The sequence below is a fragment of the Dysgonomonas sp. 25 genome (assembly GCF_010501075.1).
Lineage (GTDB): Bacteria > Bacteroidota > Bacteroidia > Bacteroidales > Dysgonomonadaceae > Dysgonomonas.
The window spans coordinates 288,358-346,028 of the sequence record NZ_QVMN01000003.1 but is presented as its reverse complement, the minus strand read 5'-3'; the positions used below and the strand labels follow the sequence as shown (position 1 = coordinate 346,028).

The 57,671-nt window shown below is 43.4% G+C and carries 49 protein-coding genes, 2 tRNA genes, 1 other RNA gene and 1 riboswitch (1 of these 53 running past the window's edge); of the genes, 19 read left to right on the top strand and 33 right to left on the bottom strand.

What is annotated here, in order from left to right; all coding sequences use genetic code 11:
* Window positions 1-161: 161 nt before the first annotated feature.
* From D0T66_RS07160 to eno, 6 genes are all read left to right on the top strand, one after another.
* Complete coding sequence (locus D0T66_RS07160) at window positions 162-1,238, top strand: DUF4831 family protein (protein ID WP_163356565.1); 1,077 nt, start codon at window positions 162-164, stop codon at window positions 1,236-1,238.
* Window positions 1,238-1,744 carry a CYTH domain-containing protein gene (locus D0T66_RS07155; RefSeq protein ID WP_163356564.1) on the top strand — a complete coding sequence of 169 codons (507 nt, stop codon included), beginning with the start codon at window positions 1,238-1,240 and terminating at the stop codon, window positions 1,742-1,744. Before D0T66_RS07160 ends, D0T66_RS07155 begins: the two co-directional genes overlap by 1 nt.
* Window positions 1,716-3,179 carry a hypothetical protein gene (locus D0T66_RS07150; RefSeq protein ID WP_163356563.1) on the top strand — a complete coding sequence of 488 codons (1,464 nt, stop codon included), beginning with the start codon at window positions 1,716-1,718 and terminating at the stop codon, window positions 3,177-3,179. Before D0T66_RS07155 ends, D0T66_RS07150 begins: the two co-directional genes overlap by 29 nt.
* Window positions 3,180-3,824: 645 nt before the next feature.
* A complete protein-coding gene (locus D0T66_RS07145) occupies window positions 3,825-4,514 on the top strand; it encodes a DUF3239 domain-containing protein (RefSeq protein ID WP_163356562.1) in 690 nt (229 codons plus the stop codon).
* Window positions 4,515-5,362: 848 nt separating this feature from the next.
* Window positions 5,363-7,273: an FISUMP domain-containing protein gene (locus D0T66_RS07140; protein ID WP_163356561.1), complete on the top strand. Its 1,911-nt coding sequence runs from the start codon at window positions 5,363-5,365 to the stop codon at window positions 7,271-7,273.
* Window positions 7,274-7,986: 713 nt separating this feature from the next.
* The gene (gene eno / locus D0T66_RS07135; RefSeq protein WP_163356560.1) at window positions 7,987-9,282 is read left to right on the top strand and encodes a phosphopyruvate hydratase; all 1,296 of its coding nucleotides are present in this window, start codon (window positions 7,987-7,989) and stop codon (window positions 9,280-9,282) included.
* 77 nt (window positions 9,283-9,359) lie between these two features.
* Here the strand turns inward: eno and D0T66_RS07130 are convergent, their stop codons facing one another.
* Both D0T66_RS07130 and rplS read right to left on the bottom strand, forming a co-directional pair.
* A complete protein-coding gene (locus tag D0T66_RS07130; RefSeq protein WP_163356559.1) occupies window positions 9,360-9,890 on the bottom strand; it encodes a DUF4251 domain-containing protein in 531 nt (176 codons plus the stop codon).
* Window positions 9,891-10,070: 180 nt separating this feature from the next.
* Window positions 10,071-10,439 (bottom strand): 50S ribosomal protein L19, encoded by a 369-nt coding sequence (rplS, locus tag D0T66_RS07125; RefSeq protein WP_163356558.1) that lies wholly within the window; start codon window positions 10,437-10,439, stop codon window positions 10,071-10,073.
* Window positions 10,440-10,640: 201 nt separating this feature from the next.
* Between rplS and D0T66_RS07120 the strand changes: the two genes are divergently transcribed.
* From D0T66_RS07120 to D0T66_RS07075, 10 genes are all read left to right on the top strand, one after another.
* Window positions 10,641-12,803: a S9 family peptidase gene (locus tag D0T66_RS07120; protein ID WP_163356557.1), complete on the top strand. Its 2,163-nt coding sequence runs from the start codon at window positions 10,641-10,643 to the stop codon at window positions 12,801-12,803.
* A 20-nt stretch (window positions 12,804-12,823) separates the two neighbouring features.
* Window positions 12,824-13,582, top strand: coding sequence for a hypothetical protein (locus D0T66_RS07115; protein WP_163356556.1), 759 nt, complete (start codon window positions 12,824-12,826; stop codon window positions 13,580-13,582).
* 21 nt (window positions 13,583-13,603) lie between these two features.
* Window positions 13,604-13,966 (top strand): 6-carboxytetrahydropterin synthase QueD, encoded by a 363-nt coding sequence (queD, locus tag D0T66_RS07110; protein WP_163356555.1) that lies wholly within the window; start codon window positions 13,604-13,606, stop codon window positions 13,964-13,966.
* On the top strand, window positions 13,947-14,528 hold the full coding sequence (locus tag D0T66_RS07105) for a 7-carboxy-7-deazaguanine synthase QueE (RefSeq protein WP_163356554.1): 582 nt from the start codon (window positions 13,947-13,949) through the stop codon (window positions 14,526-14,528). Before queD ends, D0T66_RS07105 begins: the two co-directional genes overlap by 20 nt.
* Window positions 14,529-14,533: 5 nt before the next feature.
* Entirely contained in the window at window positions 14,534-15,448 is a 915-nt protein-coding gene (locus tag D0T66_RS07100) for a ribonuclease Z (RefSeq protein ID WP_163356553.1), read from the top strand.
* 78 nt (window positions 15,449-15,526) lie between these two features.
* Entirely contained in the window at window positions 15,527-15,874 is a 348-nt protein-coding gene (locus D0T66_RS16340) for a T9SS type A sorting domain-containing protein (protein ID WP_255489757.1), read from the top strand.
* 87 nt (window positions 15,875-15,961) lie between these two features.
* Window positions 15,962-16,765 (top strand): patatin-like phospholipase family protein, encoded by an 804-nt coding sequence (locus D0T66_RS07090; protein ID WP_163356552.1) that lies wholly within the window; start codon window positions 15,962-15,964, stop codon window positions 16,763-16,765.
* 53 nt (window positions 16,766-16,818) lie between these two features.
* Window positions 16,819-18,507: an alpha-amylase family glycosyl hydrolase gene (locus tag D0T66_RS07085; RefSeq protein WP_163356551.1), complete on the top strand. Its 1,689-nt coding sequence runs from the start codon at window positions 16,819-16,821 to the stop codon at window positions 18,505-18,507.
* An 80-nt stretch (window positions 18,508-18,587) separates the two neighbouring features.
* Window positions 18,588-19,526 (top strand): ribose-phosphate pyrophosphokinase, encoded by a 939-nt coding sequence (locus tag D0T66_RS07080; protein WP_163356550.1) that lies wholly within the window; start codon window positions 18,588-18,590, stop codon window positions 19,524-19,526.
* A 249-nt stretch (window positions 19,527-19,775) separates the two neighbouring features.
* A complete protein-coding gene (locus D0T66_RS07075; protein ID WP_163356549.1) occupies window positions 19,776-20,699 on the top strand; it encodes a hypothetical protein in 924 nt (307 codons plus the stop codon).
* A gap of 69 nt (window positions 20,700-20,768) precedes the next feature.
* On the opposite strand, the gene rnpB is transcribed toward D0T66_RS07075, so the two are convergent.
* Window positions 20,769-21,130: RNase P RNA component class A (rnpB, locus tag D0T66_RS07070), an RNA gene on the bottom strand.
* A 111-nt stretch (window positions 21,131-21,241) separates the two neighbouring features.
* Here rnpB and D0T66_RS07065 point away from each other — a divergent pair.
* Window positions 21,242-22,993 (top strand): DNA polymerase III subunit gamma/tau, encoded by a 1,752-nt coding sequence (locus D0T66_RS07065; protein WP_163356548.1) that lies wholly within the window; start codon window positions 21,242-21,244, stop codon window positions 22,991-22,993.
* 52 nt (window positions 22,994-23,045) lie between these two features.
* A riboswitch (cobalamin riboswitch) is annotated at window positions 23,046-23,249 on the top strand.
* A 154-nt stretch (window positions 23,250-23,403) separates the two neighbouring features.
* Complete coding sequence (locus D0T66_RS07060) at window positions 23,404-24,816, top strand: DUF5074 domain-containing protein (RefSeq protein WP_163356547.1); 1,413 nt, start codon at window positions 23,404-23,406, stop codon at window positions 24,814-24,816.
* An 87-nt stretch (window positions 24,817-24,903) separates the two neighbouring features.
* On the opposite strand, the gene D0T66_RS16440 is transcribed toward D0T66_RS07060, so the two are convergent.
* The 7 genes from D0T66_RS16440 to D0T66_RS07025 form a co-directional block, all read right to left on the bottom strand.
* On the bottom strand, window positions 24,904-24,990 hold the full coding sequence (locus tag D0T66_RS16440) for an Arm DNA-binding domain-containing protein (RefSeq protein WP_163356674.1): 87 nt from the start codon (window positions 24,988-24,990) through the stop codon (window positions 24,904-24,906).
* An 80-nt stretch (window positions 24,991-25,070) separates the two neighbouring features.
* Window positions 25,071-25,143, bottom strand: a tRNA-Gly gene (locus D0T66_RS07050).
* A gap of 5 nt (window positions 25,144-25,148) precedes the next feature.
* Window positions 25,149-25,234: transfer RNA gene (locus D0T66_RS07045), tRNA-Tyr, on the bottom strand.
* Between the two features lie 36 nt (window positions 25,235-25,270).
* Entirely contained in the window at window positions 25,271-25,768 is a 498-nt protein-coding gene (gene ribH, locus D0T66_RS07040) for a 6,7-dimethyl-8-ribityllumazine synthase (RefSeq protein ID WP_163356546.1), read from the bottom strand.
* 13 nt (window positions 25,769-25,781) lie between these two features.
* The gene (locus D0T66_RS07035) at window positions 25,782-26,483 is read right to left on the bottom strand and encodes an FKBP-type peptidyl-prolyl cis-trans isomerase (RefSeq protein WP_163356545.1); all 702 of its coding nucleotides are present in this window, start codon (window positions 26,481-26,483) and stop codon (window positions 25,782-25,784) included.
* 11 nt (window positions 26,484-26,494) lie between these two features.
* A complete protein-coding gene (locus D0T66_RS07030; protein ID WP_163356544.1) occupies window positions 26,495-28,033 on the bottom strand; it encodes a glycine--tRNA ligase in 1,539 nt (512 codons plus the stop codon).
* Window positions 28,034-28,162: 129 nt separating this feature from the next.
* On the bottom strand, window positions 28,163-28,786 hold the full coding sequence (locus D0T66_RS07025; RefSeq protein WP_221412185.1) for an HAD family hydrolase: 624 nt from the start codon (window positions 28,784-28,786) through the stop codon (window positions 28,163-28,165).
* 561 nt (window positions 28,787-29,347) lie between these two features.
* Here D0T66_RS07025 and D0T66_RS07020 point away from each other — a divergent pair.
* On the top strand, window positions 29,348-29,956 hold the full coding sequence (locus D0T66_RS07020; RefSeq protein ID WP_163356543.1) for a bifunctional nuclease family protein: 609 nt from the start codon (window positions 29,348-29,350) through the stop codon (window positions 29,954-29,956).
* A gap of 7 nt (window positions 29,957-29,963) precedes the next feature.
* On the opposite strand, the gene D0T66_RS07015 is transcribed toward D0T66_RS07020, so the two are convergent.
* From D0T66_RS07015 to dut, 23 genes are all read right to left on the bottom strand, one after another.
* A complete protein-coding gene (locus D0T66_RS07015; RefSeq protein ID WP_163356542.1) occupies window positions 29,964-31,412 on the bottom strand; it encodes a M48 family metallopeptidase in 1,449 nt (482 codons plus the stop codon).
* A gap of 175 nt (window positions 31,413-31,587) precedes the next feature.
* A complete protein-coding gene (locus D0T66_RS07010) occupies window positions 31,588-33,000 on the bottom strand; it encodes an undecaprenyl-phosphate glucose phosphotransferase (protein ID WP_163356541.1) in 1,413 nt (470 codons plus the stop codon).
* A gap of 9 nt (window positions 33,001-33,009) precedes the next feature.
* Window positions 33,010-33,870, bottom strand: coding sequence for a CPBP family intramembrane glutamic endopeptidase (locus D0T66_RS07005; protein WP_221412184.1), 861 nt, complete (start codon window positions 33,868-33,870; stop codon window positions 33,010-33,012).
* Window positions 33,871-33,907: 37 nt separating this feature from the next.
* A complete protein-coding gene (locus D0T66_RS07000; RefSeq protein ID WP_163356539.1) occupies window positions 33,908-34,774 on the bottom strand; it encodes an N-acetylmuramoyl-L-alanine amidase-like domain-containing protein in 867 nt (288 codons plus the stop codon).
* A 17-nt stretch (window positions 34,775-34,791) separates the two neighbouring features.
* Window positions 34,792-36,459: a formate--tetrahydrofolate ligase gene (locus D0T66_RS06995; protein WP_163356538.1), complete on the bottom strand. Its 1,668-nt coding sequence runs from the start codon at window positions 36,457-36,459 to the stop codon at window positions 34,792-34,794.
* 134 nt (window positions 36,460-36,593) lie between these two features.
* Window positions 36,594-37,097 (bottom strand): OmpH family outer membrane protein, encoded by a 504-nt coding sequence (locus tag D0T66_RS06990; protein WP_163356537.1) that lies wholly within the window; start codon window positions 37,095-37,097, stop codon window positions 36,594-36,596.
* A gap of 57 nt (window positions 37,098-37,154) precedes the next feature.
* The gene (locus D0T66_RS06985; RefSeq protein WP_163356536.1) at window positions 37,155-37,670 is read right to left on the bottom strand and encodes an OmpH family outer membrane protein; all 516 of its coding nucleotides are present in this window, start codon (window positions 37,668-37,670) and stop codon (window positions 37,155-37,157) included.
* Window positions 37,671-37,767: 97 nt separating this feature from the next.
* Window positions 37,768-40,398, bottom strand: a complete 2,631-nt coding sequence (locus D0T66_RS06980; RefSeq protein ID WP_370520771.1) for an outer membrane protein assembly factor — start codon at window positions 40,396-40,398, stop codon at window positions 37,768-37,770.
* A 56-nt stretch (window positions 40,399-40,454) separates the two neighbouring features.
* Window positions 40,455-41,219 carry an isoprenyl transferase gene (locus D0T66_RS06975; protein WP_163356534.1) on the bottom strand — a complete coding sequence of 255 codons (765 nt, stop codon included), beginning with the start codon at window positions 41,217-41,219 and terminating at the stop codon, window positions 40,455-40,457.
* 24 nt (window positions 41,220-41,243) lie between these two features.
* On the bottom strand, window positions 41,244-41,942 hold the full coding sequence (locus D0T66_RS06970; RefSeq protein ID WP_163356533.1) for a DUF6089 family protein: 699 nt from the start codon (window positions 41,940-41,942) through the stop codon (window positions 41,244-41,246).
* Window positions 41,943-42,010: 68 nt separating this feature from the next.
* Window positions 42,011-43,387 (bottom strand): DUF6242 domain-containing protein, encoded by a 1,377-nt coding sequence (locus tag D0T66_RS06965; protein WP_163356532.1) that lies wholly within the window; start codon window positions 43,385-43,387, stop codon window positions 42,011-42,013.
* Between the two features lie 86 nt (window positions 43,388-43,473).
* A complete protein-coding gene (gene ribD / locus D0T66_RS06960) occupies window positions 43,474-44,529 on the bottom strand; it encodes a bifunctional diaminohydroxyphosphoribosylaminopyrimidine deaminase/5-amino-6-(5-phosphoribosylamino)uracil reductase RibD (protein WP_163356531.1) in 1,056 nt (351 codons plus the stop codon).
* 90 nt (window positions 44,530-44,619) lie between these two features.
* Complete coding sequence (locus D0T66_RS06955) at window positions 44,620-44,997, bottom strand: RidA family protein (RefSeq protein ID WP_163356530.1); 378 nt, start codon at window positions 44,995-44,997, stop codon at window positions 44,620-44,622.
* Window positions 44,998-45,009: 12 nt separating this feature from the next.
* On the bottom strand, window positions 45,010-45,408 hold the full coding sequence (locus D0T66_RS06950) for an energy transducer TonB (protein ID WP_163356529.1): 399 nt from the start codon (window positions 45,406-45,408) through the stop codon (window positions 45,010-45,012).
* 4 nt (window positions 45,409-45,412) lie between these two features.
* Complete coding sequence (gene rlmB, locus D0T66_RS06945) at window positions 45,413-46,150, bottom strand: 23S rRNA (guanosine(2251)-2'-O)-methyltransferase RlmB (protein WP_163356528.1); 738 nt, start codon at window positions 46,148-46,150, stop codon at window positions 45,413-45,415.
* 76 nt (window positions 46,151-46,226) lie between these two features.
* The gene (locus tag D0T66_RS06940) at window positions 46,227-48,740 is read right to left on the bottom strand and encodes a CDC27 family protein (protein ID WP_163356527.1); all 2,514 of its coding nucleotides are present in this window, start codon (window positions 48,738-48,740) and stop codon (window positions 46,227-46,229) included.
* A gap of 173 nt (window positions 48,741-48,913) precedes the next feature.
* A complete protein-coding gene (locus tag D0T66_RS06935) occupies window positions 48,914-51,526 on the bottom strand; it encodes a tetratricopeptide repeat protein (protein ID WP_163356526.1) in 2,613 nt (870 codons plus the stop codon).
* A 95-nt stretch (window positions 51,527-51,621) separates the two neighbouring features.
* Entirely contained in the window at window positions 51,622-52,566 is a 945-nt protein-coding gene (locus tag D0T66_RS06930) for a GNAT family N-acetyltransferase (RefSeq protein ID WP_163356525.1), read from the bottom strand.
* Window positions 52,547-53,464 (bottom strand): FdtA/QdtA family cupin domain-containing protein, encoded by a 918-nt coding sequence (locus D0T66_RS06925; RefSeq protein ID WP_255489755.1) that lies wholly within the window; start codon window positions 53,462-53,464, stop codon window positions 52,547-52,549. The genes D0T66_RS06930 and D0T66_RS06925 overlap by 20 nt, the downstream gene beginning before the upstream one ends.
* Entirely contained in the window at window positions 53,449-54,687 is a 1,239-nt protein-coding gene (locus D0T66_RS06920) for a murein hydrolase activator EnvC (protein ID WP_163356524.1), read from the bottom strand. The genes D0T66_RS06925 and D0T66_RS06920 overlap by 16 nt, the downstream gene beginning before the upstream one ends.
* Window positions 54,684-55,535, bottom strand: coding sequence for a DUF4292 domain-containing protein (locus D0T66_RS06915; RefSeq protein WP_163356523.1), 852 nt, complete (start codon window positions 55,533-55,535; stop codon window positions 54,684-54,686). The genes D0T66_RS06920 and D0T66_RS06915 overlap by 4 nt, the downstream gene beginning before the upstream one ends.
* The gene (locus D0T66_RS06910; protein WP_163356522.1) at window positions 55,532-57,295 is read right to left on the bottom strand and encodes a tetratricopeptide repeat protein; all 1,764 of its coding nucleotides are present in this window, start codon (window positions 57,293-57,295) and stop codon (window positions 55,532-55,534) included. The genes D0T66_RS06915 and D0T66_RS06910 overlap by 4 nt, the downstream gene beginning before the upstream one ends.
* A gap of 26 nt (window positions 57,296-57,321) precedes the next feature.
* A protein-coding gene (dut, locus tag D0T66_RS06905) for a dUTP diphosphatase (RefSeq protein ID WP_163356521.1) crosses the window boundary here: on the bottom strand, window positions 57,322-57,671 show its 3' portion. 85 nt of this gene lie beyond the right edge of the window; the window shows 350 of its 435 coding nt (coding positions 86-435); the start codon falls outside the window, past its right edge; the stop codon is at window positions 57,322-57,324.

Genomic DNA, 57,671 nt, shown 5'->3' with positions numbered 1-57,671 from the left:
TTTATACGTTCGTTTTATCCCTGCAATACCGCAAAGATAAAGGAAATATTCGGATATAATTATCCTTTCCTGAATTTTAACATGAAAAAAAAGACTTTTCTATTATTTCAAAAAAAAATCCTTAGATTTGTATGTCGTATAACTCAAAAACGCATTTGGTTATGAAATTATATATATTCCTCGGGGCATTGTTATTTGCCGGCACCTCCCTTTCGGCGCAAAACATCGTGCAGACAAGCGCTGTGAAAGCAAACGACTATGGCGTTACCTATTCGCTGCCCAAAACAGCAATAGACATCACCGTTTCGTACACAAAAACGACACGCAAAGCCGGCGACTTTTATCAATACGCCGAGCGCTATCTCAACATCACAAACCCTACGACCGAAAATGAGGTCGTTTATACATTAGACAAGATAGAAACTTCTACGCGCGGCATTCCCGACAAGGACAATTCTTATCTGGTAGAATTCCGCCCGAATAATCCGGCAGCATTTGTCAGCCTCTCGGAAGAAGGATTGATATGCGCCATCAACGATGATTACACAGCCACAACACAAGAGGTGCGAAAGGCTAAAACCGAAATAATCACCGAAGAATTACCGAACCCGAATACGTTCTTGTCCGAAGAAATACTTCGCGCAGGCTCGACAGCCAAACAGGCCGAATTGATAGCGAAACAGATATACCGCCTACGCGAAAGCCGCACGAATATACTCACCGGCGAAGCCGACAACATGCCGCCCGACGGCAATGCCTACAAATTGGTAATGGAACAGCTCGACCAGCAGGAGAAAGCTTTGACAGCCATGTTTATCGGGACGGAAATCGTAGAAACGGGGACAAAGACATTTAGCATTGTGCCGGATAAGAAAAATATCGATAAGGAAATCATTTTCCGCTTTTCGTCCAAACTGGGCGTAGTGGAAGCGAACGACCTCTCGGGTGCTCCCGTTTATGTCTCGCTGCAAAACAAAGATCCTCGCCCCGAAGTGTATCTATCGGCAAAGGAACAGCAAGCTATGGAGAAAAAATTCTCGAAGGGGCTGATATATAACATTCCGAACAAAGCCGCATTGAAAGTTGTTTTCAATGGTAAGGATTATGTCGATACCGAATGCGAGGTAGCACAATATGGCACACAGGATGTTTTGTCGCCTAACCAATTGGGTGACAACAAGCGAACTGTAAAAATCATTTTCTACCCCGAACTCGGTTCAATCAAGCAGATACAGTAATGCACACCGAAACCGAACGGAAGTTCCTCGTCGCAAGCGACAGCTACAAGCAGGAGGCTTATAAAAGCCTGCATATTGTACAAGGCTATCTGTCTTCGGTGCCGGAACGGACGGTACGCATACGCATTTCGGGTGAACAGGCATATATCACCATCAAAGGGATAAGCAATGAATCGGGTACAACCCGCTTCGAGTGGGAAAAGGAAATCCCTGTAGCCGAAGCGCAAATGTTAATTAAACTCTGCGAACCGGGAGTAATCGACAAAATTCGCTATCTTGTTAAAGTAGACAATCACCTGTTCGAAGTAGACGAATTTTCGGGCGAGAACGACGGGTTGGTTATTGCCGAAATCGAATTGCAAGACGAAAAGGAAGCCTTCGCCCATCCCGCATGGCTCGGCAAGGAAGTCACAGGAGACAAGCGCTATTATAACGCATCGTTGACAAGGAATCCGTATAATAAATGGAAAGACGGGCATGATAAATCCGCAGGTAAAAATACATGACAATTATTCGTTCGAGTTCAAAACAGGATTCGTGCCGGATAATGATCCGCAGGAAATAAATGAATTCAAAATCAATACCTGGCTTTTCCTGCCCAACAGCCTCGACATAAACCGCGACACGTACGACAAAAACCGCTTCTACCGCGACGTAAAAACATATCTGCGACTTATAACGCCGACTTATACCCTCCGGGGAATATTGGACACACCCGAAGGGCCTTTGTTTTATATGCAAAAGGCTATAGAATCATTGGCGGCGCAACCCGGGGATGCCGAAACCATAGAGCACTACACTTCACAGGTGAAGATGTTTTCGTGCATCATGAAAAGCGCCCTCCGCGACGAAGCAGTATTGATAAGCAAACTGAAAAGCGAAGATGAGGCCATTTCGCGCATCAACGAGTTTGCATCACTTAGCTGGCAAATCGTCCTCCGATACAGGGGACTGTACGATTTATTGAAAGAGGGGAATATCCCGGATAAAGAATATCACACGTTTCTCTTCGGAGACGAGTTCGTAGGAAATGTTATCGAGCAGCACGCCTATTTCCTGATGAAGAAATTCAAAGGAAAGGAGTACTACGATAAGATTATGCCCATCCTCACCGGATTGATGGGCAAGGAAGACGAGCATAAACGCAAAATGGGCTTCAACCTGCCCGTGGAGGGGAACGAGGAGCACAACAAATTGCTGATCATCAAACGGAATATCCTTAAAAAGTTTGTCGAAAGCGACCTCTATCTGCAGACAATAAAAAAGAAAGACGGAGCTTTTGCCGAACAGGTATTATACAGCATAGCTGCGGGAATAGCGATGATATTCGCCACACTCGTCACTTTTTTTGCGACGCAGCGGTATGGCAACTTCACCATGGACTTATTCGTGATTCTGGTCATAAGCTATATGTTCAAAGACCGCATCAAGGAAGTGACGCGTTATTACTTCACTTCGCATATGAGCCGGAAGTATTTCGACAATAAACGCCGTCTGAAAATCCGCAATCAGGAAATAGGGTGGACAAAAGAGGCGTTCGACTTTATGCCGGAAACGAAAGTTCCCGAGGAGATCCTCAACATGCGCAACCGTTCGCCCCTCGTCGAAGCAGAGAATGAGGCGTATGGCGAGAAGGTTATCCTGTACCGCAAATTGGTGCACCTGTCGCTCGAGGATATAGAAAAGTATAACCAATACCATGTGGAGGGGATCAATGATATTACGGTGTTCAATATCATGCATTTCATCCGTAAGACGGACGATCCTACCCTTACATTGTATTTGCCTGATGAAGAAAACGGGTTTAAGGAAACGACAGGTTCGAAAGAGTATCCCCTGTATATTATACTATCGTGCGAATCAAATAAGGAAATTTATTATTACAAATACCGGCTATTGTTCAACCGGAACGGGATCAGTGGTGTAAGTGAACTTGACTGAGGGGCAGCCGCCTGCTTGCTATACGACGACGCCTTACATGAATCTCATTGGCAAGTCTTTTCTTTTTGCTTTTTTTTTTGTCTGCATATAGGCATAAACAGCCACACTACTAATCGCTGCTACAAGAGTTATTGCAAGTACTTTCTTTGTCATGACATATTGTTTTTATATCCTATATTCCGCATTGATGTAAAGGTAATAACAAAATCTGAAAAAAAAAGTTCATTTAACAAATATTTTAAAATTCCGGGCAATCCTGCAAGGTTTATTTACGCCGGCTCACCCCAATCTCGAATCCGCGAAAGGCTAGCAAAAGTATGCGCAGGTGTATGAATATGTAATTGCCCGGATGATTGAATCAGGCCCACATATAGTACACGGAATCTTGATTTTAGCATTTCAACAGAATTAAATAAGATTTTCTTTGCAAGAAAAACAAAATTATTATCTTTGTCATGTTAAAGGAAATTAAAAATTATCAGATGAAGGCTGTATGATCCAAAGGAAATAATCATTGATTAAGCAAATATTTGATTCGTTAATGGATTATTTCTTCATGAAAAGAAAGTTTATTGGAGGGCGGAATTGAGACTCAACAAGATGAATCTCCCCCCTTTTGTTTGGTGTAATAATGTTATAGGAGATATGGAGAATTTGACCGAAAAGGCTCAAAATGAGGGAATCCCGTCCTGCCATGGATGGATGAATCCTCAAATAACGATTGACAGGCATTTGATTAGGCGGCACGATCATTATCATAAATATGTATCGAGGCGTGCTTACTTGTCCTTGATCACGACATTGATTTTATTATTTATTGCAATAGAAATGTTCATTACCGAGAATTGGTTTTGGGGAGCTATTGTAACAATCGTTGCATCCGGATTGTTTTTCGTTTATTACATTTTGAGAAAATTGCAATCGGGGATGGCCTACAAAGCCGGCTATCTGGCACCGGGTATCGTCATCAATGTTCAACCGCTCGAAATTGCCGTAATAATCAACACGGCGGCCGACAAAGGTTCGCCCAAACATTACGGGTGCAAACGCATGCAAATAAAGAACCTGCCATTGCACAGCCATGAAATAGGCGAACGTGTGCCTTGCAGCATCATGTTTGGAGAGCTGGACGAGAATTATTATACCAGTTACGATTTGCGGCCATTAGCATGGGGCACCGGCTGCAAAGAAGAAATAGGAAAGGAAATCGAACGTATCCCCGAAGAAGACTGGAAACGCCTGGAAACATTGCTTGGAAATGGTAATTTGTTCAGATTCGAAATGGAAGAAATGGCCTGCTTCGACGAGAACGGCGACCTGATGGGTATTATTTAGTTATCAGGCTCTTTTTATTAAAAAAGAGGAGGTTTCCATTGCCGTTTCGAGTATTTTTGCTTCCTTTGTATTTCAGACAGCATACAAATAAACATGAAAACAGCCGATAAAACAGGACTATATTTTATATATAATATATTGTATTTTAATATGATATACAACAATTCTTTCACACACACACACACACACACACACGAAATATAATGAATATTTCGGATTAACCAAAGGTTTTAAGGGAAAAAGTTACTTCGCCCTGCGGGCAGTTACTTCGTGCTTTGCACAGTTACAAGTTACAAGAAATAACTTGCGAGCTGTTGTATGGCTTTGCCCCCACTCGTCACTCGTAACTTGTAACTCGTCTACTAAAAGATATGCTTGTGTTAATGTCAGGGGTATTTCCGGCTGCGACAGCCATACCTACCTCCCCCCAGCCCCCTCCACAAGAGGGGGAGCGAGGGGCAATCTTTCAGTTAACAGCAGGCCCCCTCAATCCCCCGAAGGGGGAAGCATATCATCCTCTTCTATCAACAACAGAGCCCTTGTAGGGGCGAATAAATATTCGCCCGCGATATCCGACATACACGGGGCAATGTTTATTGCCCCCTACACGCAAGTTGGCAAGAGCTCCCTCGTATCCACTCGGGATGACAATAGCCAGCCCCCTTTATCCCCCAGAGGGGGAAATGGGTTTGCTCCACCATTCAACAAAAAACGAAAATATATCCTTCCCTTAGCCTCTTCCACGGGGAGGTTTGGAGGGGCTCAATCAAACTATTTATTCACATCATCTTTTTCTGTTGCCCCCTCTTGTGGAGGGGGCAGGGGGAGGTGGCTTATTCTTTTATAACATGAAAAGAACAATCTTGACACTGGCTATTATCATATTAGCCTTATTCTTTGCAGCAAGCAATGCGTACACACAAGTAACTATCGGGAGCGGTGAAACACCCAATGCGGGCACGCTACTCGACTTGAAAATGCTACCGGACGGCATGTCCACCAAAGGGCTTATGTTGCCCAAGGTGGCGCTGACGGACAACGACAAGTTGTACCCGATGCTCCCAAACGGGTACGCGTCCAGCGAAGATGCTAATCACATTGGGTTGATGGTATTTCACAACAACAGATGCACATTGAAAGGGACAGGAATATACGTCTGGGATGGAACGGAATGGACCATACTAAGCAAGGTCTCGCTCGGTGGCATCAACTTCAACCGCGACTATCTCGATCTGCCCAGCGGCCACGATGCCCGGACATTAGGGCCACAGCCACTGAAAGTCTCCTGGACAGGGGCATCTAATCCTACCTGGGCAAAAAGCGCAGGAAGCCTGCCTACAGAGATTACACTAACCTCCCCTTCCAGTGCTGCCGGAACCGTGGGCGCATCGCCATACAGCATGAACATCACACCTGCGGCTATGGCTACACCCGTACCTACCAGTCCGTGGCAGAGCTACGAAAGTGTATTGACCTTTACCGACACCGAATGCGGTGGGACAAAAACGGCCACCCTCAACCAAACCAACTATGCTCTAAGTATAGGAGGAGGCCTGTTTGCTTCTGCCAAAGTGTTACTCTTCAACCCTGCGAAAAACTACGCATTCGATGTGCAAAGCAATGCTGCATGGAGGACTACGGTAAAAGACAGCAAGGGCATTTTGGTCGGTGGAAAAACGACTCCGACAACGGGAGGGACAGACAAAAAGGATGGCACTGTCGATCCCGCCAGCAGCATCAGCTATAGCCCAAAGATGATGGCCGAAAAATATAGCACAGCCGAAATCACAATCAGAGATACTGCTACAGTAAAGCGCTTCGCTGACATCACTGTTTCACTCATCAGCTGCTACAACGAACCCACCCTCGAGCAATGGGCCGAACGGGCAGGATTTACCCCTGCCGAAATAGCAGCAGTGACCGACGCCGACGCCGGTTCGTCCGCTATCAAAAATGGCTACCAACTCCACCGCGACCAAGACGCCAATTTGTTTATATCGAGTGATTTTGGTACTGCGGGGCGATGGATGATAGTCAATCTGGCTGCAACCAAATTTGCCGACGGCTATCTACTCACTGCCAGCAATGGAAATAGTAGGTACAGCGCAAATTACTACTACCCTGCCGAAAGAGCCTTGATAACCCCGGATTCGCTCTATAACACAAACAAGCAGTTAGGACTGACGTATAATTGGGCGGCTGCCACTTATGGAAAAGCCAATGGTGGTTCTGCCACCGGCGAGGGCGAAGGACAAGGTGGAACTCCCGCCAAAACTCAAGGCATTTGTCCTAATGGATGGCACCTACCCAGCGATCGCGAATGGACATACCTGGAACAGGAAATAAGCACCCGCACCAGCCAATATAGCAGCACTGCCAATGCCAACGCCACCATCACGGTGGGGCAGATGGGCTATCGTGGTACTACTCACGGCTTGGGGATGCGAGAGAGTTGCCCCATTTACATGAGTCTTCTTCAAGCGGACGGAAGAATACTGTCTTCTATACTCATCGATAAATTTATCGGCACATCCAACAATATCTCCTCCACGCAGAAAGGAGGTTTTAACATTAATGTTTATAATCCCGCAAGGACTTATTATTGGACTGCGAGTCCTGTCGGTCACAGCAGCTATCCTATACCAACCACCATGCCCGCGGGTTGGATTCGGGATTTCGGGATGCTTTCCCAGACGACGGTTAAGCGCACCTTATTGGATTACGATCAGTTTGCTTCCGTGCGCTGCAAGAAAGATTAACAATCAGTTACTTCGCCCTTCAGGCAGTTACAAGTTACGAGTTACAAGAAATTTATCTATACAGGGAAGCAGTCCGCGAGGACTGTTTCCCTGCGTTCTTTTACTCCGTGGCGCTTGCGTCATCGCGATACATAGTGAGGGATCTCGTTACGTTTTGTGCTGTTTGTAGTCGGGTCGGGATGCCTCGCATCCGCTCAGCATGACAAAACCGTTCTTTTACTTTGTGCCCTTCGTGTAGAATCTTTGAGCCTAATAAAAAAAATGACAAGACAAAAAACGCTGTATCGCGTCAAATATGTCAAGTGTGTCAAGTTTTAACTAAAATTCGACTGACTATCAACGATGTAGGTTTTTGACAAAACTTGACTGCTATATTAGTCCTGTAAAGAAGTGCCCTGTGCTGAAAAAAGAAAAATACATTTCATAAAAAAATATGTATTGTAAAGTTTCTTTTGACATTTAAGTCACTCATTAACAAGCGTAAATACACTTAACAGGAATAACAGGTCTAATACAAAAAAGCGACCCGATTGTTTACATTTTCCACACCCCCAAAACGGGGAAAGGTAAAAGAACATAAAAAATAATCGATTGCCGTAATTTTCATGCAATTAGTCTTTTTCAGGTGAGAAAAATAAACTACTTTTGTTCCGCCTGAAATTGACAAAAAACGAAAACAACTATATATTCATTTATTCATAAAACAATAAAAAATGAGAATCGAGAAAATTTTCGCGCGTGAAATCTTGGATTCGAGAGGTAATCCAACAATCGAAGTTGATGTAACACTCGAATGCGGTGTTATGGGTCGTGCTGCTGTTCCATCAGGAGCTTCGACAGGAGAAAACGAAGCATTGGAACTTCGTGATGGTGACAAAAAAAGATATTTAGGAAAAGGTGTGCAAAAAGCTGTAAACAACGTGAATACAGTTATCGCCCCTAAATTGGTAGGTGATTGCGCCCTCAACCAAAGAGCTATCGACCACAAAATGATCGCCCTCGATGGTACAAAAACAAAATCGAAACTCGGTGCCAACGCTATCCTCGGTGTTTCGCTTGCTGTAGCCAAAGCTGCTGCCGCTTACCTCGAAATGCCTTTGTATCGTTACATCGGCGGAACAAATACGTATACGCTTCCTGTACCGATGATGAACATCATCAACGGAGGTTCGCACTCTGATGCCCCTATCGCATTCCAGGAATTTATGATTCGCCCGGTAGGTGCTAAATCATTCAAAGAAGGTTTGAGAATGGGTGCTGAAATTTTCCACGCTCTTAAAAAAGAATTCCACGACAGAGGCTTGAGTACTGCCGTTGGTGACGAAGGTGGTTTCGCTCCTGCACTGAAAGGTACTGAAGACGCTTTGGATTCAATCATCAAAGCAATCAAGGCTGCCGGCTACAAACCGGGAAGCGACGTAACTATCGCGCTCGACTGTGCTGCTTCTGAATTCTATGATAAGAAAGCTAAAGTTTACGATTACTCTAAATTCGAAGGAAAAAGCGGAGCAAAACGTAAAGCAGCCGATCAGGTTAAGTTCTTGAAAGAACTGACTGAAAAATACCCTATCGACTCTATCGAAGACGGTATGGACGAAAACGACTGGGACGGATGGAAAAAACTTACCGACGCTATTGGCGACAAAGTGCAGTTGGTAGGTGACGACTTGTTCGTAACAAACGTTGACTTCCTTCAGAAAGGTATCGAAAGCGGTTGTGCTAACTCAATCCTTATCAAGGTTAACCAAATCGGTTCGTTGTCTGAAACATTGGATGCTATCGAAATGGCTCACCGTGCGGGTTACACATCTGTAACTTCTCACCGTTCGGGCGAGACTGAGGATGCCACTATTGCCGACATCGCAGTAGCTACTAACTCGGGACAAATCAAGACCGGTTCATTGAGCCGTACAGACCGTATGGCTAAATACAACCAATTGCTTCGCATCGAAGAGGAATTGGGCGATTTGGCTGTTTATGGCTGGAACCGCGTTCAACGCAAGAAGTAAGAAGGTAATATCCCTTATATAGCAAAAGCCCTTCGGTATCGAAGGGCTTTGTTTGTATCTATAAGATCAAAACTAACTTATGCTTTATCTCTCGGTGAAAGATAACCCGAAAAGCTAGATGCTATGGATGCAAGATTATATATCTTCCCTGTGCAATAATTTGTGTCTTCATAAAGCGTAAACTCAAGAGTAATGTCACTGTTTGCTTTGTCTACATGCTTTATCTTCATTTTAATTTTCGTATTTCCTTTTTTATCTAACTCTTTATTGAATTCAGTAACATGTCCTTCGAAATAAAAATTATCATTCCCTCTCTCAGAGTTTGTATTATAATCGACTGAAAACTTTATATATTGATCATCCTTTTTCAAGAAGAAGGATCCTGCATAAAATTCATTCGTTCTGTAACGACTCAATTTATGAGTAAAGTCCCCCATCCTATTAATATCCACAACGAAATCTTTTTGTTCTAATGCGAATAGAGCCTGCTTATACAGTAATTCATCAGAAGCCTCGGACTCTCCCTTTGCTACAGTACTCTTTTGAGAGTTACATCCATAAAGAAGGGACAAAGTAAATAGGAAAATTAAAAATACTTTCTTTTTCATGGCAATTATCATTAATAAGGTAATAAAAACACGTCTTCCTTTTCAATAAAAAGACAAAATAAAACAAATGTAACAATTTGAATTACATTTCGCAATTTTATTGAAACAAAAGTAGCAAAAATAAAAAAAAGCCCGTTCTGATGAACGGGCTTTCTGTATCTTCGTCTTTGCAGGAAGAAGTTAGTCTTTCTTCGTAACCACTCTTTTCTCTTTGATACGAGCTTTCTTACCTGTAAGGGCACGCAAGTAGTACAATTTAGCGCGACGTACTTTACCGACTTTGTTCACTACGATGCTGTCGATAAACGGAGACTCAAGCGGGAAGATTCTCTCTACACCGATATTGTCTGACATTTTACGCACGGTGAAACGTTTCTTGTTTCCGTGTCCGCCGATTTTGATAACAACACCGCGATATTGCTGTACACGTTCTTTGTTACCTTCTTTGATTCGATAAGCGACAGTAACCGTATCACCGCTCTTGAATGTCGGGTGTTGGTTTTCTTTGCCTGTCAAAAATGCTTCTTCTGCAACTTTTATAAAATCCATGATCTTATTTCTTTTAAATAGTAATTACGCAATATTCACGGGACTTTCCCGTCAGAGATTACGTAAAGCGGATGCAAAAATAACAAATATTTCGTAATAAACAAGTCTTCGTCTCCGATATTTTATCTATAGGTTAGCAGTCGAAACGAAATTCATTATCTTTGTGTTTTGTATTATCGAAAATAAATAAGATTTGTAAAGATGAAATTAATCAAAACATTTATTATCCTATCAACAATAATATTATTCCCGATGACGATACAAAGTCAAGATATACCCCTTACGCTCGAAGACCTGATACCGGGCGGAAAGAATTTTGCCAAATACCGTCCCGTCACACCACGCGGATTAGCATGGCACGGCGAGGAGCTGACTTATGTGAAAGGTGACACGATGTATATCGCCCCGAAAAAGGAAAGCGAAAAAGCGAAACCGTACCTCACACTGGAACAATTGAATGCCGACATGGGACTCGAAGGGCGCGAACGCGTACAAAACCTTCTGTACACGATGTGGCTAAGTCCCGAATCGAACGATTTACTGGTCAGGACATATAACAAAACATACATCTACAATGTAGAAACGAAAGCAATCCGCGCGACCTACGAAGTCAGCCGGGTTCTTGAGAATTATGACTTCTCGCCGACGCATACCTATGTTTCCTACAACAAAGAAAATAACCTGTACATGCAGGATGCAACGGGAAAAGAATACACCATCACCGATGAAAAAGATAAAGGAATCGTTTCGGGGCGTGCCGTCCACCGCAACGAATTTGGCATCAATACAGGAACGTTCTGGTCACCCAAAGGAAGCCTGTTGGCTTTCTACCGGATGGATGAAACGATGGTAACCGATTATCCATTAGTGGATGTTTCGACACGTATAGCGACGCTGAAAAACGAAAAATATCCGATGGCCGGTATGAAGAGCCACCATGTGACAGTGGGAATATATAGTCCTGCGACTTTGCAGACTACTTATCTGAAGACAGGTACTCCGAAAGAGAAATACCTGACTAATATTGCCTGGAGTCCCGACGAGAAGCTGATTTATATTGCAGAAGTAAACCGCGGGCAAGACACCTGCGTACTGAAAAGCTACGATGTTATTTCGGGCAAACTACATAAAACGCTTTTCACAGAAACGCATCCTAAATACGTAGAACCACAGCAGCCACCATTGTTTGTCAAAGGAAAGTCCGAAACGTTTATCTGGCAAAGCCGTCGCGACGGGTATAACCATCTCTACGTCTACGATACGGATGGCAATATGCTGAAACAGCTAACTTCGGGAGCATGGGAAGTGCTTTCGGTGCTGGGATTCGACACCAAAGGAGACAACTTGTTCTATATATCAAACGAACCGTCGCCAATCGAACAACATCTATATAAAGTAAACTTGAAATCGGGTAAACGCACTAAACTGACGAAAGAGGAAGGTGTACACCATGCTGCATTGAGTGCATCGGGCAGATATGCTTTCGACTGGTATACATCGCAATACAATCCGGGCAAGGTTGCCATAACCGATACTCGTTCGGATAAAACACATATTTTCCACGAAGCTAAAAACCCGTACGAAAAAGTGGAGCTCCCCGAAATCACACTCGGCTCGATGAAAGCGGCTGATGGAACAAGCGATTTATACTACCGCATAGTGAAACCGTTGAATTTCGACGCTAACAAGAAATACCCGACAATCGTCTATGTATACGGAGGGCCGCATTCGCAGCTGGTAGACAATTCGTGGATGGCGCAAACGCGCGGATGGGATATTTACATGGCCGAAAAAGGCTATGTCGTTTTCACGATGGATAACAGGGGTACCAATAACCGCGGAGCAGACTTCGAGCAAGCGACCTTCCGCAACCTCGGCATAGAAGAAACCAAAGACCAGATGAAAGGTGTCGAGTTTCTGAAATCACTCTCGTATGTCGATGCCGATCGCATCGGTGTCCACGGCTGGAGCTACGGCGGATTTATGACACTCAACCTGATGCTTCGCCACCCCGAAGTGTTTAAAGTGGGTGTAGCCGGCGGTCCTGTTACCGACTGGAAATATTACGAGGTGATGTATGGCGAACGCTATATGGACACGCCGAAAGAGAACCCCGAAGGTTATGCTGAAACAAGTATGATAGACCGTGCCGGCGATTTGCAGGGACGATTGCTACTCATTCATGGCGACGAAGATCCGACGGTGGTTATGCAGCAAAGTTTTATGTTTATCAAGTCGTCTATCCAGAAAGGCACTCATCCCGATTTCTTCGTTTATCCGGGACAGGGACACAATATGATGGGGCGCGACCGTGTGCATCTACACGAGCATATTACACGCTATTTTGAAGATCATTTAAAGTAAAATGCCATTTATCTCATTCAATGATACGCAATTTAATTTTATATTCTCTTTTTTTCTGTTCTTTGTTTTTCTCCTGTACTGGTGAGAATAAAGCAAAAACAGAAACCGATCAGCCCGCTATTGACGAGACTTTAAAATCTGCTGGCATTCCGTCGGAAATTGTGTATAAGGATAGTTTTTCAGAGGAGAATACCCTTGCTTTTTTTAATCCGATTGGCATTATAGGGACTGGCTTGGTTAATATCAGTTCATACATAGAAGATGAAAATCATGAAACTGTCTCTTTCGAGAGAATAGTTATCTATAATGACTCTGCATGCGAAAACTTGTTTTGTGATTACAATATTGACAGAGCCAATAATCCTCCGAAAGACAAGAATATAATCCCAATATATAACAGCATCGATTATGGATGGTATTGTTTTGTTTGTACAGCCTCGAATGCTGATTCATACGAAGTAGCCATAAATGGAACAGATAAGAAATATATTAGGAAAAATAGAAATATCAAGTATTATACATGGGAAAATTTCTTCCAGTCTGTATTCACAATAGATCCGACAGAAGACAATCCTTTACGGGAATCGCCTTCAGATGATGCTCCTGTAGTTGATGACCTTACAAGTAAAGATGAAGGTGATGAACCCGAAGACTATTACCAAGAAGTTAGACTTGAAGATGAATGGCTTCATATCAAATATAAGAAATCGGGACATGAAGGCTGGCTTAGATGGAAAAAAGGAAATGACGTGATCGTTGATATTTGTATTTCATGGTAAAGTATTATTCATAAATAAGATATGTACAAAATAAGTAAACAATTTGCCTTTTCGGCATCGCACATATTAGAAGGGCTTCCGCAGGAACACCCTTGCGCACGCATGCACGGGCACAACTATATTGTCACAGTCCATCTGAAAGCGGAGCAACTGAACAAAGTCGGTTTCGTAAAAGACTATCGCGAGTTGAGCGCCGTAAAGGAATACATCGACAACGAACTCGACCACCGTCACCTGAATGATGTATTTCCGTTCAACCCGACTGCCGAAAATATGGCAAAGGCTATTTACGACAGATTCAAGCCGGAAATGCCCGAACTGTACGCCGTAGAAGTTTCGGAAACACCCAAAACAACAGCTATCTATGAAGCTGATTGTAAATGAAATATTCTACTCCTTGCAGGGCGAAGGGGGGCGGCAGGGCGAAGCTTCTATCTTTATTCGCCTGACGAAATGCAATCTGGCTTGCGATTTCTGCGATACCGATTTCGAGACAGGCGAAGAAATGACCATGCCGCAACTACTGGACCAGATAGCCCAATATCCCTGCAAATGGATTATCTGGACAGGTGGCGAACCAACTTTGCAGTTGAAAGACGAACACCTGAAATTCTTTGCCGGACATGGCTATAAACAGGCTATAGAAACCAACGGAACGCGCCCCGTACCATCATTGCTCGATTATATCGCCTGTAGCCCGAAAGGGAATTACGAGAAGCTGAAATCCATTATCCCTTTTGCGCACGAAATACGCATCCCGGTAAAGAAAGGCGACGCCATACCCGACACAACGATGCTGCCTGCGGCCACAAACTATTTCCTCAGCCCGGTATTCGACGGCGACAGGCTGAATATGGAAAATATAGCTTATTGCGTAGACTTTATTAAGAATAACCCTCAATGGAAGCTTAGCCTCCAGGTACACAAACTGATACACATAGAATAAACCACATGGAAAAATTCGATGTCAACATATTAGGATGCGGCTCGGCAACGCCCACTTTACAGCATTTCCCATCCACACAAGTGGTGAATATACGGGAGAAACTGTTTATGCTCGATTGCGGCGAAGGAGCGCAACTCCAATTCCGCAAGAGCAAGCTATCATTCAGCCGTCTCAACCGTATCTTCATTACGCACCTGCATGGCGACCATTGCTTCGGGCTAATCGGTTTCATCTCCACATTGGCTCTGCTCGGACGCACAGGCGACCTCGTCATCCATGCCCATGCCGACCTCGAAAAGTTGCTACGTCCGCAGTTAGACTACTTTTGCAGGGATAACCCCTTCAATGTAAAGATAGAACCTTTCGCGCCGGAAAAGAACGAAGTAATATACGAAGACCGTTCCCTCACGGTCAGCACCATCCCGTTGAAGCATCGCATCCCTTGTGCCGGATTCCTCTTCCGCGAAAAGGAGAAGGAAGCCCGCCTCATAAAAGATATGGTAGAATTTTACCAGATTCCTATCAGAGACAGGGTAGCTATTAAGCAAGGTGCCGACTTTGTGAAAGAGGACGGAACAGTCGTACCCAATGCCAAGTTGACCAAGCCTGCCGATAAAGCCCGCAGTTATGCCTATTGCTCAGACACGATATACGACGAAGCCATCGTGCCCATTATCGAGGGGGTAGATGTGTTATACCACGAGGCCACTTACACCAACAACGAACTGCCGCAAGCCACATCGCGCGGACATGCTACGGCAGCGCAGGCAGCACAGATAGCCAAACTGGCGAATGCCGGAAAACTCATCATCGGCCACTTCTCGGCACGCTACCCCGACAACAGAATCTTCTTGAGGGAGGCACAAGAGATATTCCCGAATACAATCCTCGCCAACGAAGGGCTATGTGAAAAATTGTGAACCAAATCGTTTTTTTTGCCTATTTTAATTCTCTTTCTTATTTATATAGTTATATTTGCATCAGTGGTTAAAATCGGAATGAAGAAATTACTTTATACTACATTGATTTTTACGCTATTGACGGTTTACTCCACTTCGCTGAATGCCGAGGTGGGAGTTGATGCGTTTATCAATGAAGAACTTTCCGAACGAGACGAAAACAATCCCGAAAATTTGATGACAATCGATGTCTACATCAACAGTTCGACAACTATCCGGCTCGAAAATGTTTCTACCAAAAACACATTGGACGTATATAGCATTCTGGGTGTAAAAGTGACCAGCAGACAACTGAAAAACTATACGACCAATTACAATATAGAGTTACCCAAAGGCATCTATATCCTGAAATCGGGGAAAGTGACTAAAAAGATAGTCGTCAGATAACAATACTGGCGCACTCCTAAAAATATAGCAGAAAGAGAAACACAATGTTTCTCTTTTTTGTACACCTACTATTAAATTAATTCGATTATGTCTACACAAAAGGCTGACAATACAAAAACATACAAGCTGGGCGTTGCCCTCAGCGGAGGCGGAGCAAAAGGCTTTGCGCATCTGGGCGTGATGCAGGCGTTGCAGGATAATGGTATCTCACCCGACATCATTTCGGGCACAAGTGCAGGAGCATTGGCCGGCGTACTGATTGCCGACGGATACGAGCCGCACGACATCATAACCCTGTTCGAGAAGAAAGCCTTTAAGCAGTTTGCACAGATTACAATGCCCAAATGCGGATTCTTCCATACCAAACCGTTCTACGCCTTTCTGGAAAAGCATCTGACAGCCCGCACTTTCGAAGAATTAAAAATACCTTTATTGGTAGTGGCAACGGATATAGAAGAAGGCAAATCACATACCTTTTCGTCCGGCCCTTTACTCGAAACGATTGTTGCGTCGTGCGCTTTCCCCATCGTTTTCTCCCCTGTGGAAATAGGCGGGAAGCATTATGTAGACGGAGGGTTGTTCAAGAACTTCCCTGTTTCGATAATCCGCAAACAATGCAAAACGATAATAGGCGTCAACGTCAGCCCGCTGAACCGGGTGAAATATCGTGAATCGCTTAAATATATCATAGAGAGGTCTTACCACTATCTTTCTATCTCGAATACATTCCTCGACAGGCAACTGTGCGACATTCTCCTCGAACTGGCCAACCTGAACGAATATCCGATGTTCGACCTGGAACACCCACGCGAAATATATCAAAGGGGGTACAACTTTACATTAAAATGGATGGAAGAAAACGAACATAAACTAAGTACCTTTGTTCACTAAAAAGAATTTTCTATTTTAGATGCAAATTAACAATTCAGTTAAACTATCGGATTATGAAAGATGAAAAAGTACTGATATATCAGGTTTTCCCGCGCTGGTTCGGAAACAGCAACACAACAAACAAAGAAAACGGAACATTAGAAGAAAACGGCTCGGGTAAATTCTCGGCCTTTGACAATAAAGCGCTGAAAGAAATCAAGCGGATGGGATTTTCGCATATCTGGTATACCGGCGTATTGGAACATGCCACCAAAACCGATTATTCGGCCTTCGGTATCGCCAAAGATCATCCCGATGTAGTAAAAGGCAATGCCGGTTCGCCGTATGCCATCAAAGACTATTACGATGTAGATCCCGATTTGGCTGACGAAGTAGGGAAACGCGTACACGAGTTTGAGCAACTGATAAAGCGTTCGCACGAAAACGGGTTGAAGGTTATCCTCGATTTTGTGCCGAACCACACTGCCCGCCAATACCATTCGGATGCAAAACCCAAAAAGGTAAAAGACATAGGCGGAAGCGACAATTCCGCCGAAGCTTTCAATCCCGACAATAATTACTATTATATCCCCGGAAAGCGATTGGAGTTGCAATTCCCGCACACAACGGGCGAAGGAGAATATATAGAAGAGCCGGCGAAAGTCACCGGAAACGACCACTTCGATAACAAACCCTCGATAAATGATTGGTACGAAACCGTGAAACTCAATTACGGCATCGACTATATGAACGGACGTGCGCCTCATTTTGTGCCGGTGCCGGACTTATGGCTGAAACTGAAAGATATTCTTTGCTTCTGGGCATCGAAAGGAATCGACGGTTTCCGCTGCGATATGGCAGAAATGGTTCCTGTCGAATTTTGGAACTGGGTGATAAAAGAAGTAAAAGCCAACTATAAACCGGTTATTTTTATCGGCGAGATATATGTTCCTCATCAATATCAGAACTATATAAACGCAGGGTTCGACTACTTGTACGACAAAGTCGGGCTGTACGACACCTTGCGAAATATTATCTGCGGACATCAACCGGCATCGGATATTACCTTTTGCTGGCAAAGCCTCAACGGATTGGAAAAGAAAATGCTCAATTTCCTCGAAAACCACGACGAGCAGCGTGTTGCGTCCGATTTCTTCGCAGGCGATGCTTTCAAAGCTATCCCCGGAATGATTGTTTCGGCCACGATGAATACCAATCCCATGATGATTTACGCCGGACAAGAACTGGGCGAGCGCGGCATGGACAAAGAAGGGTTCAGCGGCCTCGACGGGCGCACCACTATCTTCGACTACTGGTCGGTAGAGACTATCCGCAACTGGCGAAATGGCGGTAAATTCGGCACAGCAGGATTGACAAAAGAGCAAGCAAAGTTGCGTAAATTCTATACACAACTATTGAGTAGCTGCGTAACAGAAGATGCCATCAGCAAAGGAACATTCTTCGACTTGATGTATGTCAATTACGAGAATCCATACTTCGATTCTACCAAACAATACGCCTTTCTGCGCGCATACAAGAAAGAATTACTGTTCATCATCGCCAATTTCTCCGATCACCAAGCCGAAGTTTCGACTGTCATCCCCGACGAAGCCTACGAATATATGAAACTATCGCCGGCAAAGGTGAAAGGCGCGAAAGAACTACTGACAAACAAGCCATTTGCGTTGGACGATAACTTCCCGAATTCGATTAAAACGAAACTGAATGCCCGTTCGGGAATGATTGTCAAAATTTCGTTTTAAATAATGCTCGAAACTCATTTCTATTTTATACTTTTGTGGGGTTAACGAGAATGTAGTTGAACTTTTAAGCTTATCAAACAATGGTAGAAGATGTGCCTTTTAAGATTTTTGCGGGAACAAACTCCCGTTATCTGGCCGAAAAAATCTGTGCAAGTTTAGGATGTCCACTCGGACAAATGAATATAGAACGTTTTGCCGATGGCGAGTTTTCAGTTTCGTACGAAGAATCGATCCGTGGACACCAAGTATTTCTGGTACAATCCACATTCCCTACTTCCGACAACCTGATGGAGTTGCTGCTGATGATAGACGCAGCCAAAAGAGCTTCGGCACGCTCTATTGTAGCGGTTATTCCCTATTTCGGATGGGCACGCCAAGACCGTAAAGACAAACCCCGCGTATCCATCGGGGCAAAGCTGATTGCCGATATGCTCAGCGCAGCCGGAATCAATCGTTTGATAACTATGGATTTACATGCCGACCAGATACAAGGCTTCTTCAATGTACCTGTCGACCACTTATATGCTTCGGCTATCTTTGTCGACTACATCAAATCGCTGAATTCGGATAACCTCGTGATTGCAACTCCTGATGTGGGAGGTACAAAACGTGCCAGTTCGTATGCCAAATACTTCGGTTTCCCGATGGTAATTTGCTACAAGCTACGCAAAAAAGCAAACGTTATATCCGAAATGCAAATCATCGGAGACGTAACAGATATGGACGTCCTGCTGGTAGACGATATTGTAGACACTGCGGGAACAATCACCAAAGCTGCCGACCTGATGATGGCCAACGGAGCACGCTCGGTACGCGCCATCGCCAGCCACGCCGTCATGTCCGATCCGGCATCGCAACGCATCGACGAATCGGCTCTGACAGAGATGGTATTCACCGACAGCATCCCTTATCCGAAGAAATCGGCTAAAGTAACAATACTCCCTGTTGCCGATGTATTTGCCGATGCTATCCGCCGCGTATGCAGCAACCAGTCGATAAGTTCGCTATACGTATTGTAATATATCATATAACCAACGCCAATAGAAGATGTCTTATCCAAGGCATCTTTTGTTGTTTATTGTTCATTTTGATTTCCTGCTTCATCTACAAAACAGGCAGTTTCGTCTACGAAATAAGCAATTTCGTCGACCCAAAAACCCATTTCGTCTACTAAATAATTTTCACATTCTTCTTATAAATATATTTGTCCAATATTTTGCTGAATATAAAGATAATATATTAAATAATACACAAATTAAAAAGAAGTTATGAGAACATTTAAATCAGTAATACAAACTTTACTTATCTGTCTCCCGCTCATATTAGTATCTTGTAGTAGCGACGACGATAACAATGACAACAGCCCCAAAGGAAGTGGCGGCGAAGAATCAACAGAACTCCCTGCAGCAACAGCAGACGACTTCTTGCCAAGCGAAATGAAAGGAAGACTCGGTGACTTCTTAGGATTCGCTTGCAATGCGAATTATACTTTCACCTATGACGACCAGAATCGTCTGGCTTCGGTAAAAGAAGAAAGTATATCTGAGTCATCCGACCTTGTTTACATCTTTTCGGTTAATTACAACGAAGCCGGAACTGTTACATCCATCTCCGAAAAAATGATGCATGGTGATAGGACATCATCAAGAAAAGGGTATCCTCTACACCAAGAAGGCAATACTATTCGCTGGGATCAAGAGATTCATTACAACGAAGATGGAACGGTGGAGACAGCAACTCCAATGGATTATACGATAACACTGAATGCCAACGGATGGGTTTCGAAAATAGATGTCACAAGAGCAGGCCCTGTGTATAGAAGTGTGGATTATACCTACGATGCTGCCGGAAGATTACTTGATCCATTGAGTACCTTTTCTCGCGAAGGGCACAATGATCTTCAGACAGAATATGATAGTGAAGGACTTGGTATTTTCCGCAATGTAGAAACTCCGAGCTGGGTACTATTCCTCTTGTTCGAAGAATTCATGCCAAGAGCAGCCCACCTGAAAACAATGGCGAATAAAGGCGATGGCGTTATGACAGCAGTGTCATTTACAGATCCTTGGGGAAGATATCACCGGAAGGAATATGAAATCACATATGACGAATACGGTTTTCCGGAACATATACAGCCTATTTCCAGCATCCCATACAGCGGCATTACTTTCAAATACATAAGAAAGAAATAATATACTCCGCTGAAATCAATAAAAATAGCCTCGGACATCCATTCCGGGGCTTTCTTCTTTTTTGAAAAATAAAACAGTAAGCCTGTAAGCCGGGTTCTGTGCTCCAAAAAGATGGAGTGTCTGTCATTTATCTAAACTTACCGTCACCGGTAAGCTCGAGCGACCTACCCCCCGGCATCGGACGAGCAGCCCTACATGCGCCGGTATACATGGTCTTGCAACTCGCAAGTAGTACGGCTCCGCATATTGCTATGCAGACCGGTGGGCTCTTACCCCGCCTTTTCACCCTTACCCTGCCAATGGCAAGGCGGTTATTTTCTGTTACCTTCAACTCTACCCTCGCGGATAGCTTCCCGTTAGGAAATGCGATGCTCTGTGTTGCCCGGACTTTCCTCTTACCCCGAGAGGCAAGCGACAAACCGGCCTACTGCATTTATTGCCACAAAGGTAAGAATAATCGGACAGCCTTGTATATCTTTCTCACTTTTTAAGATTCACCCTCTTTCACCGACAAAGTATTTTAGTTATCTTTGTTTTCGCCTATGGAAAATTATATTGTTTCGGCTCGTAAATACCGCCCATCGACCTTTCGTTCGGTGATAGGGCAGCGTGCACTGACCACTACCCTGCTGAATGCGATAGCTTCGAACAAACTGGCACATGCTTATTTGTTCTGTGGCCCGCGTGGAGTAGGAAAAACGACTTGTGCCCGCATCTTTGCCAAAACAATTAATTGCCTCACTCCTACTGCCGAGGGTGAAGCCTGCAACCAGTGCGAATCGTGCGTAGCATTCAATGAGAACCGCTCGTATAACATTCACGAGCTGGATGCCGCCTCCAACAACTCGGTAGAGGATATCCGCTCACTTATCGATCAGGTACGTATCCCGCCACAAATAGGACGATACAAGGTATATATCATCGACGAGGTGCATATGCTTTCGCAGGCGGCCTTCAATGCTTTTCTCAAAACATTGGAAGAGCCCCCTAAGCATGCCATTTTTATCCTCGCCACCACCGAGAAGCATAAGATATTGCCTACTATCCTCTCGCGATGCCAGATATACGATTTCAGCCGCATCACGATAAAAGACATAGTAGACCACCTCGAATATGTTGCGCAACAGGAAGGTGTCACTACCGAACCCGAAGCGCTCAATGTTCTTGCCCAAAAGGCTGACGGAGGAATGCGGGATGCCTTGTCCATCTTCGACCAGGCAGTCAGCTTCACAGGAGGAAATGTAACATACAAAGCCGTTATCGAAAACCTCAACGTGCTCGATTACGAATATTATTTCCGCCTGACGGATTATATCCTGACAGGGAATGTAACGGATAGCCTTCTTGTAATGAACGAGATACTGGCTAAAGGCTTTGACGGACACAATATTATTACCGGACTGGCGTCGCACTTCCGCGACCTGCTTTTATGCAAAGATCCACGCACAGCCGTGATGTTCGAAGTAGGGGCATCGATGCGACAGCGCTATGTGGACATGGCCGCCAAGTGCAGCAATGAATTTCTATACAAAGCAATAGAGTTAGTCAATGACGCAGACCTGAAATACAGGGCAAGCAAAAATAAGCGGCTCCTCATCGATTTAACGCTGATAATGTTATGCCAATTATCTTTGCCTCAGACAGCAGGTGAGGATCAAAAAAAAAAGCGGGAGATAGCTCCGCTTAATCCGGTTGCTTCTGCTGCACCCGCACAGGCTGCAAGCAATCAGCCTACATCTCCTGCAAACACTCCACCCGCACCCAGAACGGTAACAGCACCCAACATAGCACCTCGCCCGGGTTCGACGACGAATAAACCGAAAGCTCCTGCTTTGGGCGGAACAAATGGTTTAGGGGGTGTATCCCTTTCTGCTATTACCAATGGCAATAAAGAGGAAAAAGAAGAGGTCTACGTACAGGTGGAAGCCATGAATGAAACGTTCACTCCTATCCAGCTCATCAATGAATGGAAAGCTTTTGCCGAAGCTTTGACAGAGGAGCATCACCTCAAAAATACCATGCTCAATTGCTTGCCTGCCTTGCTGAATAATACAACATTCGAAGTAGTGGTGAACAACCCTATGCAGGAGCAACGATTAGTCGATCATGGTGTGGATATATTATCGAACCTGAGACATAAGCTACGCAATACGAACATACAAATGCAGATAAGAGTCAGCGAAGACAACGAAAAGAAGCTGGCTTTCACACCACAGGAGAAATTCAAATTAATGGCTGAAGAGAACAATGCCTTGTCTTTGCTAAAGGATGAATTCGGACTGGAACTTTCTTAATTTTTCCGCATAAAATATCCGCTTCAAAATTGTCATATTAAAAAAAAGTGCCATCTTTGCACTCGATTTTGGTGTTACAATTCGGCATCGCCCGATAGTAATGAAAAGGGAATCAGGTGAAAATCCTGAACAGACCCGCTGCTGTAAGCTCCGCCAAAAATCTCCGTACAATACTCAAAACCACTGCTGAATAAGCGGGAAGGACGTTTCGGAGATGGAGTAAGTCAGAAGACCTGCCAAGATAAATTGTTGAGGCTTTCGAGGATTAGAGCCGAAGAAGACAAAATTGGTATCGTCATGCCCATCCGGGAAATCAATATCTAATTTGCGACCTTCACTCCTCCTTTGTTAGTCATTTTAATTCAATTGAAATGGACTTACATAATTATTAATCATTCAAACAATTAGAAATGAAAAAGTTTTCAATTTATTTATTGTTGATACTCGGCGTAGTATCGATGGGAGTTAGTTGTAGTGACGACAACAATGATTCGGACAAAAAAGTAGTTCTCCCCGACTCCAAGGCATCGGAGCCGGTCGCATCCAATGGCTTCTATATAGCCAATGAAGATTGGTTTGGACATGACGAAGGAACAGTAAACTATTTCACCAATTCGGGCAGCATCAACTATCGCGCTTATCGTGCAGCCAATCCGGGTGAAACATTAGGGACGACAACGCAATTTGCGACTATATATGGAGATTACATCTACTTCGTTTCGAAAATGGGCAACAGGCTTGTTGTTACCGACAAGGAGTTGAAGAAAAAAGCTGTTATTACCGATCTTAGCAGCGACGGACGGGCATTTATAGGCGTATCTGAAAACAAGGCGTATATATCGACATACCGAGGGATTAATATATTCGATATAGAGACGCTTTCTGTGACAGGAACAATTTCGGGCATATCAGGAGAGTGCGGAGGAATGGTGCTTGCCGGCAACCGGGTATTCATCATAAACAAGAGCGTAGGTGTGCAAGTTGTTAACGCATCGACCGACGAACTGGAAGAAACCATCGTTGCAGGTAGTGTAGGCAATATCACACAAAGTAAAGACGGGCATGTCTGGGTAAGCAATGAATCAGCTAAAACGTTGACTAAAGTAAATCCTTATACTTTGGAAACGGCAACGATCGACATATCATCAGCAAACATTGGAAATACGTGGTTCGCGTGGAATGCCGGTTCGCTTTGCGCCAGCACGCAAGAGAATGCGTTGTATTGGAAAACCGGAAAGAACATCAATAAATTGGATGTAACAACGCAACAAATAACAACTATCTATACGTTAGGGAGCGACGATGAAGGAAAAGCACTGGCATATTACGGGGCAGGCTTGCGCGTAGATCCGTTGACCGATAAGGTAATCGCGACAGTATATCGCTCGGGTTGGGGAGACAGTTATTCGTACAACTGGGTGCATATATTGGACAATACTGGTAATGTGGAAAAGGTTATCACAGTCAAAGGTGGAACAGGTGCCGAAGGCACAGAAAACGACAATTACTACTGGTTTCCGGCTGTCCCATTCTTCGAGGATAATAACAAGCCCGAGATATTATTGAACCAGATTATTGTTGCGCCGGATGCAACTGCACGCATAAACCTCAACGAAAAGATTGTAGATGCAGACAATGCCTCGGCAACAATCGTAAAAAGTTTCTCTTGGGAGGAAGACGATTTGCTGGAAGCGGTTAGCTTAGAAGAGAACACACTTGTGGTGAAAGCAAAAAGCCAAACCGGCAAAACGAAAATTACCATCAAAGCACTTTCGAACGGACAAATAGCAGAAAAAGAAATACGCGTAGATGTGAGAGAGTAAAATACGTCTTATGGAGAGCAGGCAGGCATTAATGCCTGCCTTTCCTTTCTAAAAACGAAAGACGGGGCTCAAACCCGCGATCTTGCATTACTTTTTACTGTCTTTGCAGATACGAATCATCAAAGGACGTTCGCCATTTGCGAGAGTTTTTGACTTGAATAACACCACATTCATGGTTTAACTCACATCATTAAAACCAGTAAATTCAGCAACAAAAAAGACGACTACTTGTTCAGTAATCGTCTTTTTCTTAGAGCGGAAGACGGGGCTCAAACCCGCGACCCTCAGCTTGGAAGGCTGATGCTCTATCAACTGAGCTACTTCCGCAATTTTGGTGGGCAGTGAAGGATTCGAACCTCCGAAGTCGAAAGACAGCTGAGTTACAGTCAGCCCCAGTTGGCCACTTTGGTAACTGCCCTATTGCCTTAGGCGAATGCAAAAGTAATACAATTTTTCATTCTGACAAATTTCTGCGATAAAAATCTATCATTTTTATTGCTGCTATTGCACATTCGTCGCCTTTGTTGCCATGTTTACCGCCTGCGCGGTCTTCTGCCTGCTGCATCGTATCTGTTGTCAGCAGCCCGAATATGAATGGAACGTCGTAACGGATATTCATATCGGCAATGCCTTGGGTGACTCCGCTGCATACGTAATCGAAATGCGGCGTATCGCCACGCACAACGCATCCGAATGCGATGACGGCATCTAATCCTTTATTCTCGACCAAATGCTTCGCTCCGAAGATTAATTCAAAGCTACCCGGTACAAAGTCCACAACAATATTTTCTTCTTTTACGCCATGCTTTACAAGTGTCTTATATGCTCCGTCGAGGAGGGCATTGGTTATCTTATCGTTCCATTCCGAAACGACGATACCAATCTTCATTTCGCTCCCATCAGGAACTTTAGCGGGATCATAAGACGATAAATTATGATAAGCTGTTGCCATCTATAATCAGTAATTAATGATTTCCTTCCCCTGTGTCTGCTCCCGGAAATTCACCCAGATTGACAGGTATTATTCGCACAAGATAGATATTGAAAAACAAAGTAGTATGTCCTTTAATCGTTCCTGAATTCGTTTCCCCATATTCTCCATATGCCAGATTATAAGGAATACACACCTGCACCTTGTCTCCTGCTTTCATATTTTGAAGCATAGAAGCAAAACCGGAAGTTAAATTATTACTAATTCTAAATCCTCTTCCCGGGGCTTTATCTTTGGGGTCAGCCTGATTATTAAACTGGTACAACGGAGGATTATTTACTTCGTCATTCTCTGTTCCGTCGAAGTAATGAATTTTGTCATTTCCTTCGGTATCTTGGTAATGATACCAACCTAAATATCTCACCCGAACACTGTCATTGAAATAGGGATAGCCATTCTGTGTTATCTTAGGCGTAATGCCGAGTGATGTTGGCGCTACGACCGGCGGAAATTCGTTTCCGGTGAGAGGTTTATAGTAGACATAGCCGTTTTGTGTCATACACAACAAATCTGTATAGGACGGATCGTTGGCTATCTCTCTGTAGATATTATTCTGATAAGCTTTCCAATCATCATCTACTTCATACGGATTCGAATTGCTACTGCCTCCGCACGAATAGAAGGCAATCGACAATACTGCAACAAGTGCAATTAATATATAAAACCGTTTATTCATTCTTCTGATAATTATACTAATGTTTTGAGTAAGTTCTTCATATTTACCTTATCCGAGATAATTTCAGGCAATCGGTCTATCGCTACACGTTCCTGCTCCATTGTATCGCGATAGCGGATTGTTACGGTATTGTCTTCCAGCGACTGGTGATCTACTGTCACGCAATATGGCGTACCGATGGCATCCTGACGACGGTAGCGTTTCCCGATGCTGTCTTTTTCGTCGTATTGGCATTTGAAATCGAATTTCAATGTGTCGATAATTTCTCTTGCTTTCTCCGGCAAACCGTCTTTCTTAACCAATGGCAAGACAGCCAGTTTGATTGGAGCTAAGGCTGCAGGCAGTTTCAATACCACGCGTGTTTCGCCGCCCTCAAGCGCTTCTTCGCAATACGAAGCCGCCATAGTAGACAAAAACATGCGGTCGACCCCTATCGACGTTTCTATAACGTAAGGAGTATATGATTTATTGAGTTCGGGATCGAAATACTGTACTTTCTTTCCCGAGAATTTTTCGTGGCTGCTTAAATCGAAGTCTGTACGCGAATGGATTCCTTCCACTTCCTTGAAACCAAACGGCATTTCAAATTCGATGTCGGTTGCCGCATTGGCATAGTGCGCCAACTTGTCGTGGTCGTGGAAGCGGTATTTCTTCTCGCCGAACCCGAGGGCTTTGTGCCACTTCATACGCACATCTTTCCATTTGGCAAACCATTCGAGTTCCTCGCCCGGACGAACGAAAAACTGCATTTCCATTTGTTCAAATTCGCGCATACGGAAAATAAACTGACGGGCTACAATCTCGTTGCGGAAAGCTTTTCCTATCTGGGCGATACCGAACGGTATTTTCATACGCCCTGTCTTTTGCACGTTGAGGAAGTTAACGAAGATACCTTGAGCCGTTTCGGGACGAAGGTAAACTTTCATCGCGCCGTCGGCAGTCGATCCCATTTCGGTGGCAAACATCAGGTTGAACTGGCGAACGTCTGTCCAGTTGCGCGTACCGCTTATCGGATCTACGATTTCGCAGTCAACAATAACGTTGCGCAGTTCTTCGAGATTACCATCATTCAATGCTTTTGCAAAGCGGGCATGTATCTCGTCGCGCTTCGCTTGTTGCTCCATCACACGCGGATTGGTCTGGCGAAACATCGCTTCGTCGAAGCTGTCGCCAAAACGCTTAGCCGCTTTTTCGACTTCTTTGTTTATCTTATCGTCTATCTTTGCCAGATGGTCTTCGATGAGCACATCGGCGCGATAGCGTTTTTTGCTGTCTTTGTTGTCAATCAAAGGATCGTTGAATGCATCGACGTGTCCCGAGGCTTTCCAGATGGTAGGGTGCATAAAGATGGCCGAGTCGATACCTACCACGTTCTCGTTGAGCAGCACCATACTATCCCACCAATAACGCTTGATGTTGTTTTTCAACTCCACACCCATTTGTCCGTAATCGTATACGGCACCTAATCCATCGTAGATTTCACTCGAAGGAAATACAAATCCATATTCTTTACAATGCGAAATAATTTTCTTGAAAATATCCTCTGACATAACAGTTTTTCTATTGTTTTATACCTTAATGAGTTCAAGTGTTGCAAAGTAAGCACTTTTTTTTGACATATGACGCGTTGCTCCCTCTAAAATAGGGTAATCCGCCGTTTTCTTCACTGGCTAAATCCCTTATCCTAACAGGGCAACTATCTCCTCCGGCTGCGACAAGTAATAGTCCGCTCCTTCGTACCGCGAAGCGGCATCCCATAGGGCAAGGGCAAAATCAGCACCTGCACCTTTGGCGCATTGCATATCGTATTGGGTGTCGCCGATATAGAGGATTTCGCGGGGATTTGCGCCTGTCAGTTCCATATATTTCAACATGGAATCGGGCGAAGGTTTGGGATGGTCGACATCGCTCACGCAGATGACGGTCGTGAAATATTTTGCTAAGCTGAACGGCAGGAAATCGTGCTCGTATTCGGCATGCGTTTTAGAGGTGATAATGCCTAACGTCACGCTTGCTTCTTGGAGTTTTTGCAGGACTGCCTCTATACCGTCGAAAAGACGCACGGCATGGAAATGTTGTTTGAAACGCTCGTTCCATAAGTCATTTACAGCTGCAACGTCCTCGAAACCCAGCTTTCGCAGCGCTACATCTCCCGGTATGCCCGACGTAAAGAGCAGTTCGGATTGCTCTACCCTCCTACCCTGCAATTCGAAAATCACTTGTTGCAAGACATCCAGCAATACATGCTCGGTATCGAGCATTGTGCCGTCTATATCGAATACGATGTGCTTATATTTCATCATCAATCTTGTTTCAAAATACAGGTACAAAGATAATGAAATATACGGCTATCATTTTCTCATATATTTATCTATACAAAGAGAGTAGACGTGTAAAGACGACCTCCCCCTGCCCCCTCCACAAGAGGGGGGGTATAAGATAAAACAACTTTATCTATATAATAATCTCCCCTTGTGGGGGAGGTTGGAGGGGGTAAAAAAACACTGTATCGCGTCAAATATGTCAAGAGTGTCAAGTTTTAACTAAATTTCGACTGATTATCAGCAAAATAAGTTTTTGACAGAATTTGACAGCTATATCAGTTATGTAAAGAAGTTCTTCGTAGTTGAAAAAGCAAAAAATACATTTCATGAAAAAATGTATCGCAAAGCTTTTCGATATTAAATCACTTATTATCAGCAACAAACACACTTGACAGGAATGACAAATCTAATACAAAAAGATGACACGATTGCCCATTTTTGCGAGAGGGGTAAATAAGAGGCGAAAGACTTTTTAAGGAAATTAAAGATACAGGAGCGGATTATATTCATTACTTTTGAAGTATAAATTTATCAGATTAGATGGAGAGTAGAGTAAGGTTATCGGTATTAGGTTTTTCTTTCAACCAGAACAAAACGGGCTCGTACGGGTTAGTGCTGGCTGAAGAGAATGGATTGCGTCGTTTAATGGTTGTTGTCGGTACTCCCGAAGCACAATCGATCGCTTTCCAGCTGCAAAAGACACCTCCGCCGCGCCCTTTGACCCACGACCTGATGCACAACATATTCAGGCAATTCAACATCGAAGTGGTCGAAATAGACATCTACCGGTATGATGATGGCATCTTTTATTCGCGCATCCTGCTCCGGCAAGGGGAAGCACTGGTGGATATAGAATCGCGCACGTCCGACGCCGTAAGCATCGCCCTGCGTGCCAATGCGCCTATTTACACGACCGAGAGCATTATGCAAACACTGGGAATCGTATTCGACGAGAAAACGGTATCGCAGGAGAAAATGGAGAACGAAGAGGAACAGGAAGTTAACGGCGACCTGAATTTGAATGTCGATTATTCCTTACTCAAAAAAGACGAACTCCAGACGATGCTCGACGAAGCGGTGAAAGGGGAAGATTACGAATTGGCATCCATCCTGCGGGACGAACTGAAAAAGAAGGATTCCGATTTTTGATACACCTTTAGAACTTCGCTTCTTTCAGCGCTTTAATTTCCTCATTACGTGTTTGTAATTCGAGAGCGGCAATCTCCTGTTGAAGTTGCTCCAACCGGCGTTCGTTGATAAAGATGGAGTTGAACAATACCCGCTTATCGTCGGCATTGGCTGCATGGTACTCCATGCGCTGATTATCGACTGTTTTCGCCAACTCGTTCATTTCCGAGTGCTTCTGTATCACAGAGAAATACATATCGCGGGTGGCATCGTTGCTAAAGTCCGAAAGGGTATAATAGGTGTGGTTGTCATTGATAACAAACTCGAAATCGCGTTTCACACGCTGTTTGACTTCCGGCACTTTGCGGGCTAAAGCCAGTTCGTCCGAGTAGCTTTTCCCTTCCCCCCAAGTGTCTTTGATGGAGGATATCATAGCACGGGAAGCAAGGTAGCGGGAATCTTCGCTATCGACCATCTTGGTTGTAGGATTGGGGATGAACGTATAGACACATACATCGCCCTCCTCCTGAAAGCGGTCAGAAGCAAACCAGCCTATTCCCTTTTCCTCGTCTATCACCATCAGATAGTCGTTGTAGGGTGAGTTGAATGGCATATTCAGCCGTTCGGGTGTAAGATAGGTATCGTTGTTCATGTTGTAGCGCGAGACGAACAAATCGTAGCCTCCCAGCGATTCCTTATCTTCAGCAGAGAAGTAGATGGTTATGCCGTCTGTGAGGATAAACGGATAGTTGGTATTGCCGCCATCGAGCCCGAAGTTGGTTCTCGAGAGGATTTTCTCGTTGCCGTAGTTATCCAGCAGCTTCTCCATCGAATAGAGGCGGTAGTGCTTGCTCGTATCGGGTTGCGCAAAGTATATCTTAGTCCCTTTCTCGTTGGAGTAGACTACGGATTCGACTTTGATATTGGCTTGGAAGACTTTATTGAAATAGTCCAGACTTCCCGACGAAGGAGTTAAGAGATAGGCATCGAGGAACTCCTCTTTGGGTACGACAACGCTATCTATTATTTGTATATCCTCGGTGTTATTCACCATCCGGCGTATACGGGCAAGGTCTTTCTCTTTCTCCTCGAGCTTTTCAGAAGCAGCTTCATCGCCTTTCTTCTTGAGCATAGAACGGTAAGTGGCAAACATCTGTTCGGCTTCCTCTATCCGGTATTGCCATGTATATATCCTCCCCAGATAGAAGAAAGAATCGCGGATCTTCTTCTTGGAGGCAACAAGCAGGTATTCCTCGGCTTTGTTTATGTCTCCGCCCGTTTCGTAAAGGCAAACGCCATACCATTGGTTGAGCGAAGCATCCGTAGGTTTCTTCTCATATTCGGTTTTGAATACAGGTAAAGCTTTCTCGTATTCGCCGGCAAGGTATAGTTCTTTCGCCTCGTTCAGTGTTTGCGCATTGGCGTGCGTCAAACATAAGAGAAACAGGATTATTGCAGAGCATATATATTTTTTCATACCATGTTCTTCTATATAGTTGTCAGAAGCAAATTTAGAAAAAAAAGCAGCACAGTCAAATAATAGGGCAGAGATAGTAAAGAAGTAAAAAGTTTTTTATCTATGTATAAAGAAGCGGTTGGATGAACGATGGAAGCGTAAAAAAAATATTTATGCGAAAAAAAACAAAAATAATTTAATACGCATTTTCTTCGCCCTTGAAAATATTGACAGCTGTGAGGAAGATAATTTTAATATCCAGAAACATAGACCAGTTTTCGATATACCAAACGTCTCTTTGTACACGTTTTTCCATATCTTCCACCGATTTTATCTCGCCACGGCAACCGCTCACCTGTGCCCAGCCTGTAATGCCCGGTTTGACGAGGTGGCGAACCATGAACTTACCGATAAGCTCGGAATAAAGCTCGGTATGCTTCAACATATGCGGGCGCGGCCCGACAATAGACATATCCCCTTTCAGGACATTGATAAACTGAGGGAACTCGTCGATACTGGTTGCACGCATAAACTTCCCTATCCATGTGAGGCGGGGATCGTCTTTAGTAGCGCTCTTTAAATTAGCATCATTATTCGGCCGCATCGAGCGGAATTTGTAGCAATAGAATTCATGCCCCTGTATGCCTGTTCGCTTCTGCTTGAAAAATACAGGACCTTTTGAGGATAATTTTATCAATGATCCACAGATGATATACATCAGCGGAAATATGGTCAACAGAATGATCAGTGAGAAAACAATATCAAAACTCCTTTTCCAAATCCGGTTTGCCGAATACTGGAGGGGTTCGTTCCTCAAAGACATCAACGGGATATTGTTCAGGAAACGCATCGTCATCCTACGGCGAATATATTTGAAATATTCGGGTACAAGAAAGAAGCGGATCATATGCTTCTCGGCATAGGTAATGAGCGCATTTACCTGCTTTTCGCGGTCTCCGACCAAACAGCAATATATCTCATCTATGTGCTCGGATTGCACAACTCTTTCGAAGTCGGAAGTCCTCCCCAGATATTTGGTAGGGAAGACATTCTGCGTCATCGGGTCGTCATCGAAGTAGCCCAGAATTTTATAGCCGTAGTCGCTGCCCGTCAATTGTTCGTAGACACTGGCGCCGGCAGGAGTTCCTCCCACTATCACCACGACTTTGAAGTTTTTGCCTCTCGCCCTGTATTTCTTCAATGCCAAACGGAGCAGAATGCGCCACAAGACGAAAATGGTTCCATTCAATATGCTTCCCATTATCCAGATGGACAAGGTCAGATGGAATACACGGCAAAGAACGATGCCCAATGTGAGCAGAATAATATAGACAACAATAAAGTGAGTCGAATTCTGTACAACCTTGTCGAAATAGACAACATTCTCCGAGATGTTTGTCTGGACAAGCGAAGAGGTAATGAAATAGGAGAAGTTGATAACCAAAACAAGGATTATCTGATTCTGTGCCGAGGGGTACAAGATATAGTTCTCGCGGAACAGAAAATAGACAAACGACAGGAATAATGCATTAAGCAGGATTAAATCGAATGCTCGAATAATCCAGTTAATCATATATCCGTATCCTTCTCTTCTTTCTTCGTTACTCATATCTCTGTATCAGTCTTTATTTTCTGGTATCTTCCGCTTGTTCAGCCTTACAAAAAGATACCCTATAACAACAGTCAGGACAATGCTCGCAACAATGTATATAACATTCGACTCTGGGTTATAAGATATCAACTCCTCATATTCGGGCGTACCATACATGATGAGTGCTCCGAGGTTGTTTAGGAAATGCGCCAGCATAGGCATCCACAAACTTCCCGACCAGAGGTATATATATCCGAGCATCGCTCCTAATAACACACGAGGGATAAAGGCATAAAATTCCATATGGATGGCACTAAAAATAATCGCCGTAATCCATACCCCCACGTGTTTATTCTTAACAATCTTAACGAAGATTTGTTGCATGCAGCCCCGAAAAAAGATTTCTTCGACGACTGCCGCCGTCACAGCAATGACGAAAATATTGAGGATGATGCCTATTATGGATGTATCAGCGACAAAGCGATTGAGGAATGCTTCACTTATTTCTTTTTGGTGCTGAAAGTAATTCTCTAATGGTTGAGGAAAAGATATCTGTTCGTTCAAATAGCCGGACAACTCGACAAGAGGCTGGACAGCTACTACCAACAGGATTACCAAGGGGATATACAGCCAGGAGACCTTCGTGTCCGTCTTGAGATAAGATCGGGGAGCTTCTTTGAAAAGGGCCAAAAACAAGAAGGCCGATACAAGAAGCCAGCAAACAAGCGAAACGATTTGCGATATCCGCATGAAAGACAGGCTGTAAGAGGCAGGATTAGTAATATCCTCTTGCATAACTGCTCCGAGAATAAGGCTCAGGAAAATACCCAATATGAATCCTCCGAATGCAAAAAAGCATAAGAAGAACAATTGGGACCAGTTGCCCATACTTCTAAATGTCTTCAAATAGGTCATAATAACAGTATCACATTTGCTGAAGGCGAAGCACAGTAACTCCTGTGCAGTGTTTAGATTTCAGGCAATAATTCTGTAACGGCTGCTCTTCTATTTTCACCTTCATAGATTTGGTCGACGCATGTATGAAATGCACGGTATTGGCTTTTTTATATGCAATTCCCACATGCGAATAATCCAGTCCTTCAATTGCAGTAGCAAATATAAGAATATCCCCGCTATTTATTGCACTATTAACATCGGGAAGGTCCTTTTTTAGAATTATTGTATAATTATTCCGGGTTTTAATATTTTTTTCTATTTCGGCGATTTTTTCCAGATTGGCTCTATCAGCGGATAGATGTTTATAAGATTGGGGATGGGTAGACATGAAATCAATCGTCTTATCGACAGTCGCACCTCCCAGAGTTGGGGTTATATTCTCCAATAGCCCTTTCGCCTCATTATCATAAGCCCAGTCCGTCATGTAGTGCAGGCGCGAAGGATAACCATCTATGACTCCGTTTCTGTAGCGGATTTTCCGAAGGTAGGAACAATATACGTCGAATAAGTCATCATCTGGAGCATCTGATTTAAGCGCAAGCGACAGGGCTATACAATTCTCGACGAATGTGGTACAATCGAAACCTGTCAGGTCGACAACCAATTTCTCCTCGGGACTCTTATCCAAAGCCGAAGCGATATAAGGCTTGCCAACAAAAAACTTTGCCGTCTTAATAAGCAATTCATTGACCGGCTTGTCCCGTTGAGGCGATACGCTCTTTATATACTCTGCGAAAACCTGCTTTGTCTCCCCTACTACCTCAATATCCGAGGCCCTTAGCGGCAAAGCGGCTAAAAAGACAAGGATAGTAATAAGAGATACAATCGTTTTCATCTTCCCAAATGCAATGATTAGCTCAAACCTTCGATCAGCCCGTCTACTATGTCGATATAGTTTGCCTGAGGGGCTTTAGGTAAGCCCGGCATACGCATAATGCTTCCGGCTATTGCCACGATAAATTCCGCACCGTTATTGATGACAATATCATTCACCGTGAAGTCAAAATCCTTAGCTACCCCATACGAAGAGGCATCGTCGGAAAACGAGTACTGCGTCTTGGCAATACATACAGGATAGTGGTTCAGTCCGAGCTTAGCAATTTGGCTTAGTTTCTTCTTAGCCTTATCAGACAGCTTGACTGATGCTGCTCCGTATATCTGTTTAGCCACTTTCTCTATCTTCTGCTTAATCGTATCCTGATCGGCATAGGTATATCTTAAAGGTTCGGAAGGCGATTGCTCGATGGCTTCCACGACCACACGGGCAAAGTCGACAGCTCCTTCTCCACCCTTGACAAAGGCTTCATTTGTTGCAAAACGAACGTTGCTGACCTCGCAATGCTGCCGAATCAGTTTCACTTCTTCCGCCGAATCGTTTGCAAAGTGGTTGAGAACGACAACTACATTTTGTCCGAACGATTTCATATTCTCGATATGCTTATCCAAGTTCTCGAAGCCTTTTTTCAGGCCTTCTATGTTCTCTTTCTTAATATCCTCTACCGGCACGCCACCATGCATTTTAAGCGCTTGCGTAGTGACCACAATCACGGTTACCTTAGGAGCGATACCCGCCTTCCGGCATTTGATATTGAAGAATTTTTCCGCTCCTAAGTCTGCGCCGAATCCGGCTTCGGTCACGACATAATCGGCATAAGACATCGCCATCTTAGTGGCTATTATAGAGTTACATCCATGTGCAATGTTAGCGAAAGGCCCTCCATGAACAAATGCCGGCGTATACTCAGTTGTCTGCACTAAGTTCGGATTGATCGCATCTTTCAATAATACAGTAATAGCACCGGCTACGCCTAAATCCTTAACGGTAAAAGGCTCTCCGGCAATGGTATATCCTAATATAATCTTCTCTATTCGTTTTTTCAGGTCATCTATGTCTTTCGCCAGACAAAGTATAGCCATAATCTCGGATGCGGGAGTAATCTCGAAACCCGATTCCGACGGGATGCCGTTTACTGTACCGTTCAATCCGGTTACAATGTAGCGCAGGCTGCGGTCGTTGACATCGAGCACACGTTTCCAAACAACCTCTTTCAATACTTTGTCGGTCGACCTGTTCTGATATTGATAATTATCGAGCAAAGCGGTTATCATATTGTGCGCAGAGGTAATAGCATGAAAGTCTCCCGTGAAATGGAGATTGATATCTTCCATCGGCAAGACTTGTGCATAACCGCCTCCGGCAGCTCCGCCTTTCATCCCGAAACATGGTCCGAGCGAAGGTTCGCGCAGAGCGACAATAGCTTTCTTCCCAATCTTATTCAGCCCGAGCGCCAAGCCTATCGACATGGTCGTTTTACCCACTCCGGCTTTTGTGGGAGTAATAGCGGTAACCAAGATAAGGTTGCTTTCTTTTATCTTGGTTTCATTTATCTTTCCTTGAGGTACTTTGGCTATGTGATTACCATAACGGTACAAGTCTTCACTCGCGATGTTTATTTGCGCAGCTATGTCTGTAATGTCTTTCAGGGCTACGCTTCTGGCTATTTCGATGTCGGTTTTCATTGTCGTTGTTTATAACTCTTTTTAGTCGTATTTTTCGATAGGCAAAGATATAGCTTTTTTCTATATGATGGGGGCGAAACAGAAAAAAGGAAACCGTTTTGGTTTCCTTTTAATATATCTTAGAATAGGTTTTCTTAGTTGATACCTAATTTAGCTTTCACTTTGGCACTTGCATCTACTGCATTCGGTCCAACGTAGAGCATTGCAGCACGGTCGAGGATATAAGTATATCCGTTTTCTTCCCCAACTGCCTGAATAGCTTTCACCAATTTTTCTTGAATCGGAGTTACAATGGCTTCTCTTTCTTTTTCGTAAGCAGCCTGACTTGTTTGCACATAGCTTTGATATCTTTCCTGCAATTGGTCTAATTGCTTTTGACGATCAAGAATAATAGCCTGATCTTTAAGTTCATCAGTTGGCGTTTTACTAAACTCTTCCACCTTTTGCATATACTCATTCTCGATAGCCTGTGCACGTGTCTGAATTTCCTTTTCTTTTTCAGCCAGTTTATTTCTTGCTTCAAGCATCTCAGGCATTTGAGCAAATATTTCCTGAGCATTCAGATATGCAATTTTATCTTGCGCAAACATTGCTACCGGAGCGAATATCAGCAATACTAATAGTAGTTTTTTCAACATAATTATAAGTTTAATTTATATGTCAGTTATTTCAATTTCTTCGACAAATATAGTACATTATTTTGTATATCCAAGCTTAGCAAGGACTTCATTGCTTATATCTATCTTGGGCGAAGCAAATATAATACTTGTTGCTGAAGCTCTGTCTACTACGACAGAATAACCTTTAGCTTCGGATATTTCTTTAATGGCTTCGTATATCTCGTCTTGTATAGGCTTAATGAGTGCCTCTCTTTTCTTGAACAATTCACCTTCCGGCCCGAAATACTTGCGTTTCAGTTCCTGTAACTCTTTCTCTTTCTCTACTATTTCGGTTTCTCTTTTTGTCTTTTGGTCGGGAGACAAAAATGCTAAGTCCGACTGATAAGATTTATACATATTCTGGGCTTCCTGCTGCACCTTATCCACTTCGCTCTGCCATTTCTTAGATATGACATCCAATTGTTCGTTAGCCGTTTCGTAACTACTTACATTATCCAAAATGTATTCCATATCGACGAGCGCATATTTCTGCGCATATGATCCGCAAGCAATACCTGCAAATAGGATCATGGCTACAATTAACCTTTTCATAAGCAATTTATTTTATGTTTCTTTATAGTAAGACGACGGTTTATCAAATTAGTTTACTCCGTTTTTGGTAAATTATGTTAATAACCGGTTCCGGTTTTTAGAATTCTTGTCCCAGAATAAAGTGAATCTGGCTTCCACTATCGCTTCGGCTACCGTTAACTTTATCGAACCCGTAAGCCCAGTCGATACCCATCAGACCAATCATCGGCAAGATGATACGAACACCGACTCCGGCAGAACGTTTCAATTCGAATGGATTGATATCGCCCAGGTCAGACCATGCATTACCGGCTTCAACAAAGCCCAACGCATAAATAGTAGACGACGGTTCGAGGATTATAGGATAGCGCAATTCCATAGATAAACGGGTGTAGGCACTGGCTTCGCTGGCCAACGAACCGTTTTCGTAACCGCGGAGACCAATTGTTTCGGTAGCGTACGTACTCGAATATCCTGACATACCATCTCCTCCGACATAGAATGTTCCGAACGGTGATCTCTTGTGCTTATTGTAATAGCCGAGGATACCATATTCCACGCGCGTCATCAATACCGGTGTTTTGGTTATCTGGAGTAATGGCGTAAATGTACGGGCTTTGAATTTCCATTTATGGTATTCTACCCAACGATATTTTTTGCCTGATTCGTAACCTTGTTTGTCACGTTGCATCGACTTATAGTCTTTTCCGTCCCATGCCGAGAACGGTGGCGTAAACTGCAAACTCAGCGAGAAGTCGGAACCACGGCGTGTAAACATCGGGTTGTCAATCGACGAACGTCTGAGTGTCAGGTTCATGCTCAAATCACTACTTGTACCGTTGCGCACGACAAAGTAAGCCCAGTCTCTCATCTTATACATCTGGTAAGACAATTCGGCCTGGAAAGTGAAATAGTCATCCGGCCAGGTCAGACGTTTTCCGTACCCGATAGATGCTCCGAACATCTGTATCGACTTGTTAGGGTCGAGTGCGATAGAATAGTCTCCGTAATTGCTGCCATAACCATAATTGTATCCGTAGTTGTAACCATATCCGCCATAGGCATTAGAGAGATAGTTACTATTGATGTCTGTTTGTTTCGAATAGTAAAGTCCTACCGAAAGTGAATTAGGTCTTTTTCCTCCAAACCAAGGATCGAAGAAAGATATTGAATAGGACTGGTAGTAACGGGCATTCGTTTGCGCGCTCAGCGTCAATGTCTGACCGTCTCCCTGAGGGATTATCCCTTTATAGGTACTTGGATATAAGAGATTCTTGATAGAGAAGTTTGAGAATTTAAGACTCAACTTACCAATCAAACCTGTATTTCCCCATCCGGCAGAAAACTCAATCTGGTCATTGGCTTTCGACACCAATGGCAGGCCAATATCTACTGTCCCCGACTCAATGTCCGGATTGATTTGCGGGTTGCTCAACTGCTCCGGATCGAAGTGTCCCATCTGTGCGATCTCACGAAGTGAACGGACAATATTCTCCTTGCTATAAAGCGCTCCCGGGCGAATACGCAATTCGCGGCGGATAACATCTTCGTACAAACGGTCGTTACCCGAAATAGATACTTTACGAATTGTAGCCTGAGGCCCTTCGCTGACACGCATTTCCAAGTCGATGGAATCGTTTACGATATTGGCTTCTATCGGATCGATTTTGGCAAAAAGATAACCGTTATTCTGGTAGAAATATGATGATACGGCATCATCATCTACCACGAGACGTTCCATCAGTTTCTTTTGATTATATATATCCCCCGGTTTCATCATCAGCACCTGCTGCAATTGGGCTGTATTATATTTGGTATTACCCACCCATTTGATGTCGCGGATATAGTATTTAGGGCCTTCTTCCACCCTTAGCTCAACATTTACCTTATCCGGCTTCCCTTCGGTTGCCGCAGAGAAAACCGTATCGGCCAGAATCATTGCGTCACGATAGCCCAGTTCGTTATATTTCTCTATCAGGTTCATTTTATCTTCTTCGTATCCTTCCGGTGTATATTTAGTCGAACGCAGGAAGTTACGGATCTTAGCGCCCAGATTATGTTTGTGGCGCGTCTTCTTCATCGCTTTTTCGAGTGTAGAAGCTTTTACCTCTTCATTCCCCACGATGGTTATATTGTTGACATGTGTCCTGTTCTTCTTGATGACGTCGATTTTGAGGATTACATAATTCTCTTTCGAAAGGTCATCTTCTGTAACAACTTTAACTTCGGCGTTATTAAAGCCTTTTTCGTTGAAGTATTTCTTAATTCTGTTGCGTGTTTTATCTATCTGGCTCGGTGTAATTTGCAGGTTCTTCACCAAACTGTTTTGCATTTCGATGTCCTGGCGTTCGCTTTTCTTCACTCCTGTGATTTGGATATCCGAGATGCGGGGACGTTCTTTCAGCTTTATTTCCAACCAGGCTTTATTTCCGTCTTCCCGTGCTATCTCGATGCTGACATCCGAGAAAAGTCCTATTTTCCAGTATTTCTTTACGGCATTCGTTATCTCATTACCCGGTATTTCTATCACATCGCCCACCGATAGTTCCGATACCCCGATAAGCACATAATCCTCGTACATCGGATTCTTTACCCCGGAAACTTTAATATCCTCGATCGTATATTTTTTAGGATAATTATACGATACGGTAGGCACTTCGTAGGGGACAGTATCGGTATTGATAGCTATAGATGTAGCAACAACTTCTGGTGCTGTGGTATTTTCTGTCACTTGCGCCACAAGGCTCATAATAGCAGAACACAGGATAACAGAGAGTATAAATAACCTTTTTTTCAACATGCTAATTAGTTAATTTCTTGTTTTCTTTCGGTAGATATTTGTTCGCTTGTCTTTCCATAACGGCGTTCGCGATTCTGATAATCGACTATCGCCTTATAAAGCGATTCACCGTTAAATTCAGGCCAAAGCTCGTCTGTAAAGTAAAATTCGGCATAAGCCAACTGCCATAAGAGAAAGTTGCTGATGCGCAATTCGCCTCCCGTGCGGATTAACAAGTCCGGATCAGGGAAAGCCTTTGTCGTCAGATGTGCGGCCATTAAGTCCTCGTTAATATCTTCTTCTTTTATTTTTCCATTTTTCAGTTCAACGGCTATTTCTTTCGCCGCATTCGCCAGTTCCCATTTTGAGGAATAGCTAAGCGCCAAGATAATAGAAGGTCCCGTACTGACAGAGGTATCTTCGATACATTTGTCGAGGGCAGCCCTCGTTTTAGGAGGCAGCATATCGAGGTTTCCGATAGCTTTCAGCTGAACATTATTCTCGATCATATTAGCTGTTTCGTCCGCCACAGCTTTTATCATAAGCATCATCAGGGCATCGACTTCCTCTTTCGGACGCTTCCAGTTTTCGAGCGAGAAGGTATAAAGCGTAACATACGAAGCATTCAGTTTAGAAGCTGCTTCTATTGTTCTTTTCACAGCTGCCAAACCCTCTTTATGCCCCTCGGTGCGATCCAGCCCCTGCCGTTTCGCCCAACGCCCATTTCCATCCATAATGATGGCAATATGCTCAGGTATCCTGTTTTTATCTATTTGATCGAAATAAGACATTTCTTATCGTATATGTTTTTTTAATTAATAGTTCAAGCAAGGCTTACATCGTGCTCCAAAGTCCCATGTGACACTGAACATCGTAAGCGAATACCAGTCTTTATTCTTTATCCAGCTATCGTTTGTCTGATAAGGATCGTTCAGGTTGAATCCGTTTTTGGATGTGACATCGAAGTCGTCACCAAATAATTTACGGAGCGAAAACTCGAAACCGATATTTACCCTGTCCCTGAGTTTATATTTCAGCCCTATCCCTATAGGCACATTTACGCCGGTAAAAGTTTTTTCTCCCGATGCATACGTACAGCCGATTCCGACAAAAACGTAAGGCGTAAGCGGCTTAGTATCGAGATAATTGTATTTATTACTGAAATTAAAAAAATTAAACTCGACCTGCCCTCCCAATTCATAAAAGTTACGGCTAAAACGTACCTGCGAATTATTGGGGAAAGCATCGCCCGATTTATTAGTATCGCCTGTAATATGTCCGACAGCCAGGTTACCTCTCACACTCCAGCGAAAGTCCTGATTATACCGGAATATAATCCCGCCAGCCAGACTGGCATCTTTGTAGAGTTGGCCTTTGTTGGCATCGCCCATATAGAACGATGTTCCGGCCATTCCTCCTATTTCGTATTTATAATCCTGAGCACTTAACTTTGCAGAAGAAAGGAGTGAGAGGATAAGGAGCAAAAGTATAACGACAGATGTACTTTTTTTCATTATCTGATATTTCTTGTTTCTCCTTTAAACGCTGTTTTTTATATATAAAGTATAATCGATACTCAAATTTATTTCCTCAATCTGTTCAATTGCCCTTTCCAGATATCATAATTAGCCCCGTTAGCTCCTCCGACTACCCATATATAATTGTTCTTATCGACAAATATCGACTGGTTTTCCGATGTTTTCATATTGACATTGAACAATTGTTTTTCAGGAGCTTTAGACCAATTGGCACCCCATTTGCTGATATATATCGAATCGTTGGTAAATCCATAAACGGAATTATCGTACAAGGTCGTTTTGAAATCGGCTGCTATATCAAACGGGCTTACCGATGTATTGGTCGTCTCGTTTACTTCGAGGATATTATTTTGTCCTTTGTTGATAATCCATGTCGTAGCCGAAAGCTCGCCGGCAAAAGTCTTCCCTCCCGAAACAAGGAGCAGATTCTGCGAAGCATCATCCCTTGCATAATTGGTAGAGGTAGAAAAGCCTGTAGACGGGAAGTTCTGCGGAGCAACGTTTGCAGCAAATCCTTTTATCTTCGCAACAGGATTGAGTGCTGCCATATCTATCGACTTAGCAAAACTGTAATTCGCCCCGTTAGCATAAAGGACAAGTAGCGAATCTGTCGCTGCCGTCGGTTCAGGCAATATACCCAGAATGCTGTAGATAGGTGTTGCATTTCCTGTCGACGTCCAATTGACACCGTCTGTTACAGGAGAAGAATAGGCCAGCCCTGCATCATCGAGGATATAGAGCGTATTATTAAATAATATCAACGATTCCAGTTTCGTAGTAGCCGGAGGCAATCCGACAGCAGCAGTCGAAGTCCAGCTGATAGTGTTTTTGTTGGATGTATAGACTGTAATAGCCGAAGCGGTCTTGATATAAACGAATAGATCGTCGTCGTTTACAAGCGCTTTTATTTTACTTCCCGCAGGATTAGCCAGCGACGGAAGTACCTGTTTCCAGGCAATCGTATCGGGATCTATCTGATGAATATTCAGCTTTATTCCGTAACGGCGAGGCATTTCGCCACTTGGAGGCGTGACAAGCAAATCGATATTATTGGCGAAATTGATAGAATCGCTGCTCGACCATGTCCATGTCGAATCGGGCTCTATCACCTCTACCTTTGCCGTAGAACCACTCTCGAAAGAGATGGTAGGCATAAATTTAGTAAGGCGCGTTTTATACGGCAACGAGTCCGGGTTGTATATCAGGTTATTGCGCTGGTCGATTGCAAACACCGTCTTTTCCAAAACAGCATACGCAGCAGTATCGTGCCCGGTATAGGGAGTTCCTTTCAGCGAAAAGGAATATATCATACTATTGTTCGAATACGAATATGTTGTATCTGTTTCGCTATCATTACATGAATAGGCTAATACTGAAATAAGTATTGTGATAACAGTGTATGCGATATGTTTCAAATTCATTTACTTATTTATTTGTTCAATATTTAATTTGCAAAAATAGGAAGAATTTCGGCTTGTTAACCAATAATTCCAATATTTATAATATTTTATGTTTGTTGTAATGGCTTTAGATGGTACTGGTTTGAGCGATACCAGGAATGGATTTTAGCCCTTCGTCCTTTTACCTCGGGAGCTTTCAGCCCGCTACCGAGTTCGGCATCAGCCACTTCTACGTATACCTCATCCCACAAATCACTGTCTATCAGCGACTGAAGCAAGTGGCTACCTCCCTCCACCATAACGGAGGCAATATTTCTTTCTGCCAGTATTTTAAATATCTCGTTCAAAAGCTGCTCATCAAACCTGACAGGGACGAAAGATATTTTGCCTTGCTTTTTTTCCTCTGCCATAGCTTCGGTAAAAACAATAGTTTCTATCGTATTATCCAGCAATTTATAATCCTGCGGGATGCGTCCGGTTCTATCCAATACTACCCGCACAGGATTTTTTCCGCTCCACAAGCGGGTGGATAGCTGCGGATTATCCGATACGGCAGTATTTGTACCGATCATAATAGCATCGATTTCCGACCGCATCTTATGCACCAATAGCTGGGTAAAAGGGTTGGAAAGGATAACAGGCATGCTTTTTCCATCGGCATCTCTCCGGGCGATAAAGCCATCTTTGCTTTGTGCCCATTTCAAGTAGATATAGGGACGCTGTTTCGTCTGAAGAGTAATAAATTCTTTGTTCAGCTCCAACGCTTCATTCTCGAGAACGCCAACTTCAACCGTGATTCCGGCATCCCGTAGGATAGCAATACCTCTACCGGCTACCGAAGGATAAGGATCTAAGCAGGCCACCACCACCCGCGGAATCTCATGGCGAACAATCAGTTCGGCACAAGGAGGCGTTTTTCCATAATGGGAGCACGGTTCGAGCGAAACATATATGGTAGACTCTTTCAGCTTGCTTTTATCCTTCACGGAGGCGATAGCATTCACTTCGGCGTGCGATTCTCCGTAACAACGATGATAACCTTCCCCTATTATCCTACCCTCATGCACTATCACAGCCCCCACCATAGGGTTAGGTGATACATGCCCCAATCCCTTCCGGGCTAATTGGAGGCATCTGTACATGTATTTTTCGTCGGTAGTCATAGGCGTTTTGCTCTTCTCATCATACACAAAAACGAAGATGCCGGATGATTATTTTATCTATCCGGCATTATTTCACATTTCCTGCAATGATTATTTGGCTGCTATTACTTCTATTTCTACCAATGCGCCTTTAGGCAGGTCTTTTACGGCAAAAGCCGAACGAGCCGGAAACGTTGTCCCGAACTGGGTAGCATATACCTCGTTCATCCCTGCAAAATCAGCTATATCAGCCAACAATACAGTTGTTTTGACGATATTATCGGTGGTCATACCCGCTTCTTTCAGGATAGCTTTGATATTGGCAAACGATTGTGCTGTTTGCTCTTTGATGCCTCCGGCAGGGAATTCGCCAGTCGATGCGTCGATAGGTAATTGTCCCGAAATGAAAAGCATTCCGTTAACTTCTATTGCCTGGCTGTACGGTCCTATTGCGGCCGGAGCTTCTTTTGATGCGATTACTTTTTTCATAAGTGATTTATATTATCTGAAACAAATACGTATTGGCAATGTATAATAAACGCGAGCTTCTCTCCCGTTCTGCTTTCCGGGAATCCAGTACGGCATTCCTTTTACCAGATCGACAACGGCCCTATCGTGTGATGGGCATACGCCGCGTAATATCTTAATATCTTTTATAGAGCCATCCTTTTCTACTACAAAACGGGCTGTAACCCTTATGAATGAAGAGCATGTTGAGTCGTTTGAAAAGCGGAGATTATCTCTTATATATTTGTTCATCTCGGCTTCTCCTCCGGGGAATTGCGGCATTTGCTCCACTGTAGTATAAATCGTCGAATCTTTTGCCATATCCTTTTCCTGTGCGGATAAAAGCATCGGCAACAATAGCAGAGGAAGAATCAAGATACGCAAAACATTCATACGACTACAAATTACGTTGGCGAACAACCTCATACATCAAAACACCTGCGGCAACCGACACATTCAGGGAAGCGATTGTCCCGAATTGAGGGATACGCACCAACTCGTCGGCAATGCGGATATTCTCGATAGAAACGCCCATATCCTCCGCACCCATCACAATGGCAACAGGTTCGGTGTAGGTACCTTCGGTGTATGTCTTTTCAGCCTTTTCGGTGGCTGCCACGACTTTTATCCCGCAATCCTTGAGGTATTTTATTGTCGCTGTAAGGCTTTGTTCCTTACAGACAGGGATTTTGAGCAAAGCGCCTGCGGATGTTTTTACGGCATCGGCATTCACACTCACACTGCCACGCGCAGGGATAACGATAGCATCCGCTCCTGCGACCTCACACGTACGGGCAATGGCACCGAAATTGCGAACATCGGTTATGCCATCCAGTAAGATGATAAAGGGTATTTTCCCATTCTCGTAGAGGAAAGGTACAATATCCTCGATCCGCTCGTAGGTAATAGCGGAAAGAAAGGCGATAACGCCCTGATGATTTTTGCGGGTATAACGATCGAGACGTTCGACAGGAACCCGTTGAACGGGAATGTTATTAGAATTGAGGATAGCAAACAGTTCTTTTGCCAACTCTCCTTGCAGGTCTTTCCTGACGATTATTTTATCTATCTCTTTCCCGGCTTCGACAGCTTCTATCACAGCCCGTATACCGAAAATCATCTCTTTTTCTTTCATCTGTTATCTTCTTCTTTAAGACAGAATTACCCCCGAATAGTTCCGGAGGTAATTCTTATGATATATCGTTTCTTGCTTATTCAAGTATTACTTCATCGTCATCGATGCTAACACCAATCCTCATATCTTCTTCTTCCGGATCGTATGGTTCATCTCTTTCTCTGACTGTTTGAGCTTTTTTACCTGCAGCTTCTTCTGCTTTCAGGCGTGCTTCTTCAGCATCTCTTTCTTCTTTCGCTTTCAGGATATCGTGTATCTGCCCTGTCAGATCATATTCTTCGACTAATTGGGTTATCTCATTATCGAGCGGGATACGATATGCTTTATTCGGATCGGAATTACATGCATTCAACAAGTGTTGCACAGCTTCCTCTTTACGGTCTACGTTGTAAGCTACTATCGCAAACAGGTATTCGCTGTTAGCTGTCACTGGAAGCTTTTTCAGCAAGTTATAAGCTCTTGCATTTTGTCCCATACAAGCATAGCAAAGCGCTGTATTGTAATCCTGGTGCTCCAACAAAGAACGGAGGGCATTTCTGTAGTCTCTGTTCTTGAGGTGGGTGATACCAGCCATATAGTCTGGATTGACTTTGATATAAGTAGAATCCGCTACTCCCATATATGGGCGGCTCATATTAAATATAATATCAATCTTGCGCAGAGTAGGATATATATCACGGTAGATAATCCGGTAATCGGCAGGATATTTGATTTTCATCTGTTGCTCTACTTCATCCAAGAAAACGGCATTGCTCAACATTTCAACAATAGCTTCTTTATTTTGAATGTTCGGATTATTTTCCACCTCTTTTATCGCACTTGTCCAATCTTCTCCGATATAAAGAGCCTTGAAGGTATTCTCTACATCAACTTCGGATGGCATGTAAGTTGTGAGGAATTCTTTCATCCCGATACTTCTCTTGCGCGAGAGGTCGAGGTTCATATCGTAAGTTCCTTCCAATGATGAAGAAGCTCTCAACACAACGCTGTCGATTATCAAACCTCTTTCATAACGGTTACGGTTATAAGCCTCTTTGATAATTTCAACCTGTGCGCGGTTGTCTTCGAAGTCAATATCGAAATTAGCTTTTCCGGCACGATATTTTGGACGTACGGATACTTCGTCGAATACGTTACGGAATATTTGAATCTCTCTTCCCGCCAATGTAGAATCTATCAGCTGCGAAAGGGTAGATACATAATATTTCAGTGTATCACTGTCAGCCATTGTATATCCACTCAAGTCGACTGCGTCGATCTTTCCGGACATAGCAATTTGCAGTTTCTGCACATCATCAGTCACCGGATATGTTTTTGAATAGCGGTATTCGAAGTCGCCATCTGTATTTAACAATACTGTATCGAGTTCCAATCCTGTATATTCATCCATCGGATATTTAACAATCTCCTTGCGAATGATTTCTTTACGGAGAATAGCCATTTCATTCAGGGCAATATCATCGTAGAAGAAGCTATGGCTGGCAATACGCAGCGAGTCTTCTATGGTAACTGCGATATTCTTCACATCATTAACAGTCCTTCCCGACTGATGCAAATCGCGGAATTTCTTCGGAACTTCTTTCTCGCTTACTTGCTCGGCTGATTTGTTGATATTTTTTCGCTTATTCGTTTTCGCCTCGAATTCAGCCATATATCTGGCAAAAAGACCGACAGTATCTTTTCCGTCTACATAGTCTCTTGCTACACGGTCTAATGCTTTACGGGCATTTTCGTGATATTTCTTTTCATTATAAGCTATTTCTTTAGCCGAAAGGAATGCATTTACGTCTCCACGCTCGAATTTCCATTTTTCGTAATCGACTTGTCTGTTCCAGTCCGCATTGTAGTTTTTCCAATAGAAATTCTGAAGATTCTTCAGGCTTTTTCTGATTTGCTTGCGATCAACCATTACTTGATCATAGTCTTTCTCTTCTACCAATGAGTTCAGGAATTTCTGGTAATTCTCTTCGTCAGTAACCTGCTTGTTATAGAATTCCTCTCCTCTTATCATCATTTCAGGCATAGCCTGTACAGAGTCTGCAACGATCAATGACGGGCTGAGTAATACTCTCCATTTTTTAGAGAGTAACTCTTTCGGTACTGTTACTACAAAATCTAACTTAACATTACCGTTTCTTTCGGCTGCGTATTGGGCTTTAGCAGTAGCAACAACTTCAGCCAGATTTTCTACCTGACTAAGTTTCATATCTACCTGCTTCTTCAACGTATCGGCAGCTATTTCCTCCGGTTTCTTGTCAAATTCCGAGAAATCGACATATCTCAACAAGTAATCGTCTTCGGGCAACACCACTCGGATTGCTTTTGTCGAATCACGATATATACCGTACATATCGGCAAAGTCGTTATTGGTCGTCGTCTGAAGATTCGCCCTTTTGGCCTGCATGAAAAGATTCATCGAAACAGGCTTCTTAGACTTATATTGAAATTGCGATTTATGAGAAAAATCCGTCGCAGGATCGACCTTACTGGACGAACAAGAATAAGTCAATAGCAATAGTGCAGCTACTACGGTAGGGATGTAAAATAGTGTAGTAAGGGTTGATTTTGTATTCAAATGATTTTTTTTCATACTTCTACTTTGTCATTGATAAATAGTAAGTAATATAATAAGTGCAAATTTATATGAAATTTTCCAAAGTCGCCCTATATGCCCTTGAACAATTTCTATTTTTTACAATATTACATAAATACTTAATTCTAAATATATTGTACAACTCTATATTGTTTTGTTTTACTTTATTTTCAGAGGTTATATTTCTCTACCAGCAATACCATCTCAGGATCCATCGGCACTCGTTTGGCCTTATCCGGATCTATGTCGATTGCAGATTTCAAATGTTCCACCGCTTCTTCTTCTTTGCCAAGATGATATGCCACAATAGCCATCAGATAATAGATATCGGCATCAGGGGCAAGGAAGTTCAATAGCGAATATGCTTGTTCAAAGTCTCCCATACATGTGAGGAGAAGAGCCGTATTATAATCAGGATGTATGGTCAATGCACCCGATTTAACAGCATCATTATACCTGCGTTCTCTCATCATCTGCAGCGCTTCCTGATAGCCCGGTATTTCGTCGCGCTGTATAGCTGTCTCTGTATCCATATTCGGACGGTGGAAGAACACCGCAAGCACAGCTTTTTTCAATTTAGGATAAATCGAATCCTGCATTATTTTATAGTCGCGCTTATATGTGCGTCTGATAGAACGTTCCGTTTCATCCGGGTCTACCATATTTTCTATCATTTCGATGATAGCTTCTTTGTTTGGCATATCATCTCTTTGTTGAAGCAACCTTACAAAGGTATTCCAGTCTTCACCGCGAGGTACGGCATCAAACAAACCTTCATTCAATTGAGGGAATTCCTTTTTCATCAGGTAGTCTCTCAAAGCATTCGCTCTGTTTATGGTCAATTGAGCATTGAAATTCCAAGAACCATCGAGCGAAGTAGATACTTCAACGTAAGCACTATCTAATATGAAACCTTTATCCAGCACATATTTCTGGTAGTCATCCATAAAAGCCTGTACTACACTTTTATTATCCTGGTAACCAATCTTGAAATCCCATTTTTCACTTTCGAACTTAGGATACAAGATATCGAGGTGATACATATTACGGTTTATCGTCGTTTCCTTGATATAAAGGTCAGGATTGATAAGGTCTACCAACGATGTAACCTGATATTCCATTGTATCTTTTTGTGGGAAATGGAATGTATTCATTCCGAAATTCTCGATTTTGCTTTCTGTCACCAAACGAAAATCAAATTTTCCGTCATCAATGATTGTTTCCTGAGGATAGTAATACAAGAAATCTTCGCTTCCATCAACAATTGTATCTACACGTGTTCCTTGTTCGTAAGGGAACGGGATAATCAACTGACGATGATATTCGCGCGTAGAGTCTTTAAACTCGTTCATCGCAATTTCATCCACCAGATAGTGGTGCTTGGATATTTCTATCGAATCCGCTTCTGTCAATACAGCATTCCTGATATGCTCTATCTTTCTGTTCTCGATGAACAATCTTCTATATTTCTTAGGCACATCATTAACTGTCAAGACAGGCTTTTCAAATACTTCAGGAAGTTTTTTCGATTTCTTCGTAAAGCGTTTCATGTGTTCGGCATATACTCCGGCCGTATCGCGTCCGGCAGCAAGCAATTTAAATTTCTCGTCACGCGCCGCGCGTTGCGCCTGATGATATAATTCTTTTCTCTCGGCAACTTTCAGTGCTGCTTCGAAAGCACGGTCATCAGACCATCTGTTTTTCCACTTTTCGTAGTCTACCTGCAACTTCCATGCTTCGTAGTATTTATCATAATACATATCCTGACGAGCTTTCATATCCGACTTAATGCCGTCATAGTCGAGGAATTGATTATCATAATCGTCTTTTGAGACAATAGAATTCTGGAAATCTTCGTAATCCTGATATGATAATTTTTGATTATCGAGGAATTTAGAGCCCTTCAACACAACTTCAGGTAGAGTACGAACCGAATCATTCATGATAAACTTAGGCGTAATCGTCATTCTCCACGATGGAGATATTAACGCCTTCGGCACATAAATTACGAATCCGGTATTAATTTTTCTGTTACGTTCAGGGATATATCTGTTTTTCGATTTCGCAACAATCTCCGACAGAGATACAGGACCTTCATCCACATAGCTGCTGTAGGTTGTTTCGCCTTCGGGAGCAGTCGCGTAAATATCTTCATTGTCGTCTGCATACAAATCCAAATCATCCGTTACAGCAATTGTATCCGATTGTAATGGCTCTACAGCAAGGTCTAACGAATCTGTCACCAGCATATCTCCTCCGTCCACGATCAGCGAATCCACAATCAACGAATCATTGCCTATAGAATCGCTTTCCAACGAAGTATCCATAGACAACAAGTCTGCTTCCAACGAAGTATCTGCTAAAGTATCTATCGCCGGAAGTGTATCAATAGGAAGTACTTCTTCCAATGCCGCAGCTGTACGGTTTTTCTCCCAATTAGCTATAATAGCGTTAGGGTCGACGACAAGCGTCCCTACCGAATCAAGCCCTAAACCTCTCATATCGGGCATATCGACATTGACCGTTTCTCTCAGCATGAAGAGCTGACGCATCTCATCCATGTTCCTTTTCAATTCTTCCTTCGAAAGCTTGCGGGGTTCGTAGGCCGCTGTAGTAGAAGTAGTCTTGCTCTTTTTTGACTTCTTTCCGCCTTTCGTCGCCCGTACATCACGTACCGAGTGAGACGAACATGAAATAGCAACCAAAAGAATAAATGCAATCAGTAGAGGTATGGATGCTAAGTTTGCAAGTTTTGAGTTTGTTTTGTTTTTTGTTATCTTCATAATAATCAAAGCTGTGATACTTATAAATTACTTCTATTGTAATAAAGTAAATTGCCCTTGTGCACAAAATTTTTGCAAATATACCGATTTTTCTTTTACAATTTTAGGTTAATGACATATTTATCATATATTATTCCTCGAAGACCAAAGCCTTCCTTCTGCTGTATCAGGCTCTCATTCAAAGATGAGCCATTGTTTTCAGTAGATATACCGTAATCAAAATATTTAACTTTTTTCCCTTTATAAAATTCCAAAATCCGACTAATCAGCAAATCGACAGCACCATTTTCCCTGCCTTTTTCGTTCGACGCCACATATTGCACGTGCGCTACGGTATCGGTTTCGAATATCATACAACCCGCAAGAAGTGCACCATCAGCCGACTTCACTGTAAACAAGTGTATATTTTGCGGAAAGGTTTGCATCAAATAGGTAATTTCTTCCAGATTATGCACGGGATGCACATTATATTTGGCCGTCAGATTCTCATCTAATATTTCCCAGAACAGCGCTATTTCGGCAGATTTTTCGAAGAGAAGCCCGTTTTTCAGGGCTTTGTTCACTCCCCTCCTCCGCAGTTCGGAATAGGAAACCTCATCCGAAAGCAGAAATGCGGAAGATATGCTGCGCTCCACGAGTGTAGCCCTACAACGGAACAACGCATATAAATCTTCTTCGGCAGGGGATTTATGGTAGATATGAGGCACCGCCTTGTATATAATGCTTTCCAGCCCCTGTTGGCGGAATGTAACACAAAGATGGTCGAAAATCTCCAACACCTTCACCATTGTAGCGCTTTTGCCCATCACAAGCCCCCCGTAGGTCAGCCCTTGGTGACTATAATAAGTTTTGTCCGAGATATGTCCGGGCATCAGGGCGACAAGCTCCTTTTTGTCGAAAAACATCAATGAGTAGTCGTTGAACCTCGCCCCATGATATTCGATAAAATCGCGGTAGAAAAGGAATGTCCCGTTCTTCGATTGACGGACGAAATCATCCCAAAGCGCTTTATCCGTTTCTTTATATAGCTCGATTCTCATCCTGCCGGTATTTTTTGAATTCGATATAGGTATTGATATAGTCTTCGCTATCGTAATGCTCCGAGGTCAAGGCTAAACAAACGGCGCCCGATGAGTAATTCTTTTCGGTAGCCCACAGTCCCGGCGGGATATGCAATCCCGACATCGGACGATTGAGGGTTATTGTCTTTTTATTTGTTCCGTCATCCAACTCTACATCGAAACTCCCACTCGTGGCAATCAGTATTTCGTGGCAATGTTTGTGTGCATGCATCCCCCGTTGAGAGGCACAAGGAATATCGTATATAAAAAAGACACGTTTTATATCAAAAGGGATATTCTCGGCTCCATGTACGGGAGTGATATTCCCTGCACGGTTTTTAATCACAGGAAATTCGATCAACGAACAATCATATACCGTATTATATTCCGGTTCGGGCAAAAAGCCTTCTGCTTCTCCAGCCGTAGTTAGCGACAAGACAGCAGGCTGACTACCACGAACTTCATCTTTAAATCTTTTATAGCTTCGGATATAATCGGCTTCGTCATAATCCCCGGACGAAAGCACCAAGCAAACCGAATTGGTAGAAAAGTTATCCAGTGTGCGCCATGTCATATTCGGCACATATAATCCCTGATAGGCTCTGTTGAGTGTATATTTCCGACGGGATTTGCCATCGTCGAGGGTGACGTCGAAGCTCCCCGAAAGGGCTATAATTATCTCGTGTTGGGAGCGAAAGGCATGACTTCCCCGCTTCTGCCCACCGGGAACGTCATAGATCCAGTATACGCGGGATATGCCGAATGGAATATGCTTCTGCGCCTCGATCACCGACAGGTTGCCGCGACGATCGATTATACGGGGAAGCTCTATCATGCGTTCCCTGTATTCAGCTTCTTCTTTTATCGGCGTAGCCATGGCTCGGGATTCTGTTTGGTCGTACCTTTCCAGAGTTGAAAATGAAGCTCGGAGGCTCCCGTATCAGGATCGGTGAATAGTTGCCCCAACGATTGGTTGGTTTTCACTTTATCACCTTTTTTTACTTTCAGCGTATGAATGTTGGCATAGAATGTATAGTAATCACCGTGGCGGACAATAACATAATTATTGTATCCCGGGAATGCCGCTACCAACGTCACTTCGCCGTCGAATACGGCACGGGCATCCGCTCCGGCTTTGGCCTGTATGTCGATACCGTTACTGGTGGTTTCCACTGCCTTCCACTGTTGATTCTTTTGCTTACCAAAGCGGGTAGTGATGGTATATTGGCCTGTCACCGGCATTGGCAATTTTCCTTTGTTCGCAGCGAATGAGCCGGATAATTTGACGTCTTCGTTTGTCATAGTCTTACCGCCCGAAGTTGTTGTTTTACCTGTCCCTTTGCTTGCCTCCTCTTTCGCCTTCTTTTCCTGTCGGGCAATATCTTCGGCTATCAGCTTTTCTATCTGACCGTTCAATTTCTTTGCTTGTTGCTTTTTCTGGTTGAGTATCTTTTGTAGATCTTTTTGCTTTTTCTGCGCCTCTTTTACACTCGACTGTTGGGTAGCCTCTTCTTTTTTCAGGTTTTCCTGCTCTATTTCGCGTTGTTTCAGCAAGGCAGTCTTTTCGGCTTTCGTCTGTATCAGGGTATCTTTTTTAGCTTTCAGTACCGCCTGTTTTTCCAGTATTTCGGCCGCCTGATTGCTTCTGTATTCGGAGTAATCGCGTAAATAACGCAAGCGCCTGTATGTCTCGGTCAACGATCGACCGGAAAGCACAAACAGCAGTTTATTTTCGCTCTTACGGTTGCGCATCACTGCATCTACCGCCTTGGCATAGCTCTCCCGCTTTTCTTTCAACTCGACTTCCAACTGCCCGATTTCCTGCTCTATCCCCTTTTGTTGAACATCGATAGCCGTCACCTCTTCGCCAAGCAAGCCGACCACCTTCTTGCGCGAATCTATCTGGGCATTAATCAATTTGATACGGCTGAGTATCGTATTTGTATTCTTCTTCATGTCGCGGAGCATTTTGTCCGTATTAGATATTTCAAGCAGCATCTGCTTCCTTTGCTGTTCCAGTTCTTTGATTTTTTTATCGTTCTGGGCAAAGGATGAAATAACAATCAGGCTAAGGACAAAAAGAAGAATCAGTTTTTTCATTTCGTATTGAAATACGGTTCAAGCAATTCCTGAATACTTACTTTAGTATATTTACGCGGGATATTCGTATCCACTCTCATATTCTTTTTATCTATTTCGAGCGAAGGATAGGTGACCGCAAAACCTAATTTATACTTCTCCGTCGACAGTGCACCTTCTATTACAGTAGGATATACTTGCTCCGAATCTTTTATAAAATCGCTGTATGTAAATTGCAGCGTAGAGTCCAGATCTTTCTTCGCAATCAATACCGAAACGATTTTCTCCGTACCATCCACCGCGAAATTATAGGCAATATCCGGCTCACCCGAAGTCTGCAACATCAGAACATCCGTAACCTTCGACAACTTGAAACGGGAATAATCGGCAGGCTGTATCGTTTGTTTCCCCGGAACAAACAGCTTGTTAGTCAACAAGGATTGGAGGTTATAATAATTGAAATCGATAGATTTCATAAAATCCGACTTACTATACATTTCCGAAGCATACCTTCCTTTCAGCCGATCGATAATGACAGCCGAGTCCGGCGTCAGGTTTATGCAGACAACCTCACCCAACAAAGGCACACGAATAGATATCTGCATGATGCTGTCCTTGATAATTTTGTATACAGCAGTCACCTTCTTCCCCGATTGTCCTCCGGCTCTCAATTCGAAACCACCTTTTGCCGACAGAGTTGTGTATTGCAATTCGTTTTGCAGCACATCATTCAGAGCATTATTAAACTCCCATTCTTTGGTTACGCTTCCATCGATAGTCCTTTTTTTCGATTTACAGCCTATCAGCGAGGTTGTAAGAATCAATAGCAAAATGGCTAATAATAATTTGCTTTCAATATTTTTCATCATTGAGCAATATACGTTTTAGTCTCTATTTTTTTATCTAATGTAGGCGATTTGCGATGCTCGGCAGGATCTTCTGTCGATTCTGCTTCTTTCGCCTTTACCCATGACTCGAGAGCCTTTTCTTCCTCACCCGTCAGGTACAGCACATCCCCATAATGTTCCCACACCTCAGAGCTTACTTTCCCGCCATTCTCCTGGCTGTATTTAACGGCATTTTCGATGTATATCTTAGCCATAACGTAAGCGCCTTGCTGGAAAAGAACCCACCCGTATGTATCGAGATAAGTAGAGTTCAATGGTTCGGCTTTCACCGTCAGGCTACTCATCTGTTCCGCCTTATCCAAGTCTTGTTTTTCGAGGGAAAGATAATAACTGTAATTATTCAACACTCCCAGATTATTGGGATCGTAACGGAGAGCTTTATCGTAAGAGATAAATGCACTGTCATTCTTCTCTAAACGGTAATAAAGGTCGCCTATCTGCCCGTAAAAGTTAGATAATAATCCCGGCTGTTCGTCATCGACATAGGAAATACCTTTTTTCAAGGTTTCCAGAGCGGTAGTATATTCCTGCTCCATATATTCCGTAATTCCTAAATAGAAATAAAATACCGGCTGGTCAGGAATATATGAGATTGCTTTTTCGCATATCTCTTTCGAAAGCTTGAGGCTATCCGGGAAGGTTGTACTCAACATCTGCTCCCACCCTGTAGGGTTAGTCGGGTTGGCATCGGCAAAGAGCTGGAATTGAAAACGGGCTTCATCCTTTTTTTGCTGCAACATCAGCAAATTACCATACATCAGGTTCAGCTGTGGTTCTTGCGGATGTTGTACCATCAATGTATCGAACAGGGCATTCGCTGCTTCTGTATTCTTTTTTGTCTGATAAAGTGTTCCTATATACTGTGTCAGAATAGAGAGTTTAGTTTCCACATCCATTTTGGGGCTGATAAGCGCTGCATACAATTCATTTTCAGCAGCCGCACCATTATTTGTTTTCTGGTAGTATTCAGCCATCGAAGATATTAAATACGGATCTTGCGGATCGAGCATCTTCGCTTTTTCATAGGTCTGAAGGGCTTCTTTATTCTTTCCTGCCTGAAGATACAAATTACCCATAAGAATATAATACTTGATTTCGTGCGGGTATTTGTCTATAAACTTCTGTATCTCGGCAAATCCTTTCTCCTCTTTCCCTATAGCAGAATAGAGCGAATATTTTTGCAGGCTTACCTTTTCGTTCAACCCCATTACTTTCTCCAAACGGTCTAATGTCTCCACCGCCCGATTGAGGTTTCCTTGCTGGCGGTATGTCTGCGCAAGATAAAGGTACAACTCGGAATTTTCGGGATATTTGAGTGTCAGTTCTTCATATATTTCAACCGCTTCATCATATTGCTTAAACTCGAGGCAATAGGTGGCATATGTCATCGCATAATAGAAATTATCCTTATCGAGTTCTGTGGATTTGCGAAAGCAATCCATAGCCATATTTTTCTTCTTGAGCGTATTATAATAACTCCCTAATTCGTAAAATACGTTGGCATTGGTAGAGTCGATAGACAAGCAATGGTTCAGTAAGTCGAATGAAGCTTCGTAGTTGCCTTGAGCTTTGGCATTCATCGCTTCATAGAAGTAATAGTCGAATTTGCGCTTTTCTTTTGTTTGTGTACAGTTTTCCTGCGCATTAAGCACCTCACAAGAGATTGTGAGAAAAACAATTATAGCACAGAATAAATATGTAGTTTTTCTAAAATTATACATTTCAATTTGTTATATGAACAATAAATTTATTGTTTTCCTGTATGCCCGAAACCTCCGGCTCCGCGCTCGGTTTCATTCAATTCGTCAACCTGCTCCCATTCTACCTGGGCATGTTCTGCTATTACCATCTGACAAATACGTTCGCCGTCGTTAATAACAAATTCATCATTAGATAAGTTGACGAGAATCACCCGAATCTCGCCTCTGTAATCCGCATCAATCGTTCCCGGAGAATTAAGTACAGTTAGTCCATGCTTGGCAGCCAATCCGCTACGAGGGCGTATTTGCGCTTCGTATCCCTGCGGCAATTCGATGAATAAACCTGTCGGCACCATTGCCCGCTCGAGGGGTTTCAGCACAATAGGTGTATCTATAT

What these genes read in the sequence shown, in the direction of transcription:
- D0T66_RS07160 (WP_163356565.1), top strand. Translation starts at nt 162, where the DNA reads ATGAAATTATATATATTCCTCGGGGCATTGTTATTTGCCGGCACCTCC.
- D0T66_RS07155 (WP_163356564.1), top strand. Translation starts at nt 1,238, where the DNA reads ATGCACACCGAAACCGAACGGAAGTTCCTCGTCGCAAGCGACAGCTAC.
- D0T66_RS07150 (WP_163356563.1), top strand. Translation starts at nt 1,716, where the DNA reads ATGATAAATCCGCAGGTAAAAATACATGACAATTATTCGTTCGAGTTC.
- D0T66_RS07145 (WP_163356562.1), top strand. Translation starts at nt 3,825, where the DNA reads ATGGAGAATTTGACCGAAAAGGCTCAAAATGAGGGAATCCCGTCCTGC.
- D0T66_RS07140 (WP_163356561.1), top strand. Translation starts at nt 5,363, where the DNA reads ATGAAAAGAACAATCTTGACACTGGCTATTATCATATTAGCCTTATTC.
- eno (WP_163356560.1), top strand. Translation starts at nt 7,987, where the DNA reads ATGAGAATCGAGAAAATTTTCGCGCGTGAAATCTTGGATTCGAGAGGT.
- D0T66_RS07130 (WP_163356559.1), bottom strand. Translation starts at nt 9,890, where the DNA reads ATGAAAAAGAAAGTATTTTTAATTTTCCTATTTACTTTGTCCCTTCTT.
- rplS (WP_163356558.1), bottom strand. Translation starts at nt 10,439, where the DNA reads ATGGATTTTATAAAAGTTGCAGAAGAAGCATTTTTGACAGGCAAAGAA.
- D0T66_RS07120 (WP_163356557.1), top strand. Translation starts at nt 10,641, where the DNA reads ATGAAATTAATCAAAACATTTATTATCCTATCAACAATAATATTATTC.
- D0T66_RS07115 (WP_163356556.1), top strand. Translation starts at nt 12,824, where the DNA reads ATGATACGCAATTTAATTTTATATTCTCTTTTTTTCTGTTCTTTGTTT.
- queD (WP_163356555.1), top strand. Translation starts at nt 13,604, where the DNA reads ATGTACAAAATAAGTAAACAATTTGCCTTTTCGGCATCGCACATATTA.
- D0T66_RS07105 (WP_163356554.1), top strand. Translation starts at nt 13,947, where the DNA reads ATGAAGCTGATTGTAAATGAAATATTCTACTCCTTGCAGGGCGAAGGG.
- D0T66_RS07100 (WP_163356553.1), top strand. Translation starts at nt 14,534, where the DNA reads ATGGAAAAATTCGATGTCAACATATTAGGATGCGGCTCGGCAACGCCC.
- D0T66_RS16340 (WP_255489757.1), top strand. Translation starts at nt 15,527, where the DNA reads ATGAAGAAATTACTTTATACTACATTGATTTTTACGCTATTGACGGTT.
- D0T66_RS07090 (WP_163356552.1), top strand. Translation starts at nt 15,962, where the DNA reads ATGTCTACACAAAAGGCTGACAATACAAAAACATACAAGCTGGGCGTT.
- D0T66_RS07085 (WP_163356551.1), top strand. Translation starts at nt 16,819, where the DNA reads ATGAAAGATGAAAAAGTACTGATATATCAGGTTTTCCCGCGCTGGTTC.
- D0T66_RS07080 (WP_163356550.1), top strand. Translation starts at nt 18,588, where the DNA reads ATGGTAGAAGATGTGCCTTTTAAGATTTTTGCGGGAACAAACTCCCGT.
- D0T66_RS07075 (WP_163356549.1), top strand. Translation starts at nt 19,776, where the DNA reads ATGAGAACATTTAAATCAGTAATACAAACTTTACTTATCTGTCTCCCG.
- D0T66_RS07065 (WP_163356548.1), top strand. Translation starts at nt 21,242, where the DNA reads ATGGAAAATTATATTGTTTCGGCTCGTAAATACCGCCCATCGACCTTT.
- D0T66_RS07060 (WP_163356547.1), top strand. Translation starts at nt 23,404, where the DNA reads ATGAAAAAGTTTTCAATTTATTTATTGTTGATACTCGGCGTAGTATCG.
- D0T66_RS16440 (WP_163356674.1), bottom strand. Translation starts at nt 24,990, where the DNA reads ATGAATGTGGTGTTATTCAAGTCAAAAACTCTCGCAAATGGCGAACGT.
- ribH (WP_163356546.1), bottom strand. Translation starts at nt 25,768, where the DNA reads ATGGCAACAGCTTATCATAATTTATCGTCTTATGATCCCGCTAAAGTT.
- D0T66_RS07035 (WP_163356545.1), bottom strand. Translation starts at nt 26,483, where the DNA reads ATGAATAAACGGTTTTATATATTAATTGCACTTGTTGCAGTATTGTCG.
- D0T66_RS07030 (WP_163356544.1), bottom strand. Translation starts at nt 28,033, where the DNA reads ATGTCAGAGGATATTTTCAAGAAAATTATTTCGCATTGTAAAGAATAT.
- D0T66_RS07025 (WP_221412185.1), bottom strand. Translation starts at nt 28,786, where the DNA reads ATGATGAAATATAAGCACATCGTATTCGATATAGACGGCACAATGCTC.
- D0T66_RS07020 (WP_163356543.1), top strand. Translation starts at nt 29,348, where the DNA reads ATGGAGAGTAGAGTAAGGTTATCGGTATTAGGTTTTTCTTTCAACCAG.
- D0T66_RS07015 (WP_163356542.1), bottom strand. Translation starts at nt 31,412, where the DNA reads ATGAAAAAATATATATGCTCTGCAATAATCCTGTTTCTCTTATGTTTG.
- D0T66_RS07010 (WP_163356541.1), bottom strand. Translation starts at nt 33,000, where the DNA reads ATGAGTAACGAAGAAAGAAGAGAAGGATACGGATATATGATTAACTGG.
- D0T66_RS07005 (WP_221412184.1), bottom strand. Translation starts at nt 33,870, where the DNA reads ATGGGCAACTGGTCCCAATTGTTCTTCTTATGCTTTTTTGCATTCGGA.
- D0T66_RS07000 (WP_163356539.1), bottom strand. Translation starts at nt 34,774, where the DNA reads ATGAAAACGATTGTATCTCTTATTACTATCCTTGTCTTTTTAGCCGCT.
- D0T66_RS06995 (WP_163356538.1), bottom strand. Translation starts at nt 36,459, where the DNA reads ATGAAAACCGACATCGAAATAGCCAGAAGCGTAGCCCTGAAAGACATT.
- D0T66_RS06990 (WP_163356537.1), bottom strand. Translation starts at nt 37,097, where the DNA reads ATGTTGAAAAAACTACTATTAGTATTGCTGATATTCGCTCCGGTAGCA.
- D0T66_RS06985 (WP_163356536.1), bottom strand. Translation starts at nt 37,670, where the DNA reads ATGAAAAGGTTAATTGTAGCCATGATCCTATTTGCAGGTATTGCTTGC.
- D0T66_RS06980 (WP_370520771.1), bottom strand. Translation starts at nt 40,398, where the DNA reads ATGAGCCTTGTGGCGCAAGTGACAGAAAATACCACAGCACCAGAAGTT.
- D0T66_RS06975 (WP_163356534.1), bottom strand. Translation starts at nt 41,219, where the DNA reads ATGTCTTATTTCGATCAAATAGATAAAAACAGGATACCTGAGCATATT.
- D0T66_RS06970 (WP_163356533.1), bottom strand. Translation starts at nt 41,942, where the DNA reads ATGAAAAAAAGTACATCTGTCGTTATACTTTTGCTCCTTATCCTCTCA.
- D0T66_RS06965 (WP_163356532.1), bottom strand. Translation starts at nt 43,387, where the DNA reads ATGAATTTGAAACATATCGCATACACTGTTATCACAATACTTATTTCA.
- ribD (WP_163356531.1), bottom strand. Translation starts at nt 44,529, where the DNA reads ATGACTACCGACGAAAAATACATGTACAGATGCCTCCAATTAGCCCGG.
- D0T66_RS06955 (WP_163356530.1), bottom strand. Translation starts at nt 44,997, where the DNA reads ATGAAAAAAGTAATCGCATCAAAAGAAGCTCCGGCCGCAATAGGACCG.
- D0T66_RS06950 (WP_163356529.1), bottom strand. Translation starts at nt 45,408, where the DNA reads ATGAATGTTTTGCGTATCTTGATTCTTCCTCTGCTATTGTTGCCGATG.
- rlmB (WP_163356528.1), bottom strand. Translation starts at nt 46,150, where the DNA reads ATGAAAGAAAAAGAGATGATTTTCGGTATACGGGCTGTGATAGAAGCT.
- D0T66_RS06940 (WP_163356527.1), bottom strand. Translation starts at nt 48,740, where the DNA reads ATGAAAAAAAATCATTTGAATACAAAATCAACCCTTACTACACTATTT.
- D0T66_RS06935 (WP_163356526.1), bottom strand. Translation starts at nt 51,526, where the DNA reads ATGAAGATAACAAAAAACAAAACAAACTCAAAACTTGCAAACTTAGCA.
- D0T66_RS06930 (WP_163356525.1), bottom strand. Translation starts at nt 52,566, where the DNA reads ATGAGAATCGAGCTATATAAAGAAACGGATAAAGCGCTTTGGGATGAT.
- D0T66_RS06925 (WP_255489755.1), bottom strand. Translation starts at nt 53,464, where the DNA reads ATGGCTACGCCGATAAAAGAAGAAGCTGAATACAGGGAACGCATGATA.
- D0T66_RS06920 (WP_163356524.1), bottom strand. Translation starts at nt 54,687, where the DNA reads ATGAAAAAACTGATTCTTCTTTTTGTCCTTAGCCTGATTGTTATTTCA.
- D0T66_RS06915 (WP_163356523.1), bottom strand. Translation starts at nt 55,535, where the DNA reads ATGATGAAAAATATTGAAAGCAAATTATTATTAGCCATTTTGCTATTG.
- D0T66_RS06910 (WP_163356522.1), bottom strand. Translation starts at nt 57,295, where the DNA reads ATGTATAATTTTAGAAAAACTACATATTTATTCTGTGCTATAATTGTT.